Origin of the sequence: Vibrio mimicus CAIM 602, assembly GCF_000338875.1 — a bacterium.
Lineage (GTDB): Bacteria > Pseudomonadota > Gammaproteobacteria > Enterobacterales > Vibrionaceae > Vibrio > Vibrio mimicus.
The window spans coordinates 57,672-115,342 of the sequence record NZ_AOMO01000099.1; the positions used below are offsets into that span (position 1 = coordinate 57,672).

At 46.8% G+C, this 57,671-nt stretch carries 55 protein-coding genes and 1 pseudogene (1 of these 56 only partly in view); 45 read left to right on the forward strand and 11 right to left on the reverse strand.

All coding sequences use genetic code 11. The annotated features are described in order from the left end of the window. Positions 1-8: 8 nt before the first annotated feature. On the forward strand, positions 9-1,217 hold the full coding sequence (locus D908_RS00600; protein ID WP_005527801.1) for an MFS transporter: 1,209 nt from the start codon (positions 9-11) through the stop codon (positions 1,215-1,217). 9 nt (positions 1,218-1,226) lie between these two features. Here D908_RS00600 and D908_RS00595 read toward each other — a convergent pair whose 3' ends face one another. Continuing rightward, a complete protein-coding gene (locus D908_RS00595) occupies positions 1,227-1,952 on the reverse strand; it encodes a siderophore ferric iron reductase (protein WP_005527802.1) in 726 nt (241 codons plus the stop codon). Between the two features lie 379 nt (positions 1,953-2,331). Beyond that, positions 2,332-2,760 (reverse strand): MarR family winged helix-turn-helix transcriptional regulator, encoded by a 429-nt coding sequence (locus D908_RS00590; protein ID WP_000633332.1) that lies wholly within the window; start codon positions 2,758-2,760, stop codon positions 2,332-2,334. A 532-nt stretch (positions 2,761-3,292) separates the two neighbouring features. Between D908_RS00590 and D908_RS00585 the strand changes: the two genes are divergently transcribed. From D908_RS00585 to D908_RS00500, 20 genes and pseudogenes are all read left to right on the forward strand, one after another. Continuing rightward, positions 3,293-3,880 carry a DsbA family oxidoreductase gene (locus D908_RS00585; protein ID WP_005527803.1) on the forward strand — a complete coding sequence of 196 codons (588 nt, stop codon included), beginning with the start codon at positions 3,293-3,295 and terminating at the stop codon, positions 3,878-3,880. 51 nt (positions 3,881-3,931) lie between these two features. Then, a complete protein-coding gene (locus D908_RS00580) occupies positions 3,932-4,255 on the forward strand; it encodes a DMT family transporter (protein WP_000954097.1) in 324 nt (107 codons plus the stop codon). A gap of 45 nt (positions 4,256-4,300) precedes the next feature. Next, entirely contained in the window at positions 4,301-4,690 is a 390-nt protein-coding gene (locus D908_RS00575; protein WP_000204232.1) for a DMT family transporter, read from the forward strand. Between the two features lie 69 nt (positions 4,691-4,759). After that, a complete protein-coding gene (locus D908_RS22845) occupies positions 4,760-5,038 on the forward strand; it encodes a deaminase (protein WP_005527804.1) in 279 nt (92 codons plus the stop codon). Positions 5,039-5,461: 423 nt separating this feature from the next. Then, positions 5,462-5,554: pseudogene (locus D908_RS21235) on the forward strand (DUF4113 domain-containing protein); the annotation flags it as partial. 236 nt (positions 5,555-5,790) lie between these two features. Beyond that, a complete protein-coding gene (locus D908_RS00570) occupies positions 5,791-6,132 on the forward strand; it encodes a metalloregulator ArsR/SmtB family transcription factor (RefSeq protein ID WP_005527806.1) in 342 nt (113 codons plus the stop codon). A gap of 27 nt (positions 6,133-6,159) precedes the next feature. Further along, complete coding sequence (locus D908_RS00565; protein WP_005527807.1) at positions 6,160-7,161, forward strand: ArsJ-associated glyceraldehyde-3-phosphate dehydrogenase; 1,002 nt, start codon at positions 6,160-6,162, stop codon at positions 7,159-7,161. A gap of 13 nt (positions 7,162-7,174) precedes the next feature. Further along, a complete protein-coding gene (locus D908_RS00560; protein WP_005527809.1) occupies positions 7,175-7,672 on the forward strand; it encodes a cyclin-dependent kinase inhibitor 3 family protein in 498 nt (165 codons plus the stop codon). 45 nt (positions 7,673-7,717) lie between these two features. Beyond that, positions 7,718-8,935 (forward strand): organoarsenical effux MFS transporter ArsJ, encoded by a 1,218-nt coding sequence (gene arsJ / locus D908_RS00555; protein ID WP_005527811.1) that lies wholly within the window; start codon positions 7,718-7,720, stop codon positions 8,933-8,935. Between the two features lie 121 nt (positions 8,936-9,056). After that, positions 9,057-9,827, forward strand: a complete 771-nt coding sequence (gene agaR, locus D908_RS00550) for a transcriptional repressor AgaR (protein ID WP_005527813.1) — start codon at positions 9,057-9,059, stop codon at positions 9,825-9,827. A gap of 382 nt (positions 9,828-10,209) precedes the next feature. Next, positions 10,210-10,998 (forward strand): transcriptional repressor AgaR, encoded by a 789-nt coding sequence (gene agaR, locus D908_RS00545; protein ID WP_005527815.1) that lies wholly within the window; start codon positions 10,210-10,212, stop codon positions 10,996-10,998. Positions 10,999-11,006: 8 nt separating this feature from the next. After that, complete coding sequence (locus D908_RS00540; RefSeq protein WP_005527817.1) at positions 11,007-12,314, forward strand: D-tagatose-bisphosphate aldolase, class II, non-catalytic subunit; 1,308 nt, start codon at positions 11,007-11,009, stop codon at positions 12,312-12,314. Further along, a complete protein-coding gene (locus D908_RS00535) occupies positions 12,314-13,477 on the forward strand; it encodes an SIS domain-containing protein (protein WP_005527819.1) in 1,164 nt (387 codons plus the stop codon). The genes D908_RS00540 and D908_RS00535 overlap by 1 nt, the downstream gene beginning before the upstream one ends. A gap of 10 nt (positions 13,478-13,487) precedes the next feature. Then, positions 13,488-13,961: a PTS N-acetylgalactosamine transporter subunit IIB gene (gene agaV / locus D908_RS00530; protein ID WP_005527820.1), complete on the forward strand. Its 474-nt coding sequence runs from the start codon at positions 13,488-13,490 to the stop codon at positions 13,959-13,961. Positions 13,962-13,976: 15 nt separating this feature from the next. Beyond that, entirely contained in the window at positions 13,977-14,753 is a 777-nt protein-coding gene (agaW, locus tag D908_RS00525) for a PTS N-acetylgalactosamine transporter subunit IIC (RefSeq protein ID WP_005527823.1), read from the forward strand. After that, entirely contained in the window at positions 14,743-15,627 is an 885-nt protein-coding gene (gene agaE, locus D908_RS00520) for a PTS N-acetylgalactosamine transporter subunit IID (RefSeq protein WP_005527826.1), read from the forward strand. Before agaW ends, agaE begins: the two co-directional genes overlap by 11 nt. A gap of 61 nt (positions 15,628-15,688) precedes the next feature. Then, on the forward strand, positions 15,689-16,129 hold the full coding sequence (gene agaF, locus D908_RS00515) for a PTS galactosamine/N-acetylgalactosamine transporter subunit IIA (protein ID WP_000881641.1): 441 nt from the start codon (positions 15,689-15,691) through the stop codon (positions 16,127-16,129). Beyond that, positions 16,119-17,312, forward strand: coding sequence for an N-acetylglucosamine-6-phosphate deacetylase (nagA, locus tag D908_RS00510; RefSeq protein ID WP_005527828.1), 1,194 nt, complete (start codon positions 16,119-16,121; stop codon positions 17,310-17,312). Before agaF ends, nagA begins: the two co-directional genes overlap by 11 nt. Next, positions 17,303-18,157 carry a tagatose bisphosphate family class II aldolase gene (locus D908_RS00505; protein WP_005527829.1) on the forward strand — a complete coding sequence of 285 codons (855 nt, stop codon included), beginning with the start codon at positions 17,303-17,305 and terminating at the stop codon, positions 18,155-18,157. Before nagA ends, D908_RS00505 begins: the two co-directional genes overlap by 10 nt. Positions 18,158-18,776: 619 nt before the next feature. Further along, entirely contained in the window at positions 18,777-21,992 is a 3,216-nt protein-coding gene (locus tag D908_RS00500) for a glycosyl hydrolase family 18 protein (protein WP_005527831.1), read from the forward strand. Positions 21,993-22,065: 73 nt separating this feature from the next. Here D908_RS00500 and D908_RS00495 read toward each other — a convergent pair whose 3' ends face one another. Then, positions 22,066-22,896 carry a CPBP family intramembrane glutamic endopeptidase gene (locus tag D908_RS00495; protein ID WP_005527833.1) on the reverse strand — a complete coding sequence of 277 codons (831 nt, stop codon included), beginning with the start codon at positions 22,894-22,896 and terminating at the stop codon, positions 22,066-22,068. Between the two features lie 455 nt (positions 22,897-23,351). Between D908_RS00495 and D908_RS00490 the strand changes: the two genes are divergently transcribed. Then, on the forward strand, positions 23,352-23,897 hold the full coding sequence (locus D908_RS00490) for a YbhB/YbcL family Raf kinase inhibitor-like protein (protein ID WP_005527835.1): 546 nt from the start codon (positions 23,352-23,354) through the stop codon (positions 23,895-23,897). Positions 23,898-23,909: 12 nt separating this feature from the next. After that, positions 23,910-24,692 carry a helix-turn-helix transcriptional regulator gene (locus D908_RS00485; RefSeq protein ID WP_005527836.1) on the forward strand — a complete coding sequence of 261 codons (783 nt, stop codon included), beginning with the start codon at positions 23,910-23,912 and terminating at the stop codon, positions 24,690-24,692. A 70-nt stretch (positions 24,693-24,762) separates the two neighbouring features. Here D908_RS00485 and D908_RS00480 read toward each other — a convergent pair whose 3' ends face one another. Further along, a complete protein-coding gene (locus tag D908_RS00480) occupies positions 24,763-25,251 on the reverse strand; it encodes a hypothetical protein (RefSeq protein ID WP_001286341.1) in 489 nt (162 codons plus the stop codon). Between the two features lie 240 nt (positions 25,252-25,491). Further along, positions 25,492-26,481, reverse strand: a complete 990-nt coding sequence (locus D908_RS00470; protein WP_005527840.1) for an L-threonylcarbamoyladenylate synthase — start codon at positions 26,479-26,481, stop codon at positions 25,492-25,494. 248 nt (positions 26,482-26,729) lie between these two features. Between D908_RS00470 and D908_RS00465 the strand changes: the two genes are divergently transcribed. Genes D908_RS00465 through nosR form a run of 8 tightly spaced genes read left to right on the forward strand, consistent with a single transcriptional unit; the run spans position 26,730 to position 34,802 of the window. Continuing rightward, a complete protein-coding gene (locus tag D908_RS00465) occupies positions 26,730-27,095 on the forward strand; it encodes an Hpt domain-containing protein (RefSeq protein WP_005527842.1) in 366 nt (121 codons plus the stop codon). Beyond that, a complete protein-coding gene (locus D908_RS00460) occupies positions 27,092-28,234 on the forward strand; it encodes an HDOD domain-containing protein (RefSeq protein WP_005527844.1) in 1,143 nt (380 codons plus the stop codon). Before D908_RS00465 ends, D908_RS00460 begins: the two co-directional genes overlap by 4 nt. Positions 28,235-28,268: 34 nt before the next feature. Further along, positions 28,269-28,634 carry a response regulator gene (locus D908_RS00455; protein WP_001007802.1) on the forward strand — a complete coding sequence of 122 codons (366 nt, stop codon included), beginning with the start codon at positions 28,269-28,271 and terminating at the stop codon, positions 28,632-28,634. After that, entirely contained in the window at positions 28,631-29,215 is a 585-nt protein-coding gene (locus D908_RS00450; protein ID WP_005527846.1) for a chemotaxis protein CheC, read from the forward strand. Before D908_RS00455 ends, D908_RS00450 begins: the two co-directional genes overlap by 4 nt. A 10-nt stretch (positions 29,216-29,225) precedes the next feature. Then, positions 29,226-30,545 (forward strand): sensor histidine kinase, encoded by a 1,320-nt coding sequence (locus D908_RS00445; RefSeq protein WP_005527849.1) that lies wholly within the window; start codon positions 29,226-29,228, stop codon positions 30,543-30,545. Between the two features lie 12 nt (positions 30,546-30,557). Continuing rightward, positions 30,558-31,862 (forward strand): sensor histidine kinase, encoded by a 1,305-nt coding sequence (locus D908_RS00440; protein WP_005527851.1) that lies wholly within the window; start codon positions 30,558-30,560, stop codon positions 31,860-31,862. Then, positions 31,862-33,472, forward strand: coding sequence for an EAL domain-containing response regulator (locus tag D908_RS00435; protein WP_005527853.1), 1,611 nt, complete (start codon positions 31,862-31,864; stop codon positions 33,470-33,472). Before D908_RS00440 ends, D908_RS00435 begins: the two co-directional genes overlap by 1 nt. Further along, on the forward strand, positions 33,459-34,802 hold the full coding sequence (nosR, locus tag D908_RS00430; RefSeq protein ID WP_005527855.1) for a response regulator c-di-GMP phosphodiesterase, NosR family: 1,344 nt from the start codon (positions 33,459-33,461) through the stop codon (positions 34,800-34,802). Before D908_RS00435 ends, nosR begins: the two co-directional genes overlap by 14 nt. 4 nt (positions 34,803-34,806) lie before the next feature. On the opposite strand, the gene D908_RS00425 is transcribed toward nosR, so the two are convergent. Together D908_RS00425 and D908_RS00420 are read right to left on the reverse strand one after the other, a co-directional pair. Further along, entirely contained in the window at positions 34,807-36,414 is a 1,608-nt protein-coding gene (locus tag D908_RS00425) for a sensor histidine kinase (RefSeq protein ID WP_005527858.1), read from the reverse strand. Between the two features lie 3 nt (positions 36,415-36,417). Continuing rightward, positions 36,418-37,230, reverse strand: coding sequence for a phosphate/phosphite/phosphonate ABC transporter substrate-binding protein (locus D908_RS00420; RefSeq protein ID WP_005527860.1), 813 nt, complete (start codon positions 37,228-37,230; stop codon positions 36,418-36,420). A 623-nt stretch (positions 37,231-37,853) separates the two neighbouring features. Here D908_RS00420 and D908_RS00415 point away from each other — a divergent pair. The 6 genes from D908_RS00415 to D908_RS00390 all read left to right on the forward strand — a co-directional run bounded on the left by D908_RS00415 (position 37,854) and on the right by D908_RS00390 (position 44,501). Next, a complete protein-coding gene (locus D908_RS00415; protein WP_005527862.1) occupies positions 37,854-39,485 on the forward strand; it encodes an ABC transporter substrate-binding protein in 1,632 nt (543 codons plus the stop codon). A gap of 94 nt (positions 39,486-39,579) precedes the next feature. After that, a complete protein-coding gene (gene oppB / locus D908_RS00410; RefSeq protein WP_000911062.1) occupies positions 39,580-40,500 on the forward strand; it encodes an oligopeptide ABC transporter permease OppB in 921 nt (306 codons plus the stop codon). A 13-nt stretch (positions 40,501-40,513) separates the two neighbouring features. Beyond that, positions 40,514-41,416: an oligopeptide ABC transporter permease OppC gene (oppC, locus tag D908_RS00405; RefSeq protein WP_000956293.1), complete on the forward strand. Its 903-nt coding sequence runs from the start codon at positions 40,514-40,516 to the stop codon at positions 41,414-41,416. Between the two features lie 27 nt (positions 41,417-41,443). Next, positions 41,444-42,415 (forward strand): ABC transporter ATP-binding protein, encoded by a 972-nt coding sequence (gene oppD / locus D908_RS00400; RefSeq protein ID WP_000054412.1) that lies wholly within the window; start codon positions 41,444-41,446, stop codon positions 42,413-42,415. Further along, positions 42,412-43,404 carry a murein tripeptide/oligopeptide ABC transporter ATP binding protein OppF gene (gene oppF, locus D908_RS00395; protein WP_001271737.1) on the forward strand — a complete coding sequence of 331 codons (993 nt, stop codon included), beginning with the start codon at positions 42,412-42,414 and terminating at the stop codon, positions 43,402-43,404. The genes oppD and oppF overlap by 4 nt, the downstream gene beginning before the upstream one ends. Positions 43,405-43,553: 149 nt before the next feature. Then, the gene (locus tag D908_RS00390) at positions 43,554-44,501 is read left to right on the forward strand and encodes a glutathione S-transferase family protein (protein WP_005527866.1); all 948 of its coding nucleotides are present in this window, start codon (positions 43,554-43,556) and stop codon (positions 44,499-44,501) included. A gap of 84 nt (positions 44,502-44,585) precedes the next feature. Here the strand turns inward: D908_RS00390 and pta are convergent, their stop codons facing one another. Beyond that, positions 44,586-46,730 carry a phosphate acetyltransferase gene (gene pta / locus D908_RS00385; RefSeq protein ID WP_000091716.1) on the reverse strand — a complete coding sequence of 715 codons (2,145 nt, stop codon included), beginning with the start codon at positions 46,728-46,730 and terminating at the stop codon, positions 44,586-44,588. Between the two features lie 135 nt (positions 46,731-46,865). Next, a complete protein-coding gene (locus D908_RS00380) occupies positions 46,866-48,062 on the reverse strand; it encodes an acetate kinase (RefSeq protein ID WP_000041138.1) in 1,197 nt (398 codons plus the stop codon). Positions 48,063-48,410: 348 nt separating this feature from the next. Between D908_RS00380 and yfbV the strand changes: the two genes are divergently transcribed. Continuing rightward, the gene (gene yfbV / locus D908_RS00375) at positions 48,411-48,863 is read left to right on the forward strand and encodes a terminus macrodomain insulation protein YfbV (RefSeq protein WP_005527868.1); all 453 of its coding nucleotides are present in this window, start codon (positions 48,411-48,413) and stop codon (positions 48,861-48,863) included. Between the two features lie 117 nt (positions 48,864-48,980). On the opposite strand, the gene D908_RS00370 is transcribed toward yfbV, so the two are convergent. Continuing rightward, positions 48,981-49,391 (reverse strand): VF530 family protein, encoded by a 411-nt coding sequence (locus D908_RS00370; protein ID WP_005527870.1) that lies wholly within the window; start codon positions 49,389-49,391, stop codon positions 48,981-48,983. A 428-nt stretch (positions 49,392-49,819) separates the two neighbouring features. Between D908_RS00370 and D908_RS00365 the strand changes: the two genes are divergently transcribed. The 4 genes from D908_RS00365 to D908_RS00350 all read left to right on the forward strand — a co-directional run bounded on the left by D908_RS00365 (position 49,820) and on the right by D908_RS00350 (position 54,269). After that, entirely contained in the window at positions 49,820-50,785 is a 966-nt protein-coding gene (locus tag D908_RS00365; RefSeq protein ID WP_005527872.1) for an ABC transporter substrate-binding protein, read from the forward strand. A gap of 112 nt (positions 50,786-50,897) precedes the next feature. Then, positions 50,898-51,842: an ABC transporter permease gene (locus D908_RS00360; protein WP_005527874.1), complete on the forward strand. Its 945-nt coding sequence runs from the start codon at positions 50,898-50,900 to the stop codon at positions 51,840-51,842. Further along, positions 51,839-52,633, forward strand: a complete 795-nt coding sequence (locus D908_RS00355) for an ABC transporter ATP-binding protein (protein ID WP_005527876.1) — start codon at positions 51,839-51,841, stop codon at positions 52,631-52,633. The genes D908_RS00360 and D908_RS00355 overlap by 4 nt, the downstream gene beginning before the upstream one ends. 166 nt (positions 52,634-52,799) lie before the next feature. After that, on the forward strand, positions 52,800-54,269 hold the full coding sequence (locus D908_RS00350; RefSeq protein ID WP_005527880.1) for a sensor domain-containing diguanylate cyclase: 1,470 nt from the start codon (positions 52,800-52,802) through the stop codon (positions 54,267-54,269). On the opposite strand, the gene dusC is transcribed toward D908_RS00350, so the two are convergent. Then, positions 54,266-55,246 (reverse strand): tRNA dihydrouridine(16) synthase DusC, encoded by a 981-nt coding sequence (gene dusC / locus D908_RS00345; RefSeq protein ID WP_005527882.1) that lies wholly within the window; start codon positions 55,244-55,246, stop codon positions 54,266-54,268. The two genes, D908_RS00350 and dusC, sit on opposite strands and share 4 nt — an antisense overlap. A gap of 168 nt (positions 55,247-55,414) precedes the next feature. Here dusC and D908_RS00340 point away from each other — a divergent pair, with 168 nt between their 5' ends. From D908_RS00340 to D908_RS00330, 3 genes are all read left to right on the forward strand, one after another. Next, positions 55,415-56,035: a YecA family protein gene (locus D908_RS00340; RefSeq protein ID WP_001109769.1), complete on the forward strand. Its 621-nt coding sequence runs from the start codon at positions 55,415-55,417 to the stop codon at positions 56,033-56,035. Positions 56,036-56,130: 95 nt separating this feature from the next. Beyond that, positions 56,131-56,727 (forward strand): outer membrane lipoprotein periplasmic chaperone LolA, encoded by a 597-nt coding sequence (gene lolA, locus D908_RS00335; RefSeq protein WP_001045829.1) that lies wholly within the window; start codon positions 56,131-56,133, stop codon positions 56,725-56,727. A 24-nt stretch (positions 56,728-56,751) separates the two neighbouring features. Continuing rightward, positions 56,752-57,671, forward strand: the 5' portion of a protein-coding gene (locus tag D908_RS00330) for a replication-associated recombination protein A (protein ID WP_000073980.1). It continues 430 nt past the right edge of the window; only the first 920 of its 1,350 coding nucleotides appear in the window; it begins with the start codon at positions 56,752-56,754; its stop codon lies beyond the right edge, outside the window.

A 57,671-nucleotide genomic window follows, 5' to 3' on the forward strand; every position in this document is an offset into this window, starting at 1 on the left:
CTATCACTATGTTTCTTTTGAAAAAACAGTCTTCCCAATTGGGGGTGATTGGCTTGGCAGCAGCGTTAATGGGGATTGGCCAAAACGGACTTTTGGTTTCACTGCCCTTTTTGGTCGAACAATCGGCGTTTGACCTTCCCACATGGTCTATTTTGATCGCACTCGGCAGTTTTTTGTTTTTGCCTTCTGCGCCATTTTGGGGGCGAGTTAGCGACAAACATGGCCCTAAACATGTGGTAATTCAGGCTCTCGCAGGTATGGCGGTGAGCTTTTCCTTGTTGGCTCTGTTTGCCATGGCCAGTCGAGATTCTGCTTCAATTTTTATGTTGTGCTTGATTGGGTTGGCTTTGGCACGAATTATCTATGGTTGTACTGTGTCTGGTATGGTGCCTGCTAGCCAGCACTGGGCGATATTGTTGTGTGGTGAGCAAAATCGATTACAAGCCATCACGTCAGTCAGCATCGGGTTGAGTGTGGGGCGTTTGATTGGCCCCGTTATTTCGCTGTTAGCGCTGAAAGTCTCACCATTCGCGCCCTTATTCATGATGGTGCTGCTACCGATGGTCGCTCTGGTCGGTACCTGCTTCCTGCCCACACCACAGCTTTCCTCTCCAGAGAATCGTTCTCGCTCCTCGTTGCCTTGGTTGCCTAGTCGCCGTTTGTGGCGTTTTCTCGCCAGTGGATTACTGTTGTGTACGGCCATTTCATTACTGCAATACAGTTTTTCACCGCTGCTCAGCGCACTGACCGATTGGCCGACGAGCCGCATTAGTGATGCTATTGGGCTGCTTCTCACCATCAGCGCAGCTTGTACTTTTGTGACTCAAGTGATGGTGATTAAGAAAAAGAAATTGTCACCAGAGCAGATGTACCGCTTTGGGGCAGGGCTGTTGGTCGTGGGCTTGGCTTTATTTTTAGTCACCCATGTCTGGGTGTTGGCCTTGGCGATGGTACTAACTGCGTGCGGTGCGGCGTTGCTTGTTCCTGCTTATACCACAGCGGCAACCACTCAGTATGCTGATGCACCGGGAGCGGTCGTGGGTTACATTTCCATGTCACACACAATTGGTTATGGTTTAGCGTCTTTGTTGGCCTTTAGTGCAACGCTTTCGCCACATTATCCGATTTACTTGTGTGTATTCTTCGCGTTGATCATTGTATGGACTGCCTTTGCGCCTGCACCATCCAAGCCAGTCCACGTTGAAAATAACTCTTAACTCCTTCGCTTAATTTTTATTGTCGGGATGTCTTGGGCAGTCCCGACAGAGTTTGCGACCTTGGCATTTATACACCAAGCAACAACTGGTTCGAACGTGAGAGAGAGTCTGAGTCTCAGGGCTGTAACTCAAGGATTGTGCTAACTTGGTTGGTAAACCACAGGCTTCTAACCATAGATGAGCTTGTGCCAATAACTCCTGCTCAGAAAGATGAGGGTAAAACGCCTGAAATCGGGTTAAACAACCCAGCACACTGTCAGCAAAAAGATGATGGGTGAACCCCGGCCGAATGCGTGTCCAATCTTCCATCTCGAGACGAAAATATTCGAACAGCTCGACCAACTCTTTGCCAGCTTGAACAATCAGCTCGCGCTGGGCTCCTTCATGATATTTCAATGAGTTGAAATGAAAACCACTCACAAAGTTTGTTTGAACATTTTGCGCGATGGAAGATAACTGTGGTAAGCCACGGCAAGCATAAATCGCCACAAAAGCCACATAGATGGGCTGCCAGCACAGCAGTGTCCAAGTACGCGTTAACCAGTAGGCGGCTCCCGCTTCTGGGTGAGCTTCTTGCAGATTCCGATAGAGGGTTTGAATGCGCTCAGAGCTGAAATGATCCCGCTGAATAATAGGCTCTTGTTGAGCTGAACCCGATGAAAGTTGGCCATTGAGATAAGGCGTCACTTTGCGTGAGTGCTCAAATAAGGTTTCAAAGAAAGCGTGTTCGGTCATCGACTCAGAATCTAGGTTGCATCAATCCCGGAAGCTTAAATAAAGATCGATATTGTTGCAATTGATTCTCATTTATTTGGTGTTTTTAAGATTCTTCGCGGCTTACTCTAAAAACAAATGGGCTAGCTGAAAGTTTTTTGCCTCCACATTAGTTAGCTATAAGCTTTCCTTGTTCTCTATCGAAGCTATTTTTACCTAACTGAAGTAATCTGATTCAGTTTTGAGATGGATTAGAAATGCCTGACAAGAAGGAGCTTAGTATCAGGCCGATGGCTATTCATTTTGATATGAAAGTTTTAAGCAGCCGAATGCTTGATTCCGACAGACAACGACTAAAGGAAAGCCACTTATCCGCAGCCCCCACCAGATAAAATCGCGATTATTGTTCCTTTGTAATGTCTCGCAAGCAATCCACTACGATCTTATTGCCATCTTCTGAGGCAACGGAATCTAGCGCATTGTTTAGGTATTGTGTGAAGTGTTTCTCGACTTTCTCTTGGATCTCCCGTCCACGTCCTGTTAAAACGGTGTACACCCCACGTTTGTCTTTCGGGCATATATCGCGAATTGTATACCCGCCTTTTTCAAGTCTTTCGACAAGGCGAGTTACCGAGCTTTGGTTTAATCCGAGAAGTTTGGCTAGCTCTTGCATCCTCAATTCCGAGTTTTCAGACTCAGAGAGTAACTTCAAAGCTCGGTAGTCTGTTAAGCCAAGACCATGTTCTCTCTGCAACTCTTTTGCTATTTGGTTTTCAACACTGTCGACAATGATTTTGACCCTTAGCCAAAGCGTATCTGTGGTTATCATTTTGATTTCCTTAAATAATCGTAGAGAGTGTTTTCTAGCAATTAATTTTTCAATTGTGAATTAGCTTGTGCATACATGTATATATGTCAATCGAATTATAACAACAAGGGAAGTTTTGTGAACTCTACCGCACTATAAAAGGAATGTTCAGCCTAATTATAAGCCCATAATTCTATGTTTTTAGTTGCGTTCTAAGATTCTCGTCTGAAATGCGATGTGATTTATCCAATTGTTTTAAATATAAAATATTCATGTTTTTTAGTTATAAAATTCCATTCCCCATCCTGAAAATCCTTCATTTTTTAATATTGCATGTATGTGCAAGCATATTGACGAATGACTTTCTTGTTTTTAATATGCTTGCACATGCAACTAATTTGTAAAAGTGATTAGGAAAATGAAATTACGGACATGAATTACTTCGTTAATGACAAATGCTGAGCAAAGACCAAATGGTGACACCCAGCGGTAAGGTCCCCAAAACAATTTCTAGGCCAGCATCTTTCTAGATTGACAAGTTAAGGAAAACATCATGAAAAAAACAATCGACATCTATACGGATCTTGTGTGCCCGTACTGCTTGTTGGCCGAACATGCGATTCGCGACCTCATCAAAGATGCAGACGTCAGTATTCGTTGGCGTCCATTCGAGCTAAGGCCTTATCCGATTCCGACACTTCGCCCGGAAGATCCTTATCTCCCTGATATTTGGAAACGGTCGGTCTATCCAACGGCAGAAAAGCTGGGGGTGTTAATCAAGCTACCGACCATTTCACCACAACCAAGAACTGACAAAGCGTTTCAGATCTTTGCTATGGCAGAAGAGCAAGGCAAAGGCAACGAGTTCAACATTGCAGCTATGGAGGCCTTTTTCCAACAAAACAAGAACATCGGTGACATAGATGTTCTTGTTGAGATTGCTGCAGAAATTGGCCTCGATAAGAGTGAAGTGCTTACCGCTTTGGATGAAGGCATTTACTTACTCACCCACAAGGCGGCTCAACGTCATGCGGTGGAGGAAGCAAAGATCAGTTCGGTTCCCACAATCATTGTCGGTAAAAAGAAATTTACCGGTGTGCCAAACCCAGACGAATTTAGAAAAGCCCTTAAGGAACTCTAAGTTCATATTTAATAACGTACTGTAATAAAAGATAAATTAGGAGAAAGTGAAATGTTAAGTTGGATATATCTAGGAACTGCAGTCATCTTCGAAATTGCTGTAGCTATTTCTGCTGGTAATGCAAAAGGCTTTAGACACCCAGGCTGGACGGCTGCAACACTCATTAGTGGTGCAATCGCGACATTCTTCTTGAGCCTTGCCTTACTCGATTTTGATGTAGGTGTTGGCTATTCGATTTGGACATCTACAGCTGGTGTGGGGATCGTCATTTTGGGTGCGATGTTCTTCAATGAACGGCTTAACGTCAAAAAGCTACTTGGAATTACCTTCGTTATTGGTGGTGTGATTGGGCTGCGTATGAGCGGCGCAGCATAAAGCGTTAATTCAAACAAAATTCACATTATTTAAAAGGAAATAAATATGACTTCTTCGATTAAGAAATCAAGTAACACGCATGCATGGTTAATGCTGATCCTTGCCGGGATCTTTGAAATTGGTTACGCACTCAGTGTTGGTGGCAGCGAAGCATTTACTGTTCTCAGTTGGTCAATTTCGGCAGCGATTTTCTTCCTGTTAACCCTGTATTGCCTGAGTGTGAGCCTTAAAACCATTGATGTCGGTATCGGCTATGCCGTTTGGGCTGGGATTGGTGCAATCGGTGCTTCTGTATTCGGTGCATTTGTCTTCGACCAGATGTTAACTCTTGCGCAGGCTTTCTGGCTCGCAGTCATCATCCTTGGTGTTATTTGGCTAAAACTCTCCAGCAGCGAAAAGCTTCAAGAAAAAGAGCACAAGCTGGCTATTCAGTAATGTGACAACACCTTGAGCAGACCCTGAATGCTAGGGTCTGCCATTTGGTTGGCTTTCAGGAGAAAAACAATGTGTAAGAACCATACCATCATAGATCAGCGCATGAGTGAAGTTGTCGAGTTCTCAAAGGAGCATGTGAATGCTGGAGGTATTCCATTCACGGCTTTTGTAATCAATGACAAGGGCGAGATATTGGGAAGAGGGGTTAACAGGGTTTTGGAGAATAATGATCCCACTGCGCATGCTGAAGTGGAAGCCATTCGAGATGCGTGCAAAAACACGAAAAAGCCACATCTACGCGGCCTGACATTGTTGCTTCCGGTGAACCCTGCGCCATGTGCTATCTGAATGCGATGTATTCGGGAATTAGTAAGGTCCTTTTTGCAGCAGACTCTAACGAAGCTGCAGTTCATGGTTTTGACTACCGTAGCACTTACTCAATGCTAGCTAACTTCCCAACCCGATGGCCAATGCAAATCAGCAAGCATCAAACAGAAGGTGCATTGGAGCCTTTCAAAATTTTATTAGAAAAGAGGATGTTAGGATGAGTGATCTATTGACCAAGGTGCAAACATACCCAATGTCAGATTAAGGTCGTCTTTTTGACTAACACTGAAATCTTCTATGTCGTGTCTTGGCAGCATCTCTCTGGATGCTGCCGTTAAAAATGAGCAGATATCAGACAAAGAATGAAGTAATACGATGAAATGAAAACAGCTCTAACGTTAGGGCACGTGGCCTTATCGCAATAAGGTTCTATTTGGGCCTCCAACCGATACTTTTTTCCTCGCAGCACAAGGCATTACTCAAAAATGGGCAATGCGGCGTGACATGCTAACACCTCAGTACGCCACCTGCTGGTAGGATTTACCCAAGATAAAGTGTTGACTCACAAGCTTATATTTGGGCTTTCTGAAGATTTTCTTTTAAACCTGAAACACACCGCCGTAGTCTTTTAAAAACTTCAGTCACTTTAAACTCATCATGCGTTTAGTTTAGGAGCGGTAGTTTATGAGTGACACCCACTCACGATTTTTCTCGTTGACAGAAGCATTTTTAAGAATAGGATATACGCATATCCATATGTATTGGAGTTGGTTATGTTACCTCACCAGTTTTTCAAATTACTCGCCGATGAAACGCGAGTGCGCTGCTTACTGATGATTGCTCGGGAAAAGAAGGTTTGTGTTGCAGAATTAACCGAAGCCTTGAATGAGAGTCAGCCGAAAATTTCCCGCCATTTGGCGTTGCTGCGTGCCAGCGGCGTGGTGGTCGATATCCGTCAGGGGCAGTGGGTGTTTTACCGTATTTCCGATCAACTTCCGGGATGGATGCGCAAGCAGATCCGAGGGTTGGTGGAGTCCAACTGTCTTAAACAAGAATACCAGCAAGATATTCAGCGCTTAGCCGAGATGGCATCTCGTCCCCAGTGCTGTATTTAGATAAAAAGGTTTAGAGGAAAAAGGAAGATGGCAATCAAAGTCGGAATTAATGGATTTGGTCGTATTGGGCGTTTGGCTCTGAGAGCTTCGTTTGATTGGCCTGAGATTGAATTTGTACAGATCAATGATGTGGCGGGCGATGCTGCAACATTGGCACACCTTTTAGAATTCGATTCGGTACAAGGTCGTTGGCACCATGCCGTGAGCTGTGAAGCTGATGCGATCCTGATCAACGGCAAACGCATTCGCGCAACACAAGAAAAAGCGATTGATGCAGTGGATTGGTCGGGCTGTGATGTGGTGATTGAGGCCACGGGTAAGCACCGTAAAGGCGAATTCTTGAACCAGTATTTGGCACAAGGAGTGAAGCGTGTAGTCGTTTCAGCTCCCGTCAAAGAAGAAGGGATCGCCAATATCGTGGTGGGGGTTAACGATCACATCTTCAATCCTGAACAACATCGCATTGTTACTGCTGCTTCTTGTACCACCAACTGTATTGCCCCTGTGGTGAAAGTGATCCACGAAAAACTGGGTATTGCGCAAGCCTCTTTTACCACCATTCATAACCTAACCAATACGCAAACCATTTTGGATGCTCCGCATAAAGACTTACGTCGTGCGCGTGCTTGCGGTATGAGCCTGATCCCCACTACGACCGGTTCTGCCAAAGCGATTATCGAAATTTTCCCGGATCTGAAAGGCAAGATTGATGGACATGCAGTACGTGTACCGCTGGCGAATGCCTCGTTAACCGACATCATTTTTGATGTGGAGCGTGATACGACGGTGGAAGAGATCAATCAGCTTTTAAAACAAGCTTCAGAAAACGAGCTTAAGGGCATTCTGGGTTTTGAAGAGCGTCCACTGGTGTCGATTGATTACCAAGGCGATCAACGTTCAACGATTGTTGATGCGCTCTCCACCATGGTCGTTGGTAAGCGAATGGTGAAAATCTACGCTTGGTATGACAACGAAATGGGTTACGCCACGCGTACCTCGGAATTAGTTCGTAAAGTCGGTTTGGCATAAGGAGTAGTAAAAAATGACGCATCCAACTTGGGAATTACCGATAGCAGAAAATCAGGCGAGTTTAGTGCTCACGCCTTGTCCGGGAACCAAAGGCACACCACTGTCGGAAAGTATTGCCCAACTGAAAGCGCAAGGGGTTTCGGCTGTAGTGACGGCGCTGAGCCATGAAGAAATGGAGCAGCATGGTGTCGCTGAGCTACCTGCGGAAGTCGAAAAAGCCGGATTACAGTGGTTTCATGCGCCGATTGAAGACGATTGCGCGCCGGATGCCGCCTTTGCGCAAGATTGGCAACAGTGCTCACCGGCTTTGCATCAGGCGCTGAGCCGAGGTGAAAAAGTCGCTTTGCATTGTATGGGCGGTTCGGGTCGTACTGGCCTGCTGGCAGCGCATCTGCTGTTGGAAAAAGGTTGGCCGCTGGAAAGCATCATTACGCAGGTGCAAGCATTAAGACCGGGTGCTTTTACCAAAGAAGTGCAAGTAGAGTACGTCCAACAGCTCGTGAATTCATAACCAGAGCAAAGAGCCGCATAAGCGGCTCTTTTTAAGAGAGTGTTTATGTTGTCCCAACTGAATGCCAATGTTCGTCAGTACATGCTTGTGACGTTCAACTACTGGAACTTTACCCTGACTGATGGGGCGCTGCGCATGTTGGTGGTGCTCTATTTCTATGATTTAGGCTACTCCAGCTTGGCGATTGCCTCGCTGTTTCTGTTCTATGAATTTTTTGGTGTTGTGACCAACTTAATTGGCGGGTGGCTTGGGGCTCGGTTGGGGCTGAATCGCACCATGAACATCGGTCTTGGTTTGCAAATCATCGCACTCTTGATGCTGGCAGTCCCAGCAAGCTGGTTAACCATTCCTTGGGTGATGGCTGCGCAAGCATTGTCGGGCATCGCGAAAGATCTCAATAAGATGAGTGCCAAAAGCGCCATCAAAACCTTAGTGCCAGAAAATGCACAAGGCGCGCTGTTTAAGTGGATTGCGATACTGACAGGGTCAAAGAATGCCCTAAAAGGCGCTGGATTCTTCTTGGGTGGTGCGTTGTTGTCCTTGATCGGTTTCCAGTACGCGGTTGCTGCCATGGCAGCTGTGCTGGTATTGGTTTTCATTGGCAGCGTCATGAGTTTGAAATCTGATCTCGGCAAGGCCAAGAACAAGCCCAAGTTTTCCGATATTTTCTCTAAATCGCCGAGTGTGAACATTCTGTCGGCGGCACGGCTATTTCTGTTTGGTGCGCGAGATGTGTGGTTTGTCATCGCACTGCCTATCTATTTAGGCAGCGTATTTGGTTGGGATCACAGTGCTGTGGGGGGCTTTCTGGCGCTTTGGGTGATTGGTTACGGCGTGATTCAAGGATTCGCGCCGAAAATCACGGGCAGCAAATCGGAGCATCCACCCGCAGGGCGAGCCGCCATTGGTTGGGCATTGGTACTGTCGTTGGTCACGGGGCTTATTGCTTACGGTGTGCAGATGCAATGGCACCCAGAAGTGGTGATCATCGGTGGACTCATGCTGTTTGGCGCGGTATTTGCGGTGAACTCTTCATTGCATTCGTACTTGATAGTCAGCTATGCCAAAGACGATGGCGTGTCGCTCGATGTGGGCTTTTACTACATGGCGAATGCGATGGGGCGCTTAATCGGCACGATATTATCCGGCTGGGTCTTTCAGCTTTGGGGTCTTGCGGCTTGTCTTTGGGTCTCGTTCGGATTCTTAGTGCTGACAACGCTTATCTCATTTTGGCTGCCAAATCGTGCTTCTGCATCGTGGTGATTTCTCTGGGATAGTGTCAGGAAAGTGTGAAACAACATCGCTGAATGAGTCGCAGAGCGTAGTGTCACTCTGATTCAACTGGTAAACTCAGACCACCTCAATCTTATCTAAGATCAATATTATGACGTCGATCCAGCGTAGAGATGCGATTCTGAAATATATTCAACACCATCAAAGTGGTTCGGTGAGTTATTTTGCTGAGCAGTTTCAGGTGTCGGAAGTCACTATTCGCCATGATCTGAATATTCTTGAGAAAAAAGGCTGTGTAACTCGTTGCTACGGTGGTGCGCTGATTAATACGCAATTTGCGTTTGACCAACCGCTGCAAGATAAAAAGCAGCTCAATCAGGACATCAAAAGCCAGTTGGGGGCGTATGCGGCATCTTTAGTTGAAGATGGTGACACGTTAATCCTTGATTCCGGCTCGACCACGGAACAGATCGCTTTTCATCTGACCGATAAAAAACAGCTCAAAGTGATGACCAACGCCATCAACATCGCCTATCACTTAGCGAATCACGACAATATTGAAGTGATTGTGACCGGGGGCTTAATGCGCAAGAACTCGTATTCGTTACATGGTGAATCGAGTGAAGCACTACTGGGACTGTTTCGTTTTAATAAGTTGTTTTTAGGTGTTGATGGTTTAGATAAGCTGGCGGGTGTGACGACGCCACATGCCGGTGAGGCCAGTATTAACCGCAAAATGGTTGAAGTGGCACAAATGGTGATAGCGGTGATGGACTCTTCAAAATTTAATCGGCAAAGTTTCTGCTTGATTGCTCGCCCAGAACAGCTCGATATGCTCATCACTGATAGCGGGATTCCTGAGGATTATCGACGTGAATTGACGGCGATGGGTGTGGATGTTCGTTTGGTCGATCAGCTTTAATTCCAGCCTTATTTCTTTCCAAACCACTCCTATTTTCTTGGGTGATGTCTTCGCTTTATTTTTGGCTCTCTTTCACAAAATGTGATCTCACGCAGGTTGCAATGTGAAATTCTGATTCTTTTTTGACCACTGCTTTCCCTTTCATTTTCATTCCCCTTCTTTCCTTTGATTTCCGCCGATTAACCACTTTTTCCTACTCAATCATCGAAAGAAAAATCTTTCACTCCTTGTAAATCGAAAGGCTTTTTAATGCCAAATCGAAAGGTTTTTGGCTGTGATCTGGCTTTCATTTTTCTAAATCTGCCCCTGATTAAATAAAAACAGAAGGAAGCGAAAGCTTTGTGAGGCTAACCGAAAGTCGCGAAAGGGAGGGAGGAAAATGATGACCAGCGCAGAACGTCGACAGCGAATAATGTCTCATATCCTGCAACACGGCACAGGTAAAGTGGATGATTTCGCACTGACCTTCAATGTTTCCGCCGTCACTATCCGCCATGACCTCAATTTGCTGGAAAAAGAAGGCTGTGTATTTCGCTGTTACGGTGGTGCGAACCTTAACCCTAACTTCGCGTTTGACCAGCCTTTGTACCGAAAAGATCAGCTAAACCGCGATATCAAACAGATGATCGCTTTCGCCGCAGTACAACTGATAGGCGATGGTGAAGCCATCATTCTCGACTCGGGTTCGACTATTGCTTTGATGCCACAACATCTAACCCAGAAAAAATTGGTGGTAATGACCAATGCGCTCAACACCGCATACCAACTTAGCCACAACGAAAATGTGGAACTGCATGTAATTGGAGGCAGTTTACGCCGCGCTTCTTGCTCACTTACAGGTCATCACGGTGAGCATCAAATTCGCTCCTACCTGTTTGATAAGTTGTTTTTAGGCGTTGATGGTTTCGACCTGCAAGCAGGCATTACTACGCCAGATAACCACGAAGCCCAAGTGAATCGAGCCATGTGCGATGTTGCGAGACAGGTGATCGCCGTGACCGATTCCAGCAAATTTGGTCGCAAAAGCTTTTGCATGATCCGCGCAGCAAACCAGATCGATGTGCTGGTGACTGACAGCCATATTCCACATGCCACTCATCAGTCACTCCTTGAGATGGGGGTGAACGTCATCCTCGCTGACCAAATTTCCCAACCCCGTAAGTTGAACTAGGACAGACCATGAAAACGCTACTTTCTTTAATTCAGCAACATAAACAAGGCCAAGCCAAGGGCATCTACTCGGTGTGTTCTGCGCATCCACTGGTATTGGAAGCGGCGATCAAACAAGCGGAACGAGATGGTCAGTTGGTGCTGATTGAAGCGACATCAAACCAAGTGAACCAGTTTGGTGGTTACACAGGGATGACACCACAAGTGTTTGCCGATCATGTCTTTACTTTAGCTGCGCGTTTGAACTTCCCGAAAGAACGGATGATTTTGGGCGGTGATCATCTTGGCCCGAACTGCTGGCAGCATTTACCCGCCAGAAAAGCAATGGAGTATTCCACGCAGCTCATTCATGACTATGTGAGCGCTGGGTTTGGCAAAATTCATCTGGACTGCTCAATGGCCTGTGAAGGTGACGTGATTCCACTGAGTGAAACCGTGATGGCGGAGCGTGCCGCGCAGCTTTGTATGGTGGCTGAACAAGCATGGAAAAGCCGTGGTGGAGAAGCGCCTTTGTATGTGATTGGAACCGAAGTACCTACACCGGGTGGGGCACTGGAATCACTGCAAGAACATGAGTTGCAAGTCACGCAGCCAGAGCAAGCACTCGCTACGTTGGATGCCCATCGCCAAGCTTTCAGTAATTTGGGTTTAGATTCTGTTTGGCCTCGGGTCATTGGTTTGGTGGTACAGCCGGGCGTGGAGTTTGACCATCACCAAGTACATCACTACCAAAGCGATAAAGCCCAAGCGCTGAGTAAGATGATTGAAAGCCAGCCGCATCTGGTGTTTGAAGCGCACTCAACCGATTACCAAAACCCGCAGGCATACCATGAGCTGATTCGAGATCACTTCGCGATTTTGAAAGTAGGGCCCGCGCTGACTTTCGCCCTGCGTGAAGCCCTGTTTGCCCTAGACGCCGCCGAGAAAGAGTGGATTGGCGTGCATCAAGCATCACACTTGCGTGACACCATTGAGCAAGTGATGCATGAGCAGCCGAATTACTGGCGCACTCACTATCAAAGTAAAGGGCATCAGCAATTTCTTGATTGTAATTACAGCCTAAGTGACCGCATTCGTTACTACTGGACACACCCTGAAGTGCAAGCGGCGCAGCAAGCTCTGTTTGCTCATCTGATCGAAAAACCATTACCCACCACTTTGTTAAGCCAATACCTGCCGAATCAGGCTCGGGCGATTGCACAGCAGCACATCGCCAATCATCCCGCTGAGATCATCATTCACAAAATTATGGAAGTCACTCAGCTCTATTCCGATGCCTGTTACCGCAATGCGGCAGTTTGTAAGGAGACGATTTAATGACAACTTTTTTGGGTTATTCATCCACTTGGCTTGCCGAGCATAACGCTATCCATACGGCAAAAGAGATCTCCCATCAGCCTGCACTCTGGCGAGCATTAGCGGAGAATTTGCAGCAGCAAGCGCAAAGCATTGAAGCTTTTCTTGCCCCGTTATTAAAGCGCGATGATCTGCGTATTATTCTCACGGGGGCGGGGACTTCTGCCTTTGTCGGCGATGCTGCCGTGCCGTTTCTCCAACCTGAATTGAATTTTCAAGTGGAATCCATCCCAACCACGGATTTGGTTTCTAACCCTGCTCTGTATCTGGATACGGATAGCCCGACCTTACTGATTTCCTACGCTCGCTCCGGCAATAGCCCGGAAAGTGTGGCAGCGGTAGAGCTGGCGGATCAGCGAGTCAAAAAGTGTTATCACCTGTTCTTAACCTGCAATGGGGAAGGGGGATTATCTCGTTACGCTCAGCAAGCCTCGAATGCCCTGTGTGTGCTGATGCCCGAAGGTTCGAATGACAAAAGTTTTGCCATGACCTCCAGCTTTAGCTGCATGTTGATGTCGACGCTGGTACTGCTGGGAGCCGCTTCTCAACACGCGATTCAAGCGACGGCTGAGTTGTGTGAAAGCAAACTAGTGCAGTGGCCTGAGGCCATTAAACAGTTGGCTGCATTGCCTTATGAGCGCCTAATTGTTCTTGGCAGCGGCGGTTTTTCTGGGTTGGCGCGCGAGGCTTCGCTCAAATCATTAGAACTGAGTGCAGGCAAAGTGATGACGACGTTTGATTCTTCACTCGGTTTTCGTCACGGGCCTAAATTTGCCATCAATAACCAAGCCTTGGTGATTCAACTGCTTTCGAGTGACAACTACACCCGCCAATACGATATGGATCTGCTCTGGGAGATTCGCCGCGATAACCGAGCGTTGTGCCATGTCGTACTGACCGAAACCCCACTCAACGAAGATGACGTGTTTGAACTTGGGCACCTTGGCCTTGGCGATCGCTGGCTCTGTTTCCCTTACATCCTGTTTTGCCAGATGTTGGCGTTTGAAAAATCGCTCCAGCTTGGTTTGGGTCCTGATAACCCATGCCCAACCGGAGAAGTTAACCGTGTCGTGCAAGGTGTCACGATTTACCCCTATCCACAGCAACCTATTTTGAATCAATAAGGAAATGATCATGCCGAATATTGTACTCAGTCGAATTGATGAACGTTTGGTGCACGGCCAAGTTGGCGTGCAATGGGTTGGGTTTGCGGATGCCAACATAGTGGTGGTAGTCAACGATGAAGTGGCGGAAGACACGATGCAGCAAAGCCTGATGGAAATGGTGCTGGCCGATGGGATCGCCATTCGTTTTTGGACAGTACAAAAGACCATCGACACCATTCATAAAGCTTCGGATCGTCAGCGCATCCTAGTGGTATGTCGCACTCCTAAAGATTTTCGACGTCTTGTGGAAGGGGGCGTTCCGATTAAGGCGATTAATGTTGGCAACATGCATTACGCCGACGGTAAAAAGCAGATTTCTAAAACGGTTTCGGTCGATGCCGAAGACGTGGCGGATTTTCAACAACTCAAAGCACTCGGTGTGCGCTGCACGATTCAAGGCGTCCCGACAGAAAGTGCAACTGACCTCTTCACTCTACTCTGATAAAGGACATCTATTATGGAAATTGGACTCTTTCAGGCGTTGATGCTGGGCATACTGGCCTTTCTGGCTGGTCTTGACCTGTTCAATGGCCTTACACACTTCCACCGGCCTGTTGTTTTAGGGCCACTCGTGGGTCTGATCTTAGGTGATCTGCAAACCGGTATTTTGGTGGGCGGTACCTTAGAACTGATCTGGATGGGCTTGGCACCTCTGGCCGGTGCTCAGCCACCCAACGTTATCATCGGCACCATTGTCGGCACGACTTTCGCCATCACCACTAAGGTGGAACCTAACGTGGCAGTAGGTGTTGCGGTGCCTTTTGCGGTCGCAGTACAGATGGGGATCACCTTGCTGTTCTCCGCCATGTCCGCGGTGATGTCGAAGTGCGATGAATATGCTCAAAACGCGGATACCCGAGGTATTGAGCGGGTGAACTACTTGGCACTTGTAGTGCTCGGTATCTTCTACTTCTTATGTGCTTTCTTACCCATCTACCTTGGCGCTGAACATGCCGGAGCCATGGTTGCAGCATTGCCGAATGAGCTGATTGATGGCTTAGGCGTTGCCGGTGGCATCATGCCTGCGATTGGTTTTGCAGTGCTGATGAAGATCATGATGAAAAACGCTTACATCCCGTATTTCATCTTAGGTTTTGTCGCTGCGGCATGGCTTAAACTGCCAATTTTGGCGATTGCGGCGGCGGCTACTGCGATGGCTATCATCGACTTTATGCGCAAATCCGAACCTACCCCTGTGACCGCTAAAACTGAGGATCTTGAAGATGGAATCTGATGCAATCAAATCAATGGATCTGGGTGATGTGAATCCAGAGGTAAACCCAGCTCTCGGCGTGGCAGCAGATGAGTATGAGGATAAAGCCATTGGTGCGGAGTTAACCAAAGCAGATATCAACACTATGGCGTGGCGTTCACTCTTGCTGCAAGCCTCATTCAACTTTGAACGTATGCAAGCTTCAGGCTGGTTATATGGTTTATTGCCTGCGTTGAAAAAGATCCACACCAATAAAGCGGATCTTTCTAAAGCCATGCAGGGACATATGGGTTTCTTCAATACCCACCCATTCTTGGTCACCTTCGTGATGGGCATTGTACTGGCGATGGAACGTTCCAAACAAAACGTCAACAGTATCCAAAGTACCAAAATTGCGGTGGGTGCACCGATGGGTGGGATCGGTGATGCCATGTTCTGGCTTACCTTGCTGCCTATCTGTGGCGGTATTGGCGCTGACCTTGCGCTGCAAGGCTCCATCATGGGTGCGGTGTTCTTCTTCGTGCTGTTTAACGTAGTGCACTTTGGTCTGCGTTTTGGTCTAGCACACTACGCCTACCGGATGGGGGTAGCGGCCATTCCGATGATCAAAGCCAACACCAAGAAAGTCGGCCATGCTGCTTCCATGGTGGGGATGACTGTGATTGGCGCCTTGGTAGCCACTTATGTTCGCCTCTCCACCACTGCGGAAATTACCGCGGGGGATGCGGTGGTGAAACTACAAGCCGATGTGATTGATAAGTTGATGCCTGCCTTCTTGCCACTGGTTTACACCTTAGCCATGTATGCGCTGGTAAAACGTGGCTGGAGTCCACTGAAACTCATCTTGATCACCGTGATATTAGGGGTAGCCGGACGTTTTATGGGCTTCCTCTAACCTAGCGAGATAAACCAGTAATCACGGGGTTGGCATGCCAGCCCCAACCAAGGAGACCAATATGCTAGCGGTAATTTTATCTGGTCATGGGGCTTTTGCTTCTGGAATGGCGCAGGCGGTGAATCAGGTGATTGGTGAGCAACCACAGTTTCGGTTCATCGATTTTCCAGAGCAGATGACCACACCACAGCTTGATGTCGCTATGCGCCAAGCCATGGAAGAGATCGATTCGGGAGATGGCATTGTTTTTCTCACCGACTTGCTCGGTGGCACACCGTTTCGCATAGCATCGCTGCTCAGTATGGAGCGAGAAGATATCGAAGTTGTGACCGGAACCAACATGCAAATGGCAGCAGAAATGTTGCTTGAGCGAGATGCGTTGTCACTGGTGGAGTTTCGCAATCTTGCATTGGAGTGTGGACATCGGGGCATTACCTGCTTAGCGACTGAAATGGCAGAAGAAACATCAACCAGCACGGTGGTAGAAGAAGATGGTATCTAAACCCAAAAGTTTTCGCGCTCAGCGCGTATTGCATAATGAGCAGTGGCGGCAAGATGCCGTTGTCACTGTCGATGAGAGAGGCCTGATCACTGCCATCGAAGCCTATGATGCGCAGTGTCATTGTGATGCGGTGAATTTAGGCCAAGTAGACTTGTTGCCTGGCCTGATTGATAGCCATGTGCATGGCAGCAAAGGATGTGACGTGATGGATGCGACGCATGAAAGCCTTGATACCATGTCACACTATTTTGCCAGCTTAGGTGTGACGGCTTTTGTGGCCACGACGATCACTGCGCCCACTGCCAAAATTCGGGCAGCATTAACTCAAGTGGCGAAAAGTAAGCAAAAGGGTGTTGCAGGTGCTGAGATTCTTGGTGCGTATCTGGAAGGGCCTTATTTCACAGAGAAGCATAAAGGCGCCCACCCACCTCAATGGTTTCGTGAGCTGGCATTAGAAGAACTGGATGGCTGGATCTCTTACAGCGATAACCAACTACTCAAAGTAGCATTAGCTCCGGAAAAATCCGGCGCGATTGAGGCCATTCGTTATCTCGATGCGCATGGCGTAAAAGTCATGCTTGGTCATAGTGATGCCAGTTACGATCAGGTGCAACTCGCGCTAGACGCGGGAGCAAAAGGGATAGTGCATTGTTACAACGGCATGCGTGGACTACATCACCGCGATCCCGGTGTGGTTGGGGCAGGGCTGTTACACCCAGAATGTTATGTGGAAATGATTGCGGACGGTCATCATGTACATCCTGCGGCTATTGAGGTAGCACATCGCTGCTGCGGCTCACGCATGACACTCATCACCGATGCAATGTGCGCCACAGGCATGCCCGATGGGCAATACACCCTAGGGGAATATCAAGTCGAGATGAAGCAAGGCGTTGTCACCACTCAGTCTGGAGGACTGGCTGGCAGCACCTTAACCCTGTTTGATGGGGTAAAGAACATTCAGCATTGGCTCAATTTGTCGTTTGAGCAAGCGTGGCTGATGGCGTCACTCACTCCTGCCAAATCCTTAGGCATTCAAGATCAACTCGGCACATTGGAAGTGGGTAAATACGCTTCCATGGTCGCCATCAGTTCCGATTTCTCAATTGAAAAAACGTGGGTGAAAGGTCGCTTGGTATTTGATGCCATGGCTTCCCCTCACCAGGAGGCTCTATGTATCTAATTTCTTCTCGTGAAATGTTAAAACGCGCTCAACTCGGTGGTTATGCGGTTCCTGCATTCAATATTCATAACCTTGAAACCGTGCAAGTGGTGGTGGAAACCGCGTCAGAAATGGGCTCTCCAGTGATTTTGGCAGGAACACCGGGTACGTACGATTACGCGGGCACCGACTACCTGATCAGTATCTGTAAGGAAGCCGCACATAAGCATTCGATCCCGCTTGTGCTGCATTTGGATCACCATGAAGATCTGCAAGACATCCGGAACAAAGTCGAACACGGCATTCGCTCGGTGATGATTGATGGCTCGCACTACGCTTTTGAGCAGAACATCGAAATCGTGCGCTCTGTAGTACAGCTCTGTCACCGCTTTGATGCCAGCGTGGAAGCGGAATTGGGGCGACTTGGCGGGCAAGAAGATGATTTGGTTGTCGATAGTGCCGATGCTTTGCTGACTGACCCGGCTTCCGCCGCTGAATTTGTCCGCCGCACGGGAATTGATTCTTTGGCAGTGGCGATCGGGACTGCTCACGGGCTGTATAAAGCCGAGCCCAGACTTGATTTTGCCCGCTTAGAAAAAATTCGCGCGGTAGTAGATATTCCTTTGGTGCTGCATGGAGCTTCCGGTGTACCTGATGAGATGGTGCGTCGCTGTATTGAGCTTGGTGTGTGTAAAGTCAATGTCGCGACTGAGCTGAAAATTGCTTTTGCGGATGCAGTAAAAGGACATTTTGCAGAGCATCCGGATGCGAATGATCCACGAAAATACATCACACCCGGCAAAGCGGCGATGAAACGCGTAGTGATGGATAAAATCCGCCTGTGTGGTAGTGAAGGTAAGCTATAAAAACAGGTTAAATTTGCTAATACTCCCCCCATATTTGGTATTAGTCGGCACTGGAAACAGTGCCTTTTTTTTATTCGTTATTAATTTCTATATGTTTCATTATTGCCATTGTATTAAGGCTGTTTATTTTTAATGCATAGTAAGAATAATCCTACATGGCATCGCTATTGTGCTGTCATTTCACCTAGTAATATATTTATTGTTTATATTAGCTGCGTGTGAATTTATTTGCTTATCGCTCTGCTGGTTTTATTTTGATTTAATTTTACTCTTAAATGTAACTTCATGTTTCTATTCTTTAGTTTTGATTATTTCTATTTTGTTTTATTTTATTGAATTACATTGATAATTTGTCTTTAGTTTTAGGTTGAATTAGCTTTGATTATTGGTTGTTAAATGAGAGTAAGTGATTTACTGAACCATGATCTCAAAGCGAGTTTTAAACATTCATTATTTATCTATAACACGGAGGTTTGATTGTTTTTATAAGGGTTTAAAATGTCGTTACATTTACTTACACCCGGGTAAAACGGAATGAAATTATTTCCTTTTTATAATAAGACTCTATTTTCTCCCTAAAATAAGTCTTATAGCGATGAAAAAATCAACATTAACGTTAATGCCAACCGTTCTTGCATTAGCAGTGGGAATGGCGATGCCTGTAGCGCAGGCTGCAATCAATAGTGAAGCTTCTGTTGTTGGTACCGAAAGCCAGTGGTGGAATACCTACAAAGTCACGCTGACCAACAATGGTAATAAACCAGTTGAACTGCGTGACGCGAGCATTGTGTTCGATACTAACCTTTCACTCTCAACACCTTCTTGGTCAGCACAAGGCATCTCTTACCCGAGCATGAGTTTTAGCAGCAACGCGCAAGGTTCAGTGTTTAGCAACCGCTTAGCGCTGAGCTTTGATCAAGGCAGTTGGGTAAAAACGCAATTGCTGCCGGGTGCAAGCATTGATCTTACCTTAGGCGTAAGTGGTGTGCTTGACCTGAGCCTGTTGCAAAGCACGATCGCTCTGGAAACCGATGGTGAAGTGGAACCGGGCGAACCAGAAATTTCGCTAGAGCTGGCTTCACCAGTTCAAGGTGCTGAATTTATTGAAGGTCAAATTGTTGCGATTTTGGCGAACGTTACCGCAACCAACACAACAGTGAAAACCGTCACGTTCTTGGTGGATGGTGAGCAGATTGCGTTGCTTGAGCAAGCACCATTCCAAGCGAATTGGACTGCGGCTGGTGAGGGTGCTCACTCCATCAAAGCCATCGTGGAAGATGCTTCTGGTTTGCTAAAAGAGCAAGCGGTACGTATTACCGTAAAAGCCGAAGAAATTGATCCACCAGTTGAGCCAGAACTACCCGTTGCGCCTGTGATTGAACTGACCAATCCACGTAACGGACAAAGCGTATTCTTGGACAAAGTCACCACACTGGCTGCGAATGCTTCTGATGACAATGGCGACCTGACTGCGGTTGAGTTTTTGGTGAATGGCGAATCGATTGGCCGTGTCACGCAAGCTCCATATCAAATGGCTTGGACTCCGGTGGCTTTGGGTCAATACACCATCGAAGCGATCGCTTACGATGCGGCAGGGCACCAAACGCAAACCCCAATGGTGACAGTGAACGCCAAAGAAATGGGCACGGGCAACCTAAGCTGTGACATCAAACAGATCTATCGTGAAGATGGCACTGAGTGTATGGGTGACGATCACCCGCGCCGTATCATCGGTTATTATACCTCATGGCGTACCGGTAAAAACGGTCTGCCAGCGTACCTCGCCGGCGATCTGCCCTGGGAAAAACTGACCCACATTAACTACGCGTTTGCCAGCATCAACAAGTCTGACTTCAGCATGCAAGTCGATGATTCTGCGACCAAGATGACGTGGGAAAACGTACCGGGTGCAGAGATGGATCCTTCACTGCCATACCAAGGCCACTTCAACCTGCTGAGTAAGTTTAAGAAACAGTACCCCGATGTGAAAACGCTGATTTCTGTTGGCGGTTGGGCGGAAACCGGTGGTTTCTATCCAATGACGACCGATCTGGCTTCTTGTTCCGTGAATATGGAAGGCATCAAGGCGTTCAACAAATCGGCAGTCGATTTCATCCGTCAATACGATTTTGATGGCGTGGATATCGATTACGAATACCCATCATCAATGAAAGATTCTGGTAACCCGATTGATTTCGAGCAGTCGAACAAGTGTCGTGGCCAGTTGTGGGATAACTACATGGTGATGATGACCGAACTTCGCAAAGAGCTGGATAAAGCGGGCGAAGAAGATGGCCGTCGTTACATGTTGACCATCGCGTCACCTTCATCAGGTTATTTGCTGCGAGGTATGCAAGACTTCGCGATGCAAGATGTATTGGATTACGTCAACATCATGTCTTACGACCTGCATGGTACGTGGAACGAGTTTGTCGGCCCACAAGCAGCACTGTTTGATGATGGTAAAGATGCTGAGCTTGCTAAATGGGGCGTGTACACGACCGCAGAATATCAAGGCATTGGCTATCTCAACCAAGCGTGGACGCATCACTTCTTCCGTGGCGCCTTTAAACCAAGCCAAATCAACATGGGGATTCCTTACTACACTCGTGGCTGGCAAGGCGTGAGCGGTGGTGAGAAAGGGCTTTGGGGTCGTGCGGTTGAGCCTAACCAATCGTCATGCCCAGAAGGCACCACCGTTTGTGGTTGGGGTGCGGAAGGTACCGACAACATCTGGCATGATGTGGATGCCAACGGTAACGAAATTAAAGCCGGTGTGGTGCCAATGTGGCATGCGATGAACCTGATGCATGCTGAAAAATTGGGTATTGACGGTATGCCAAGCTATGGCCCAGCGTGGGGTATGGATCCAAACAACCCGAAACACCTGATTGAAGGCAAATACGAGCGTGTGTGGAGCCAAGAGCTGCAAACCGCGTGGCTGTGGAACGACACCAAAAAAGTGTTCCTGAGCATTGAAGATAAAGACTCACTGAAGCCAAAACTGGACTACATCGTCGATAACGGTTTAGGTGGCATGATGATTTGGGAAATGGCGGGGGACTACTCGTATGATGCGGTGAAACGTGAATACGTGATCGGTTCTGACATGACTTCTTATGCCCATGAAGTGTTTGCCGCGGCGGAGCCGATGGATATTCGCCACAACGATCTGCCACAGCCAGACTCGGTGATTGATATTACGGTATCGACCACTGACTGGCCAGAAGGCGATAGCAACTACCCAATCAACCCAACCTTAGTGTTCACCAACCACTCTGAGGTGGCGATTCCGGGCGGTTCAATCATTGAATTCCTGATGCCAACGTCAACCGGTGATATCGTCAAAGATTGGAGCGGTGCAGGCCTGAAAGTGATTGAAAGTGGTCATACCGGCAGCAACTTCTCGGTGAATGGTGAGAAAAAACTGTTCCACAAAGTGGCAGTGACACTGCGCTCAACCGAATCAATCCCTGCAGGCGGTGAATACAGCGTCGATATGGTGTACTACACACCTGTGTCTGGCGTGGCTAACGGCGTGCGCTTTATCGTGGGTAACGAAACGGTTGGCTTGAAGAAAGACTTCCCAACATTGCCAGCTTTTGAAGGTGCAACCGATGGTGGTAATGGTAACGAAGGTGGTACTGGTGAATCCTGTGTTGATGCAGGCATCAACCTGAATGGCTTGAAAGTGTATCCAGAGTTTCCACGTGGCGATCACGCGGCAGGTGGTGATCAACTGATCCACAACGGTTCTGTATGGCAAGCGAATTGGTGGACTAACAGTACGCCATCAAGCGCGGATGCGTCATGGAAAGCAGTATGTAAAATCTAAGGTCAGTGCACCAAATGATGTGAAAGCCCAGCCAATGCTGGGCTTTGTTTTTAGATACTGAGTTTAGAGCCGCTTAACGCGCTAAAGCGGGATAAGTAAAAAACAGCAAATGGGCAAAGTTGAATAAGAAATGCACAGCCACGCTAGCCCAAAGACGGCCAGTGAAATGGAACACCAAACCATAGCCAAGCCCTGCTAGAGCGGCGAAGATCATCAACAATGAACCACCAGCAAAATGTGCCATGCCAAACAAGGCGCTGGCGATCAAAAGTCCGGCAACTGTGCCGAATTTTTTTTGGGCTTGTTGCTGAATCAAACCACGGAATAGAGCTTCTTCCGCCACGCAGGTAAACAGCAAGTTATTGATGGCAAAAATCCACCACCATTCAGGTAGTGACCATTCAAACGCTAAAGCACCTAGCCAAACTGCGATAGGCAATAGAGCAAACAGTGGGATCAGAGTGACGAGTGTTGCTCCCCATTTAGGCGACTGTTGGTTACCGAGTAACGCAGGATAAGCCAGCAAAAGTGCGAAAAAGACTAATGGCTTATCCAGATTCAGGTAAAGGCTAAAGGGTGTGCTGTGTGGGCTTGCGATGACTTTATCTAACACCTGTAAGTTAGAGAAGCCGGGAAGCCAATGAAGGAAGAGAGCCAAACACCAGAGCAGTAAGACAACCCAAGCGGCGGTGTGCCAGTGCGATTTCCCGTTAGCAGCAAAATAAGCCAGAATAAAACCAAGACCAGCGCTTACACCACCGAACAATGACAAATGACCTGCCCAGAAAGCACTGAGAAGAGTGAGGATCAGCAATCCCCAAGTGATGTGACGATAACGAGTAAATCCAGTAATGACAGCAAGAGCAAAGGGCAGCCAAAGCAACGCGGAAGCAGAAAGTAACATATTAATATCCTATTTATATTTCCTTCCTGCTTAACCTGGTGTCAAGTAGAAAGGGAGGTTTTTATATACCTAGATAGAATTGAGTGGCAGATGATTTTTTGGGGCTCACTCCCATCTGAATTGGCGCAGGTTACGGTTTACATAAGTAACTGAGTATCGCGACAAAACGTCAGCTAAGCTGATAGGGATGAGCACCTGCTACCACCTGTTGTTTTATCAGACCGAGATAGTGGCGTGCGAATTACAGACCGACAAGTGACTTCATCATTCGAAACAACTGGTTAAACCTGTGGCCAAGTTTGCTAGCAATGATGTTTGTTGTGTCACTTATTCGAAAGTGGATAACCAAAAAACTCAAAATAAGTTACTTTTAAACTTAAATTGAGTGTTTTTGTGAGTTGAGGCTGAGTTGGAAAAGGTAAATTACTCACATCAACTGAAAGAGGATAATCTCAATGAAAGCACGTCACATTTTACCTGTACTCGCAACGGCAGCGGTAAGTCTTCCAGCACTCAGCAGCCAAGTGATGACCGTTACTAGCCAAGATATCCAAGAAGGCTCACGTATGGCGAACCATTTTGCCTTTAATGGTTTTGGTTGTAGCGGTGATAATTTGTCGCCACAACTGAGCTGGGACCATGCACCGAAAGGTACAAAGAGTTTTGCGATTACTGCCTATGATCCTGATGCACCGACTGGTAGCGGCTGGTGGCATTGGGTGGCACTGGATATCGCCGCTGATCAACACTCCGTGGCGCGGGGTGCAGCAAAACAACTTAAAGGTGTTCGTGAGCTGAACAACGATTACGGATTTAGTGGTTTTGGTGGCGCATGTCCTCCACAAGGTCACGGTATGCACCGTTATCAATTTACCGTATGGGCTCTGCCTTTCGAGAAGATGGATATCCCACAAGACGCTTCGAATGCATTGGTCGGCTTTATGCTGCGTGCTAATGCGCTCGGTCAGGCCACATTAACGGCGACTTACGTTAGCGAATAATAAGGAAGATGAATGAGCAAGGTGATCGTCCAGACTGGGCAGTTTAAAGGTCTGCGCAAACAACCACTGCATAATGTGTTGATCTATGCTCCCACCATTATTTGGGTAACCCATGGGCATAAACAACTCTGGTGGCATGACACTACGCTCAACTTTCACGCGACTGATTGGCTGATGTTGCCAGCCAATCAGTACCTCACGTTTGTTAACGTGCCACAGCAGGCACAATTTTATTCACGAACCTTGACCTTGCATGAAGCGCCACCGGCGGAATGGATTGCACAATCAAGCCAATCTGAGGTTAATCAAGAACCCAGAGTGAAAGTGACTGCCGCGTTGGCCTACTGTTTTGAGCTTCTTTATGAGATGAACCAAAAATCGCTGGGCGAAGAGACGCAGCGGCAGTTTGTGTTGGGCTTTTATGCTCAACTGCGTGATGCGAAAGTGCTGCATCTGCTTTTTCCAAGTGAAAATGCCTTGATGCGTGAACGCCTTGCGCGCTACTTAAGTGTTAATCCCGGTGATGAGCACAGTATTGAAACGGTGGCGACGCATTTTGCGATGAGCCGAGCGACATTAGCTCGTTATTTGGCGGCGGAGGGCACTGGTTTTCGTGATGTATTGAGTGAAGTACGGATGAACTATGCGCTGGCACTACTGCAAGAATTACGTCCATTAATGGATGTTGCGGTGGCGTGTGGGTACCAATCTTTGACTCGTTTTTCTGCGCGCTTTAAGCAGCAATATTGGCTGACCCCTTATCAGTATCGGCAAACGCTCACTGACAAACCGTAAAGCGGCATCAGCAAAGCATGAAAACAAAAAGAGCCACCTAAGGTGGCTCTTTTTACATCAATCGTTGAGATTAGATACCCGCGCGCTTCAGCAGACCCGCCATCAGGGCTGAGCTCGATTTCACTTGCTTAGACTTGTTGATCAGATTTTTAGCCAGAACTTGGTTATCAATGCTTTTCGCGATGAACGACATCGCATGGTAGAAATCGCTGGCCGATTTGATCTTGTTTGCGTCGTTGAGTGGCGCAAGCAGTTTCACCATTTCGGTGCCTTTCATTTTTTTCTCAGTGGCATACGCTTCAACGGCATCAAGCAATAGGTCTAAATCACCCATGGCTTCTGCGCTTTCAACGCCGTGCTTTTTCATCTCTTTTTGGTTGCGTTTACGCAGTTGTTTAATCATAAACGCAGGTTTGTTGATTTTTCTAAAACCAAAGTAACCCGCAGCAACGACTAGCACGATCCCGCCGACCACATAACCCCAAATAGAGCCGCTTGACTCAACCACAGGTTGTACGGTTTGGGTGGCAAATTCAACGGTGGTAGAAACATCAGACATCTTACAAATCCTATCGGTGGCGCTTCAAAACAGAAGCTATTAATTAATCTGGCTGCCAACTTGGCGCAATGCGGTGCATCAATCTTTATTGAAAGTACGATTGAAAAGCACGTTTTTTTCACCAGCTTTGTGAACATCAATGGGGATGCTCATCAATAAAACCAAGCTTGTCTTCGTCAACCTTTGCATTCGCTTGTTCAGTTTGCTGCGTTTGCTCACAAAAATTGAGGGTATGTAAGTTTAGCTTGCTGCGCGGCGCAGACGATCATGCACGGCCAGCCAAGCTTCACCTTGTGGTGGGCGCTCTAACCAAATTTCATCCACGCCCCATTTGTCCACTTCCGCTAATGAACGATATAAGGCTTGCCCGTAGGCTTTGGCATCCTGCGGCATTGGCTTGAGTAAACGCTGTTCGCTGGCTTGCTGTTCAGAAAGATGCAGCAGAGCAATTTTTACATCGCTGGCTTGGGTGGCAAGTTCATTCTCTACATGATCAATCACACGCAGGCGCGTTTTCGGTTGATAGTGGCTGTCTACGTTACCCGGAACTGCCACTTGATGAACCTGCGGCTGCAACACTTCTTGGCCTAACACGGCACTGAGCTCACTGGCTGTGATGGGGCCAGCACGGAGTACGCGAAATGGCTTACTGGTTAAATCGACAATTGTGGATTCCAAACCATGCTGACATTCACCGCCATCCAGTACCGCAGCCAGTTTGCCATTAAGGCCATCTAATACTTGCTGAGCAGAGGTTGGGCTGAGCTTTTTATAAGGGTTTGCTGAAGGAGCTGCCACCGCAAGGTGATGCGCTTTTAAAATCTCTAACAACACAGGATGTGCCGGAACACGCAACCCAACCGTTTCTAAACCACCAGTCACTACCGGCGACACATGTTCAGCTTTTGGCAGCAGCATGGTGAGTGGTCCTGGCCAGAACGCCTCCGCTAGTTGGTATGCTTCTGGTACAACATCGGTTGCCCATTCTGCGATCTGTTCTGCCGAGCCAAAATGGACGATCAACGGATGATTGGCAGGGCGTCCCTTTGCGCTAAAAATTTGCTTAACGGCTTCAGGCTGGCTGGCATCGGCGGCAAGGCCGTAAACCGTCTCCGTCGGTATCGCAACCAGTTGTCCTTGCTTAAGTAATTGGGCCGCGCATTCAATATCTGCTGGCGTCATCGCTGAAAGTTGTTGGGTTTTCAACAAAAAATCTCCGTGGTTCGGCATAACTCAATCGCATCATCCATAAGTCAACGAAATGGCTTACGGTGTTTTGAAGGGCGGCATTCTAACAAACCTTGACGCAGATCCCTACTCAAGATTGTGCTCATCAAAATAGGCCTCTCATATTGGATTTATCGTTAACTTTAAAACTAAAACTGTGCGTCAATGCCGTTCACGAGTTCAATATTGAACTACACTGTGGTTAAGGTATTGGTTTATATCACAACCCTAGCATTGGAATGAGAAAAGACATGGAGCAGAACGCCGCATTTAATATCACCACTATTGCCAAAATGGTGGGAAACGATCTCGTGGAACCTATGCTCATCAGTTATCAAGAAAACATGCATTCTCAGTTACCCAAATTGCAGGAAACTGCCACAACACAATCGGTGAGTGAGCTGCATCGTTTGGCGCACAGCATGAAGTCCTCCTCACGATTTATTGGCAGTGAAGCTTTGTCTGAACTCTGTTTCCAACTAGAAATGAAAACGGCGGCGGATGCGCAATGGCACGCGGATTATGTGGTGCAAATTGCTCAGTTATGCCAATTGAGTCGTGATGTGCTCGAACAAATAGCCATCTACATAGAACAGCGAGAAGCGAGTAGTCGATGACTGCACAACTAATGAAAGTCGTCTGTGTTGATGACGACGATTTTATGCTCAAGGCATTAGGCCGCATGATTAGACGAATGCGACCGAGTTGGGAGATCGTTTTAGTTGAAGATGCGATGCAGTGGAAGATTAATGAGGATGATGCGCCCAGTGTGGTGATTTCAGACCTCTTGATGCCGGGCAAAAATGGTGAAGCGCTGCTGACGGAAGTACGAACACGCAGCCCACAAACCCTCCGGGTGTTACTCACCGGGGACACCACTCAAGAACTGCCGCGCAAAGCGCACAGTTATGCGCAATTTGTCTTACCTAAACCCTTTACTCACGAAGATTTTGAGCACCTTTTCCTCTGTATGGAGCGGCTTTATCAAATGCCGTTCAATTTTGAGTGCCGCAAACGGCTCGGCGCGTTAGAAGAAATTCCAATCCTGCCTAATTCCGTTCGTAAGCTGCAACAAGTAATCGCTTCGCCAAATTGCAGTATGGAAGCCATCGCCGAAACCATAGTGCATGAGCCTGTGTTGGTAGCGAAGATTATTCAAATCGCTAACTCGTCGTACTTTGGTTTTCGCCGTAATACCGACTCGCTCCATGAAGCTGTCGCGCGGTTAGGGGCAGTGTTGATTGAGTCGATCGCTATTTCTCTGCTTGCGATCCATCCCAGTAATGTGAATTCAGCCGAAGACCATCAATGGGTTGCGGACTGTGCTTTTAAATCCAGCTCCATCGCCAGAGCCTTGGTTAAAGCTCTGGGCTATTCACGACAGGATCAAGACCGAATATTTGTGGCTAACCTGCTGACTTCGATTGGGAAAATCCTTTTGTTAGAAGATGGTGCCAGTAAAAAAGAGTTCGCAGACTATTACCTTTTACAGCCGGGGTACGCCGACTGTGACGTGATATCGGCATACATACTGATTATGTGGGGCTACGATATTGATATAGGGGATATCATTCTCAACCAAAGATTGACTACGTTTAGCGGCGAACATTTAGAGCTGCTGGGCAGCCTTTCAAGCTTGGCAAATCAGATTGAAAATTGTCGGAACATCAATGACTACCGACAGCTTATGCAAAAGACACCAGAACCAATACATGGTGCGCTCAAGGCGATGGAAGAGCAGTTTTTCCCTGATTAGTCAGTGAATTACTGAATTTTATGGGGGTGAGTTTATGGCGATTCGGCTAACGGTTGCAGATGATTCAAAAATGTCGCGAAAGTCGGTGATTAGGGCGATTCCACCGGGATGGGATGTGGAAATTACCGAAGCTCAAAATGGGAAAGAAGCGGTAGAGAATTACAAAAACGGCCTTGCCGATGTGATGTTTTTGGATCTCACCATGCCAGAAATGGATGGTATGCAGGTGCTGGAATACTTCCATCAGATTGATGCGAAATGCTTGGTTATTGTGATTAGTGCGGATATTCAACCGCTGGTTCAACAGCGTGTTCGTGAGTTGGGCGCGGTGAATTTTTTGCAAAAGCCGCTTGATCCGGCACAACTGGAACAGACACTTCACGAGGCAGGACTGCTATGAACATCGTACTTTCCGCAGACCATAAAGACGCATTGCAGGAATTCATGAACATCTCTATGGGCAGAGCGGCCAGTAAGCTGGCGACTTTGCTCAATCTGCACGTCACTATTTCAGTGCCGAATATTCGTGTGGCAACGGAAGAAGATATGCAGGCGCTGCAGTCCTACGCCACGGATTACTACCACACAAGGCAATCATTCTACGGTGGGATGGATGGGGAATTAATTACCTTAATGAGTCGCCTTGGTTGTGAGCAAGTGGTCAATGATCTGAACCATTCGAAAGGCATGGACAATGGGGTTGTGAGCATTGAAGAAAGCATTTTGGATATTTCCAATATTCTGTCTGGTGCCAGCCTGAAAGGTCTTTGCCAGCAGATTGAACTGAAAACAAAAATTCAACCTCCTGTGCTTTTTGACCCGACTCATCAACCTCTGCCGATTTTGCAGTGGCGATTGTCACTCATTATGGAAATCAATTTTCTGGTTGAAAAAGCGTCCTTTTCGGCAAAAACCATCATCTGTTTTGCTGATAACGAGCTGGATAAGGTTTTTGCGCATCTCGATGAACTGTTGATGTAAGGATGTGGGTATGGCGAAGAGTCGTTTGTTGCTCTCTGAGCTACTGGATCAACTCTCTTTCGCGCTGTGTATCGTGCGTGATGATTACGTGATCGTCAAAGTGAATGAATATTTTGAATCACGAGTCATTTTTGATGGGGAAACCATGCAGGGGCAAAATATTCTTCATTTGTTTCCCGAATCGGCTGACTATTTAAAACGCAAAATTGATACGGCATTGGTGATTGAATCCTCAAGCTTCAGCAGTTGGGAGCAAAAACCGCATCTGTTGCCTTTTAAAAGCTCTCGCCCTGTTTCGGGTGAAGAGGAAAAGATGTATCAGGATCTCGAAGTGATCCCGATCCACAGTGAAGATGGCTCAATCGATCATGTCTGCTTATGTGTTTACGATGTGACGATTCAAGCCAGTCAGCAACTCGAACTCAGGCGCGTTTCTCAAAAGCTGGAAGAAGAACACCAATCACAAAAAGTACTGATCAAAAAACTCGAAGATGCACAGGGTCAATTAATTCAATCGGAAAAAATGGCTTCCATTGGTCAGCTCTCAGCGGGAATCGCACATGAAATCAACAACCCGGTTGGTTTCATCACTTCCAATTTGCAAACCCTAAATGATTACTTCAATAGCTTAGAGAAAGTGCTAAAGAACATTACTCAGACTATCGAGCAGAGCAAAGACGCCGCGCTGATTGAAACTTGTCAAAAGATTCTCAAGCAAGGACAAGTGGATTTCATCTTGGAAGATACGGCGGAATTGATCAAAGAGTCTTTAGAGGGTTCGTCTCGAGTGATGTCAATTGTTAAAAATCTCAAAGAGTTCTCGCACATTGACCGCTCAGAGTGGAGTTATACCAACTTAGAGAACTGCATCGAATCCACACTAAAAATTATTAATAACGAAATTAAGTACAACATTGACGTAGAAAAACATTATGCGCCGAGTGTGCCTGAGGTGTTCTGCCAGCCAATGCAGATCAATCAGGTGTTGCTCAATATTCTGGTCAATGCCAGTCATGCGATTAATGGGGAAGGGACGATTACCATCACCTTGCAATCTGCTGATGCCGATTTTGTGGAGATTCGAATTCAAGATACAGGCTGTGGGATTCCTGAAGAGATCCGGGAACGTATCTTCGAACCTTTCTTTACGACCAAACCTGTGGGCTCAGGAACTGGGTTAGGGTTATCCGTATCCTACGGCATCATCAATAAGCACCATGGCACGATCAGTGTGAGCAGTGAAGTGGGAAAGGGCAGCGAATTTGTGATTCGTCTTCCCATTAATCCGAGTGCGGAAACGGTGGAAAACACCGATTCCGATGACGTGTGAATGAGGTGAAGTATGGTTGAAAAACAGCAGACTTCATGTGTAAACAGGGCGATGCGGGGGAATGGCAGCCATATTCCTTTTGCACTGTTAGCCTTCCTCAAAGTTCTGTTTTCAAACGTCAAACTAAAACGGAAATTCGAGAGTTTGATGACCACAGTCAGCGATTTAGTGCCCGATTGCCAAATTGCTTTATTGGAGCGCCAAGTCGACGACTGCTGGCTGATTATTCAAACCCATGCCGTGATGCCCGAAAATAGTGACTCACTTCCGCTCACTGGATTGAGTGAAGAAGAGTGGCACTGCATGCCTGAGGTTCAGGAAGATCCGGTATGGTTGGCGGATTATGCTGGCTATTTTCCGGATTGCCGTAGCGCGTTAGTTGTGAAGTTTGAAACGGGCGATAGTCATTATCAGCTGCTCATCATGCAACCTAGACTAAACGGGTTTAGTCACCAGCAACGAGATGAGCTTTACGCGCTGTTTGATGTTACGAAGAGCGCGCTGCACTCCATGTTGCAGTTCCACAAAACGGTGATGGACAAACATCAGGTTCAGCAAGAGGAAAAGCTGGCTTCTTTGGGGAAATTAGCCGCGGGTGTGGCGCATGAAATTAATAACCCACTTGGGTTTGTGATGAGTAATTTCAGTTTCTTGAATGAATATGTCGCCCAGTTCAAGCAACATCCTCAGATCCAGAAAATTGATGATCCGCAGTTGCAAGAGATCATCGCCGACAGTGAGGCGATTTTGATTGAAAGCCTTGAAGGGCTGTCGCGGATTAAAAATATCGTTTCTAGCCTCAACGTGTATGCGCATACGCGTGAAAATTTAGCGGAAATCGATATGCGTGACGTGGTGAGTTCGGCATTAGCTTTGATCATTGGGGATTTGAAATTCCGTGCGCAGTTTGAGTATTTCGCTCCCGATAGGCCGTATTACATTCGGGGCAGCTACAACAAGCTGCAACAAGTGTTGATTAATTTGATCATCAATGCGGTGCAATCTGTCTCTGTTGCCAACGATGGGTTGGTTCGTATTCAAATCACCGAAGTGCGTTCGCCGGGTGAAACGACCCCTCTCGTACAAGTAATGGTGGAAGATAATGGTAAAGGGATCAGTGCCGAACACCTTGAAAAGGTATTTGAGCCTTTCTTTACCACCAAAAAAGTCGGTGATGGTGCCGGGCTTGGTTTGTCTGTCGCGAGAGAAATTATTGAAGAGCATCATGGCAAGATTAAGCTCAGTTCAGCAGAAGGTGTTGGTACAAAAGTTTTTGTCATTTTGCCGCATTCGAGGCAAGCACAAGGGGTCTCCTGATGTATGTAAACCGAGAGATCCTGTTGGTGGATGATGAACCCGCAGTGTTGAATGCATTGAAGCGGGAGCTACGCCCTTATTTTCCCCACCTCTACACCGCAACCTGCGGGCAAGAAGCTTTGGAAGTTTTACAACAGCACCCTGTGCAGATGGTGATTTCAGATTATCGGATGCCCGGCATGAATGGGGCGGATCTGGTGATTGAAATTAATCGACGTTATCCGCAGATTATGTCGCTGATCCTCTCCGGTCAGGCGGATTTTGATGGATTATCACGTGCGCTCAATGAAGGGGAACTGTACAAGTTTTTACTGAAACCGTGGGATCGCACTTATCTTCTGCATACCATCTTGCAATGCTTCAGTGAGCTGGATCGCCAACAAGAATTCAATGCGGTATCTGGGTTGAAAACCGTACAAGCCCTGAACAAACAGATTTCGTTGTTACAGTCGCTGGCTGATCTTCCATATCTAGTGTTGATCATGGAATGGCCTTCACCACTTGATGAACAACAACTGCACGACATTGCAGAACGGTTTACGCAAGAGCTGCCCGATACCGATAACCTGTACCAAGATGGCACGCGTTGGTTTTGGGTCGTGCATCGTTTTACCTCTTGGTATCAAACTCTGTTTAAGCTATTCGCCCGTTTGCCAACATCACCTGGTGTTGATTCAGTAGGGGTTCCACGTTGGTGGATTGCGGATATTGAATCTTGGTCTGATGCGTTCCAAAAGCTCAATCATCAACCTCAAGAGCTTATTCCCTTATTGGATAATTTCCCCTTGTACTGGCTTGGTCAATCGGCAGAGACTCAAGAAATCAAACAGCTACTGAGTATTTACAACGATCTTCAGCTAGGCCGTTTTTGCGCATTCTACCAACCACAAAAAAATATTCTCTCTGGTGAGGTTGTTGCCTTCGAAGCGTTAGCAAGACGAATTATCGGTAAAGGGCTCTACGAGATGCCCGATCGCTTTTTTCCAATATTGGAAAAGTATCATCTGATCCCAGAACTTACCGAAGTGATGGTGCGCGATATCCTGATGTTCCTCACCGCAGAAGAAGCGACGCTGCAAAGCATGACGATTGGGGTGAATATTCCAGGAGCCATGCTCACCGATGGCAGCTTTCACCGGATGTTATTGAGAGTTGCACAAGAGCATAAGGCAGAACACGCACTCCACCGACTCTCGGTTGAAATCACAGAGCACGATTTGATTGCAGATTTTGATGCCGCTAAACATGAGATTTATAAGCTAAAATCATTAGGGATGCGCTGTGCACTAGACGATTTTGGTACAGGTTATGCGGGTTATGAATATTTGTGTGAAATCCCGTTTGATGTCGTGAAGATTGACGGACGCTTTATTCAAAGTCTGGGTAAATCGGACTCAAGTACAGTGATTTTAAATTCGATGATCTCCAGTATTAAATCCCTGTCAATGCAAGTGATTGCGGAGTGGGTGGATTCCGATCTGCAGTATCAAAGTTTAAAAGAGATGGGATGCGACATGGTGCAAGGGTATTTAGTGAGCCCTGCCATTACCTCAGAACAAGTCCTGAAGTATCTCAATAAACAAAGGGGAGGGCGCTATGCAAATGGATAATACGCACGACGATAAGTTAAACATTTTGCTACTGGATGATGAAAACGACATTCTGAAAGCACTCAATCGAGTATTGCGGATGGATTACAACGTTGTCACCTTCGATAACGGGGCGGATGCCTTGCAACATCTGCAGGAAAATCCAGTCCATATCATCATTTCCGATATGCGCATGCCCGAAATGGACGGCGCTGATTTTCTTGCGAAAGCGCGAGAAATGCAGCCACAAACCGTTCGCTTGTTGTTAACTGGCTACGCCGATATTCAATCCACCGTCAGGGCGGTGAATGCGGGCGGTATTCATACCTACATCAGTAAGCCGTGGGACAATGAAAACCTGAAATTGATCGTGGCGAAAGCGGCAGAGTTTTATCGCTTAAGTCGCGATAAAGAACGCCTGACGATTGAGCTGGCGGAACGCAATAAAGAACTCGAAGTGGTCAATCAGGAATTGGCAGAAAATAACCAGAAACTGGAAGAGTTTAATCAAGCGCTAGAAGCCAAGGTTCAAGAGCGGACTTTGGAGTTGCAAGATTCCAACAAACGGTTAGAAATCTCACTCGCCTCACGCAATAAAACCTTTAAAGATATTCTGGCAATGGTGACGGCGATCATCCAACATCGCACGGGGTATCCTGCCGATCATGCTGAACGAATTGCCAACCAAGCAAAATCAGTGGCAGTAAAACTCAAACTCCCGGAAACCATTGCAAGCCATGTGTATCTGTGTGGCTTGATGCACCAGATTGGTCTGATTGGCGAAACTGACAATGATTGGAAAGTGGTCAAAGTACATCAGGATTCCGATATCCCCGTAACTCCTAACGTAAACCCGATTTTAGGGGCAGAAATTGTTGGTCGAATTAAACGCTTTGAGCCTTTAATGGAAATTATTCGCCATCAAGATGAACTGTATGACGGCACTGGTAAGCCGGATCATTTACAGGGGGATCAAATTCCAATTGGGGCGCGGATTATTAAAGTCGTTAAAGATTACGATTTCTTTGTTTCCGGATCGAATAACCCAAGACGTATGCATACCAAAAGCGCCCAAGAGTATCTGCGTCAACAAGCCGGAATTTATTACGATATCAACGTAGTGGAAGCCTTCATTGCAATTGTAAGTGCAGTAACACGCATTGAAGAAGGAATGGAGCTGTGTATCAGCCTGAGTGAAGTTCGCCCGGGTATGGTGATCAAGCGTGATATCTATTTACCCAATGGTAGCTTGATGTTGACGGCAGGGAACGCCATGAACGAATCACTACTGCGTAAGCTGAAAGAGCTAGAAAAAGAGATGAATATGCCAATTCCTGTCTATATTGGCTGAGGGATTATGAATGGTGAGCCGGGGCTAAAGGCAAAGTGATTAATACGCGAGTGCCTTGCCCAAGTTCGCTGACTAACTGAATATCGCCCGAATACTTTTTGATGCTGCTGTATGCCTCGGTTAAACCAAGGCCAATGCCTTTGCCTACATCGTGAGTCGTAAAGAAGGGGTCAAAAGCGTGCTGTTTTTCCTCTTGGCTCATCCCACGGCCAAAATCAGCAATCTCAATCTCCAGCTGCTGTTGATTATGGCGAAGCGAGAGTTCAATACAGATTTTGGGATCATCTTTGGCATACGCTTGGTAAGCGTTATTTAAAATGGCGCTCAATGCAGTAATAAAGTCGTTGCTATAGCCGTAAATCAGTGGGGGATAGAGCGTTTTTTCTTTCCATACAATCCACTCCTGTAGTCCACAAATACGAATGGCTTGTTCTAAAAGGCTCAGTGGCGATACCCAACTGCTGTTTTGGGTATTTGGCTGAGGTTGGCAATGCTGAACTTTATCTACAATCATTTTGATTCGATCCACACAATGCAGCGCATCCTTCAAGCTTTCATCAATACCAGCCAAGCTCTCTTCAATGTAAAGGTCACTTTTAGTTTGGGTAAACTTGCCGTAATAAGCTGAGTCAGCCAGCATCAATTCGATATTGTCGAACCAGATTTTGAGCTGATTAAAGTCCTGTTGAAGCAACTGTAAGTGGCTTTTTAACGCACCATTGGGGTTGTTGATTTCATGAGCAAATCCGGCGGCCAGAGTACCAATGGAGATCATTTTTTCGGTTTCGACTAGCTTGTCTTTCATTAACGTCAGCTTGGTGTTCATCTCTTCAAGTTGCTGATTTTTAGCCAGAAGATTTTCGGTTCGCTGATTGACCTTGTCTTCCAACTCTAAGTTCCACTGCTCAAGCTGATGCTGATACTCACGCATAGTGGATTCGGAATGACGTAACGATTGAACCATCTGCTGAAAAGAGTGCGCAACACGGCTGACTTCATCGTGTCCCTGAATATCCAGTAGTACTTCACGGTTACCAAAAGTGATTTGATCGGTCGCGATTTTTAGTTGTGTCAAACGCCGTGTCAGAGCTGTGCCGAGTATGTAGGAGAAGAGCGCGACCAACCCCATCTCGCCCAGAATGATCAAAAGAGTCCAACGTCTTGCATGACCGAGTTGTTGCTCTAGGTAGGAGAGGTCAAAACCGATAAACACAGTGCCAAACTGAGTACCGCTGACTTCAATCACATCACTAACGGTATAAATCGGTTGTAACTGAGATAAATCCGGATTGTTATTCGAATAGTGCGCATCAAATAATTCGCGATCACCTTTAAATGTTAATAGTTTGCCGTGAGTATTTTCCACTGCCACATAAACAATGTCTTGATTCGACATCATTAATGCCGCAGCAGATTCAATACTGGCAAGGTCATAAGCCAGCACAGGATTTTTCACCATAGTGGAGAAGAGGGTGATGGTGGTTTGGGCACGCCGTTGTAATCCATCATAGTTGGTGGATTCAAGATAGCTCAGGGTGAAGGTGATCAAAATGGTCAACAAGATCGCCTCAATTAACGCCACTCCAAGCATAGTCTTTAAGCGTAAGGACATGCTTTATTCCTTAAGCAAGTGCGATAACGTTTGAATATTTAACTCACGAATATCGTTCCAGTCGCTGTCTTGCGCTGCTTCAATACCAGAAAAACCAATGGCTTGCAGTTGTAATCGACCTTGCTCTGTTTGAGAAAGATTGAGTAACGCACTTTGCAAAGCAGCGACTTGTTCTTTACTGAGCCTTGGATGATAAGCAAAAGCATGAGGAGTGAAACTGGGCGTTTCCCATAAGATGCGTAGTTGATTCGTGATCTCTTTTGGTGCCGTATCAAAAGTACGTTTTATCCCACCTCCGGCTACAAAAAAGCCATTGGCAACATTGAGATATACGGAGTCGTGTGAAGAGACATATTTGGAGTCGATATGGATGCCTTCTTTCATGAATATTGCTTGCGGAATAATGGTAGCGGCAAAAGCGGCAGGAGAAGGGAAAGCCAGCGTTTGCTGGTCGAGGGATCGAATGGACTGAATCGGACTGTCTTTCGCTACAACAATAATGCCCTGTAATTTCTGATTTTTTTGCTTTGCAAACGCAATATAGCCCGGGTTTTGGTGGAATAAAGTGTAGTGATAAGGGTTCATATACACCACATCATATTCTCCCTTTAGTACCCGTTGTTCAAACTCTGGAATAGTCGCGGCGGTATGAAATTCTAAGGATAGTCCTGAGTTTTCAGAGAGGGTTTCTAAAATGGGTACCCAACGTTTTGCGAGTTCTTCTGGGGATTGCTGTGGCACCACGCCAAAAGAAAGGGTTGCGGCAGAAATGAATGATGAAATAAACCAGACCAACACAAGCCACCAATAGCACATAAAATTCCCTTATTGTTCTAATGCTAACGGGGTAAGTATAGAAAACGATTGATTGGCTTGGGGATTATTTTCGGGTAGGCATTTTTTATAAATTCGTTGTAGCGAATCTGTTCAGCAAAATTTACGTTCTTGCCTCTTTCCCTCTGTCGCTTTGGACTGAACCGAAAGTCGTACGGTTTATACCAAACGATTGCTTAAAACCAAGGTTTGAGACTGCTCACATTTTTGTCTTATGAAATAGTGCATTGTCACAAAGACTTGGCTTGTTTGTGTATGAAATGTTAAATAGATCTGAGTTATCTAGAATAATGCACTGTACATTGTGTGTGCACTAGATTATCTGGCACATTGATCTGTTTCCGCCAGCTTCAGCATTCTAATCAACTAGAGAAAGAGAAGAGTGTTGGAGTTTTTTACTGATGTCTGAGAAAACCAGAGAGGATAGTCGGTTTTTAATACATTTTTATGGCAAATTAATTCAATGATTGCTAATGTGTGCCGCAATCCCTGTCAGGTGTAAGTTGCCTTTTGTTCATAACTTATACGACAAACGACAACGATCAGCCGTTCTGAATACCTGACATGGAAGTCATGGATGCAATACTAAAACTTGGAGTTTATGCATGTATAAGAACAAAATCACCCAGGCACTGCTTTTAAGTGCTGGTCTGGCGGTGGCTACCACGTCATTTTCCTCTCTTGCAGCGAATGTTCCTGCTGGTACCAAACTTGCTCCTGTTCAAGAGCTTGTTCGTGGCAACGGTACTGAAGTTGCGTCACTTGACCCACACAAAACTGAAGGTGTTCCTGAGTCAAACGTTATCCGTGACCTATTGGAAGGTCTGGTTAACCAAGACGCTAATGGTAATGTCGTGCCGGGTGCCGCTGAGAGCTGGGAAACCACTGACAACAAAACCTTTACTTTCCACATTCGCAAAGACGCGAAATGGTCTAACGGCGACCCTGTAACTGCACACGACTTCGTGTATAGCTTCCAACGTGCTGTAGATCCTGCCACTGCTTCTCCATACTCTTGGTATATGGAATACACCAAGATGAAGAACGCGAAAGAAATCATCGCTGGGGAAAAAGACAAGTCTACTCTAGGCATCAAAGCCGTTGACGACAAAACGCTGGTTGTTGAACTGGAAAGTGCAGTACCTTACTTCGTAATGATGATGGGCCACACCACAGTGAAGCCTGTTCACAAAGCGACAGTAGAGAAGTTTGGTGAGCAATGGACTAAGCCTGAAAACTACGTAGGTAACGGTGCTTACGCTCTCGACAAATGGGTTGTTAACGAGCGCTTAGAACTGAAGCGTAACCCACAATACTGGGATGACAAAAATACCGTACTGAACAAAGTAACGTATCTGCCAATTGAAAACCAAGTGGCAGAAATGAACCGCTTCTTGTCTGGTGAAATTCAGATCACGAATGAACTGCCTCTTGAGCACTTCAAACGTCTGAAAAAAGAGCACCCAGAAGCAGTACAAGTACAAGGCCAATTGTGTACTTACTACTACGGTTTCAATACTGCAAAAGCTCCATTTGATGATGTTCGCGTACGTCAGGCACTTTCTTATGCTATTGATCGTGACGTGATCTCTGATGCGATCTTAGGCCAAGGCCAAAAACCGGCTTATTTCCTGACGCCTGAAATCACGGCTGGATTCAGCCCAGAAATGCCAACTTACGGCAAAATGACTCAAAAAGAGCGTATTGCTGAAGCGAAAAAACTTCTTGAAGCAGCGGGTTACAGTAAATCAAACCCTCTGAAATTCACTTTGCTGTACAACACCTCAGAAAACCACAAGAAGATTGCTACTGCGATCCAATCTATGTGGAAAACCGCATTGGGTGTTGATATTGCACTAGAAAACCAAGAGTGGAAAACCTTCCTCGATACACGTCGTCAGGGTAACTTCGATGCAACTCGCGCGGGATGGTGTGGTGACTACAACGAAGCGTCATCATTCCTGACTCTGATGCTGTCAAGCAACTCATCAAATGACTCTAAGTACCACAATGCTGAGTATGATGCGACGCTTGAAAAAGCCATGACTTCAACGTCAGAAGAAGAGCGTCAAAAACTCTATGCTGATGCTGAGAAGTTGTTGGCTCGCGATATGCCAATCGCGCCAATCTATCAATACGTAAGATCACGTCTTGTTTCTCCAACTGTTGGTGGTTACCCATCAAACAACGCGGAAGACAAGATCTATATGAAAGATCTTTACATCAAAGCTCAATAATCGAGCCATAAAACTATAAATACATAGACACTGCATGTGGGAGTCACATGCAGAGTCTTTTCTTTTCCTTGTCACAGATTGAAAGAGTGAGTTTATGCTTAAATTCATAGCAAAAAGGATATTTGAAGCGATCCCAACCATGTTGGTATTGATTACTATATCTTTCTTTCTTATGCGCTACGCGCCAGGTAATCCATTTTCTTCTGAGCGTCCTCTGCCACCGGAAGTAATGGCTAACATCAACGCCAAATACGGCTTAGACAAACCCGTTTCTGAACAGTATCTCACCTACTTGACCAACATTGTTCAGGGTGATTTTGGTCCTTCGTTTAAGTACAAAGACTATACGGTGAATGAATTGATCGCCAGCGCACTGCCTGTATCGGTCAAAATCGGTCTTGCTGCGTTTTTCTTCACTGTCATTATGGGGGTAACGGTCGGAACCATAGCTGCCTTGAAGCAGAATACTTGGGTCGACTACACCATAATGTCCACCGCCATGTTAGGGGTGGTCATGCCTTCCTTCGTGTTGGCACCTGTGTTGATTTATATCTTTGCGATTAATTTTAATATTTTCCCAGCCGGCGGATGGCAAGACGGAGGGTTCCAGTACATGGCTCTGCCAGTCTTGGGGATGTCACTGCTTTACGTCGCTACTTTTGCCCGTATTACTCGTGGCTCAATGATTGAAACCCTGAACAGTAACTTTATCCGCACCGCTCGTGCGAAAGGGTTGAGTTACGGTTATATCGTGGTCAAGCACGCGCTGAAACCAGCCATGCTTCCTGTTGTGTCTTACATGGGCCCTGCTTTCGTTGGCATCATCACGGGTTCGGTAGTTATTGAGACCATTTTTGGCTTGCCAGGTATCGGTAAGCTCTTCGTTAACGCCGCCTTCAACCGAGATTATTCTTTGGTTATGGGGGTGACGATTCTGATCGGTTTCCTATTTATTCTGTTTAACGCGATTGTCGATATTCTTCTCGCTTACATCGACCCGAAGATTCGCTACTAATAGGACTTAGATAATGTTGACGAAAAAAGAAAACTTAGCGGCGATTGAAAATTTCTCGCAAAACCTTGAGATTCAAGGCCGCAGCTTATGGCAAGACGCGCGTATTCGTTTTATGCGCAACAAAGCAGCGATGGTCAGCCTGTTTGTTCTACTGTTGATCACTCTCGCCGTGATCATTTTACCTATGCTTTCTTCATACAGTTATGAAGATACAGATTGGTATGCAATGCATGCAGCACCTTCGGCTGAACACTGGTTTGGTACTGATGCTCTTGGACGTGACCTGTTTGTGCGTACGCTGGTTGGTGGCCGTATCTCCCTGATGGTAGGTATCATGGGCGCTTTGGTTGCGGTATTGATCGGTACTCTGTATGGCGCAGCGTCTGGTTTTATTGGCGGCCGCACTGACCGAGTGATGATGCGTATTCTGGAAATCCTTTACGCAATCCCATTCATGTTTTTGGTTATTGTATTGGTCACTTTCTTTGGCCGTAACATCGTGCTGATCTTCGTTGCTATCGGTGCAATTGCATGGCTGGATATGGCGCGTATCGTGCGTGGTCAAACGCTGAGCTTACGTAGCAAAGAGTTTATCGAAGCGGCGCATGTGTGTGGTGTAAGCAAGTGGAACATCATTACTCGCCATATCGTGCCGAACGTATTGGGTATTGTGGCGGTTTATTCAACCCTGCTAATCCCAAGCATGATTTTGACTGAATCTTTCCTTTCATTCCTTGGCCTTGGTGTTCAAGAGCCGATGACCAGTTGGGGCGCTCTGCTACAAGAGGGGGCAAACACAATGGAAGTTGCTATATGGCAACTGCTGTTCCCGGCGGCATTCATGGTGTTGACACTGTTCTGTTTTAACTATGTCGGCGACGGTCTGCGTGACGCGCTGGATCCTAAAGACAGATAAACCAAGAATAAGATAAAGGAAGCAATGATGAGTTTATTAGATGTCAAAGATCTGCGCGTAGAATTCACTACCCAAGACGGTATTGTCACCGCAGTAAACGATCTCAATTTCTCTCTCAAGCAGGGAGAAACCTTAGGTATTGTTGGCGAATCCGGCTCAGGCAAATCACAAACGGTATTTGCCATCATGGGACTGTTAGCCAAAAACGGTAAAATCACCGGTAGCGCGAAATTTGAGGGCAAAGAAATCCTCAATTTGCCGGAGCGTGAACTGAATAAAGTGCGCGCTGAGCAAATCGCGATGATTTTCCAAGATCCAATGACTTCACTTAACCCATACATGAAGGTTAGTGATCAGCTGATGGAAGTGCTGATGCTGCATAAAGGTATGGGTAAAGCGGAAGCGTTTGAAGAATCCGTGCGCATGCTGGAAGCGGTAAAAATTCCAGAAGCTCGCAAGCGTATCACCATGTATCCGCATGAGTTTTCAGGCGGTATGCGCCAGCGCGTGATGATCGCAATGGCTTTGTTGTGCCGTCCAAAACTGTTGATTGCGGATGAACCGACCACTGCATTGGATGTAACTGTTCAAGCGCAGATCATGGAGCTGCTTAACGATCTGAAGCGTGAGTTCAATACTGCCATCATTATGATCACTCACGATTTGGGCGTGGTTGCAGGCTCTTGTGACAAAGTGCTGGTGATGTACGCAGGCCGTACTATGGAATACGGTTCAGTGAACGATATTTTCTATAACCCAAGCCACCCTTACGCAGAAGGTCTGCTCAGTGCGATTCCGCGTTTGGATTCTGAAGGTGAAGTGTTGCCAACTATTCCGGGTAACCCGCCTAACTTGCTGCGTTTGCCAGTAGGTTGTCCTTACCAAGAGCGCTGCCATCGTGTGACGGATCGCTGTAAGCGTGAAGCACCGATTCTGCTGCCGTTTGGTAATGACCGTCAACGTGCGTGTTTTTCTGATTGGGAGGCTTGGACAAAATGAGCGCAGAGAAAAAATTATTACTGGACGTCAAAGATCTGAAAGTTCACTTTAACATCACTCCGAAATCGGCTTGGCCATGGACGAAACCCCTGACCCTAAAAGCGGTAGACGGTGTAAACGTTCGCCTGTATGAAGGCGAAACGCTAGGCGTAGTCGGTGAGTCAGGCTGTGGTAAATCCACGTTTGCACGTGCCATCATCGGTCTGGTGCAAGCAACACACGGCGAAGTGGTGTGGCTAGGTCAAGATTTGACACGTATGCAAGAAGTTAAACGTCGTGCAACGCGTAAGCAAATTCAGATGATTTTCCAAGATCCACTGGCATCGTTAAACCCACGTATGACAGTGGGCGATATCATCGCGGAACCACTGCAAACTTTCTATCCTGAGCTTTCTAAGCAAGAAGTGAAAGATCGGGTGAAAGAGATGATGACCAAAGTAGGTTTGCTGCCTAACGTGATCAACCGCTACCCACATGAGTTCTCTGGTGGTCAGTGTCAGCGTATCGGTATTGCACGTGCGCTGATCCTCAAACCTAAGATGATCATCTGTGACGAACCAGTTTCTGCACTGGATGTATCGATTCAAGCTCAAGTGGTTAACTTGCTGAAAGAACTGCAAAAAGAGCTGGGTTTAAGTCTGGTATTTATTGCTCACGATCTTTCGGTAGTGAAACACATTTCTGATCGTGTATTGGTGATGTATTTGGGCAATGCGGTAGAGTTAGGGGTATCCAAAGAGTTGTTTGCGAATCCTAAACATCCTTATACCAAAGCCTTGATGTCAGCCGTTCCGATTCCAGATCCAGATCTGGAGCGCAATAAAACCATCCAGATGCTGGAAGGGGATTTGCCTTCGCCAATGAACCCGCCTTCAGGTTGTGTGTTCCGTACTCGTTGCCCTCAAGCAACCGCAGAGTGTGCGAAAACCAAGCCTGTGATTAAAGGTTCCGATATTCACTCAGTATCTTGTTTGTACGCTGAGGCATAAATTCAGCCTGTGACGGGCCAAGCGCGATTCCTTGTTCGGGTCGCGCTTTTTTTGTATTCAAATTTTTTGAACAAGACGACCAGACGCTTTGGGTTAAGTCGCGTGTTCCGTTGCCTATAATGCTCAAAAGATGAGTGATAGGGGGCAAAATGGGAAAGCTAATTAAAGGCAAGTGGCACGATGTATGGTACGACACCAAACAAAGCGATGGAGAGTTTGTTCGAGAAGATGCTGGATTTCGTGATTGGGTTGAAGCCGCGCCCGACGCACGTTTTAGTGCTGAATCTGGCCGTTACCATCTCTATGTGTCCCTTGCTTGTCCTTGGGCGCATCGCACACTGATTTTCCGTGCTCTAAAAGGGCTTGAAGCACATATTGATGTGACAGTTGTCTGCCCGGATATGTTGACGCACGGTTGGCAGTTTGGCATCCCCGAGCCTCTTTATGGTTATACCCAATTACATCAACTGTATACCCACGCCAAAGCCGATTACACAGGGCGAGTGACTGTGCCTGTGTTGTGGGATAAGAAGCTACAAACCATCGTCAGTAATGAATCTTCGGATATCATTCGTATGTTGAACAGTGCGTTCAATGGGTTAACAGGTAATGAAACCGATTATTACCCCAAAGCTTTGCGAACGGTAATCGATGAATGGAATGATTTTATTTATCCCAACATCAACAATGGGGTATATCGTTGTGGCTTCGCGACCACGCAAAAAGCCTATGAAGAAGCGTTTGAAGCGCTTTTTGCAGCATTGGATAAAGTTGACCAACATCTCGCGACTCATCGCTATTTAGCGGGAAACCAAATCACCGAAGCGGACTGGCGCTTGTTTACCACCTTAGTGCGTTTTGATGTGGTGTATGTCGGGCATTTCAAATGTAACCGCCAACGTATCGCTGATTATCCACATCTCAGCGGTTATTTGCGTGAGTTATATCAAGTGGACGGTATTCAAGAAACGGTCGATTTTTACCATATTAAGCGGCATTACTACTTCAGCCATACCACGATCAACCCCACTCAAGTCGTTCCCGTCGGGCCTGAATTGGATCTCCTGAGTCCGCATCAGCGAGAGCGGATTGGTTGAGATACGGCCATAGATTTTATGAATAAAGAGCATAAAAAAGCCCCCGAATTTCGGGGGCTTTGCATTTTAGCCGATTAGCCGGACTTATTTCTGCTCTTGACCTGCTTGGATAGCCGTCAGGGCGATGGTGTAGACGATATCGTCAACCAATGCACCGCGAGACAGATCGTTAACTGGCTTACGCATACCTTGCAGCATAGGACCGATAGAGACCAGATCCGCTGAACGTTGTACCGCTTTGTAAGTCGTGTTACCTGTGTTCAGATCTGGGAATACGAATACGGTCGCTTTACCTGCTACTGGAGAGTTCGGTGCTTTAGAAGCCGCTACGTTTTCCATGATTGCTGCGTCGTATTGCAGAGGACCGTCAATGATCAGATCAGGACGTTTCTCTTTCGCAATGCGGGTTGCTTCACGTACTTTATCAACGTCAGCACCTTGACCAGAAGTACCTGTCGAGTAAGAGATCATCGCTACGCGAGGCTCAATACCGAAGGCCGCTGCTGAATCTGCTGACTGGATAGCAATCTCAGCCAGTTGTTCTGCGTTTGGATCTGGGTTGATCGCACAGTCACCGTATACCAGTACCTGATCAGGCAGTAGCATAAAGAAGATTGACGAAACCAGAGACGCATTCGGTGCAGTCTTGATGATTTGTAGTGGTGGACGAATGGTATTCGCGGTGGTGTGAACCGCACCAGAAACCAGACCGTCAACTTCGTTACGCTCAAGCATCATAGTGCCCAGAACAACGGTATCTTCCAGTTGTTCACGCGCAACCACTTCAGTCATGCCTTTGCTCTTACGCAGTTCAACCAGACGAGCCACATATTGCTCTTGCGCTACTTTTGGATCGATGATTTCGATGCCAGAACCCAGCTCAACGCCTTGCTGTGCAGCAACACGTTTGATCTCTTCTGGGTTACCCAGTAGCACACATTGTGCAATGCCGCGCTCAGCACAGATGGCTGCCGCTTTCACTGTACGTGGCTCATCACCTTCTGGCAGTACGATACGCTTGTTCGCGCTGCGAGCAAGTTCAGTCAGTTGGTAACGGAATGCAGGTGGGCTCAGGCGACGAGACGCTTGTGCACCTTCAGTCAGAGAGTCTACCCATGGGCCATCAATATGGCTTGCTACGTGCTCGCTGATGAATTCGATACGCTCTTTGTCGTCTGCTGGTACTTCAAGGCTGAAGCTTTGCAGATTCAGCGAAGTTTGCCAGGTGTTGCCTTGAGCTTTGAAAATTGGCAGACCAGTATCAAAGGCAGGCTTACACAGATTAACGATTTCATGCGGAATGTCGTAACCGCCAGTCAGCAGTACCGCACCGATTTCCACACCGTTCATCGCAGCCAGTGCCGCAGCAACAATCACATCAGGACGGTCTGCTGACGTTACCAACAGTGAACCTGGTTTGAAGTGCTCAATCATGTGTGGGATAGAACGTGCACAGAAAGTGATGCTCTTGATACGACGAGTATTGATATCGCCTTGGTTGACCACTTCAGCTTTCAGGTGCTTCGCCATATCGATAGCACGAGTGGCAATTAGGTCGATGCTCCATGGCACGCAACCCAGTACACGGATCGGGCTAGTGTTGAAGATTTGCATTACTTCAAGGTTAGCTTGCTTCGCGCTGTCCGCATCATCAAAGATTTCAGACAAGTCAGGGCGAGTACGGCCAGCTTCATCAACTGGTGCATTCAGCTTGTTGATGATAACGCCAGAAATGCTCTTGTTTTTGGTACCACCAAAGTTAGAGCACGCAACTTCAATACGCTCTTTCAGTTGCGTTGGGTTATCAGTACCCGGAGTAGCAACGAAAACAATTTCTGCGCCTAGCGTGTTCGCGATTTCCGCGTTCACTTGGTTAGCAAAAGGGTGCTTACGTGTTGGAACCAGACCTTCGATCAGAGTCACTTCTGCATTTTTGTTGATTTGGTTGTAACGCTCAACCACAGTTTCCAGCAGAACGTCCATTTTCTCGCTACCAATCAACGCTTCTGCAGCAGACATGCTCATCGGCTCGCCGATCTTGATGTCGCTGTTGCGGCTCATGACAGTAGAAGTCAGGTCAGGTTGGTCATTGCCAGTACGTGGCTGTGCAATAGGCTTATAGAAAGAAACGCTAACCCCTTTACGCTCCATTGAACGCAGGAGACCCATGCTCACGCTAGTCAGACCGACGCCAGCGCTGATTGGGATAAGCATAATAGTACGGGACATTGGTAAAGTACCTCAACACTATTGATACCAATCTAAGGTGCTTAGATTGAAAGTGACAAAGCTCAAGCGCAGATTAGGCTTACGCTGAGCCCCTAAATGACACTGGCTAACCTGAGTTAGCCAGTGTAAGTCGAATTAGATGTTAGTCAGACGAGCGGTATCTTCTGCAATCACTAACTCTTCGTTAGTCGCGATAACCATCGCTGGGATACGGCTGTCAGCAGTAGTGATCACACCTTCACCGCCGAAACGCGCTTTCAGGTTTGCTTCGCTGTCAACAGTGATACCGAAGATTGCTAGACGGTTCAGAACCATTTCACGGATAGGTGCAGAGTTTTCACCGATACCACCAGTGAAAGTGATCGCATCCAGACGGCCGTCCATACTTGCAGTGTAGCCAGCAACGTATTTCGCCAGACGGTGACAGAACACGTCCATTGCGCGAGTTGCTTCTTCTTTTTGACCGTAGTTGTCTTCCACGAAACGGCAGTCAGAAGTCACTTCAGTCAGACCCAGCAGACCTGATTCTTTGGTCATCATAGTGTTGATTTGCTCAACTGAGTAACCCAGTGCATCGTGCAGGTGGAAAATGATCGCAGGATCGATATCACCACAGCGAGTACCCATCACCAGACCTTCCAGCGGAGTCAGACCCATAGAAGTGTCAACTGATTGACCATTTTTGATCGCACAAACAGAAGCACCGTTGCCTAGGTGGCAGTTGATGATGTTCAGTTCGTTTGCTGGTTTGCCCAGACGCTCAGCTGCTTCACGTGCGATGAACAGGTGAGAAGTACCGTGCATACCGTAACGACGGATGCCGTGCTCTTTGTACAGTTTGTATGGCAGAGCGTACAGGTACGCTTCTTCAGGCATAGTTTGGTGGAACGCAGTATCGAACACCGCTACGTTTTGCAGTTCTGGGAACGCTTTTTGCGCGGCTTTGATACCGATGATGTGCGCTGGGTTGTGCAGTGGAGCTAGAGTTGCACAATCTTCGATACCTTTCAGTACTGCTTCGTCGATCAGTGCTGATTGAGTGAACTGTTCGCCACCGTGTACTACGCGGTGACCGATAGCTTTCAGTTGAGCTGCCAGTTCTGGCTTAGAAGCAAGAATAGTTTCAACGATAAAAGACAGAGCTTCATCGTGTGCTGCGCCTTCGCCCAGTTGAGCTTCGTGCTTGCCGTCCAATTTCCACTTGATACGAGCTTCAGGAAGGTGTAAACATTCAGCAAGACCTGAAAGATGTTGTTCACCGCTTTGAGCGTCAACAACTGCAAACTTAAGTGAAGAACTACCGCAGTTTAAAACTAAAACCAGCTTAGACATGTGTGACTACCTGTAATAATCGGTTAGGATAAAATCAGTACCAAGAATAGATGACGCCTTGATGTACGGCACTAATCTCGGTCAATAAAACGTCAATTTCCGTATCGTGGAGACGTGACAAAGTCAGTATAAATCGTCGATGCAATCCGTGCAGGAATCGTCCCAACGTTGCCTAAATTGTAAATAAGGGCAACAATGAGATTGAGAGTCCGCAGAGCATAGCGATAATAGACAAATATAACAAAAAAAATTTGAATCAATATTAGCTTTTGTCAAATTTTTGCGTCTTTTGTTGAATCATTCAACTAAATTTTAGTGGGTTGAGCAAAGAGCAGCGAGGAAGTGGATATGAATAATAAAGTCGGCATAGTGCATAGCCTAAAAGATGGCCAAAAGTACATGGATATTTGGCCGATGCGCAAAGAGTTAAATCCGCTGTTTCCTGAGCAACGTGTGATCAAGGCGACTCGCTTCGCGATTAAAGTGATGCCAGCAGTAGCGGCGATCAGCGTGTTGACTCAAATGGTGTTTACCAACACGCAAGCCATGCCTCAAGCCATTGTGGTGGCTCTGTTTGCAATGAGTTTGCCATTACAAGGTATTTGGTGGTTAGGTAATCGCGCGAATACGCAACTCCCTCCTGCACTGGCTAACTGGTATCGCGAACTCTATATGAAGATTGTCGAGACAGGGTTTGCATTAGAACCGATCAAAAGCAAACCTCGGTATAAAGAGCTGGCTCATGTGCTGAATCGCGCTTTTCGCCAGTTGGATGATACAGCGCTAGAGCGTTGGTTTTAATTCTTCCGCCTAGAGGGTAGGGTTTGCCTCGTCTAGTTGTGACCAACGGATATCTGATGGTTGCTCACGGAAACTTACAGTAGGCCAAGGTAACTTAGCCCTGTAGATCAAGGTAACTTAGCGCTGAGTGTGGCGACTGCGGGAAGTTCTTTCTTTGTGAGCTGAAGCCGCTTTCGCCTGAGACTTTAAAATAGAGTCTACCGTTAATTGCATCGGCTCTTTGGGCTGTAAGCCATGAGGGAAAGTTCGTGCGCGTGGCGGGAGATTAAACTCTTCACTGGAAGCGCGAGGCATACGTTTATAGCGATAGAGATAAAAATTTTCTAGTTTTTCTCGTGCCCACTCGGTCTGGTTTAAATATTTGACACTACTGGCAATCGAAGGCTTGGTATGAAAGCAGTTAAAGCGCATTGCTGTATCTAAAATATCCCAGCCATAAAAATCCACAAGCTCTTGTAGCAAGGTTTCTAACTTAAGGCCGTGTAATGGGTTGTTCTTTTGTAGTTCGATTCTTTCTTGATCGGTCATGATAATCGGCTCCTAAGGGTAAACGGTAGATAGGGTAGGTATACCAAGATTTGGCAGATATGAGTAATGTACTTGTCTTGTTGATCCCTGTAGAGGGGGCGCATTCTAGCAGAGTTGATCTTACTTCCCTATGATTATCTTTTATTGGTTCACCTCAATCACATAGTCTTTCTATGTGATTGAGAATGAATTTACTTACCGCCATCTGCAACTCCAAGTCGTTTGGGTATAGTCAACTTCACTTCCATTTTCGACATTGACCAAATTCTGCACTTTTTTCTGTTATGTAACTGTTAAAACCTACTTCCCTTTGCCTAAAGTTACTGGTAATAATGTTGTCAGAGGCACCACCAGTGCCCAATAAAAACAACTAAAGATATACCCACACACAACATCACCAATACAATGCTTTATATCAAGGAGTTAAGATGAGAGCAGGCAAAGTTATTGCTACCGCCGTTCTAGCCGGAGCCGCACTACTGTCTTCACAAAGTATCATGGCGAAAACAGCCAAAGTCGCGGTGTCACAAATTGTTGAACACCCAGCGTTGGATGCTACACGTCAAGGGCTACTCGATGGATTGAAAGCCAAAGGCTACGAAGAAGGCAAAAACCTAGAATTTGATTACAAAACCGCACAAGGTAACCCAGCTATTGCCGTACAAATTGCTCGTCAATTTGTGGGTGAAAATCCTGATGTACTGGTGGGTATTGCAACACCAACTGCACAGGCGTTAGTTTCAGCAACCAAAACCATTCCTATTGTGTTTACCGCAGTGACCGATCCTGTCGGTGCTAAGTTGGTAAAACAACTCGAACAACCGGGCAAAAACGTAACGGGTTTGTCTGACCTTTCTCCTATCGAGCAACATGTTGAGCTGATTAAAGAAATTCTACCAAACGTGAAATCTATCGGTGTGGTTTATAACCCAGGTGAAGCGAATGCAGTCAGCTTGATGGAGTTACTCAAACTCTCGGCAGCTAAGCACGGTATCAAACTGGTGGAAGCGACAGCTCTGAAAAGTGCGGATGTACAATCTGCTACTCAGGCGATTGCAGAGAAATCCGATGTGATTTACGCACTGATCGATAACACCGTTGCCAGCGCGATTGAAGGCATGATCGTAGCCGCTAACCAAGCGAAAACGCCAGTATTCGGTGCGGCGACTTCGTATGTGGATCGAGGAGCGATTGCTAGCCTTGGTTTCGATTACTACCAAATCGGGGTACAAACTGCTGATTATGTTGCAGCCATCCTCGAAGGCAAAGAACCTGGCACATTGGATGTTCAAGTGGCAAAAGGTTCTGATCTTGTCATCAACAAAACGGCTGCTGATAAGCTAGGCATCAGCATTCCAGACGCCGTTCTTGCGCGTGCAACCAGTACCAAATAATAAGCTATATCCAAATCACTAGGGTTACAGCAATGCTGCTGTAACCCTAGTCGGAAGCGTATATTCCAAGGAGTTGGAGTATTCCAACTTCTTTAAGCAGAAAGGAGTATGTATGTCTGCTTTTGCCTTTTTTGGCGCTTTGGAGCTTGGCTTATTGTATGGCTTAGTGGCTTTGGGCGTTTATTTAACTTTTCGAGTGCTCGATTTTCCTGATTTGAGTGTCGATGGCAGTTTTCCAATGGGCGCTGCTGTGGCAGCAACCGCGATTGTGGCGGGTATTAATCCTTGGATTGCAACAGGGTTGGCGATCCTTGCTGGTGCAGCCACAGGTTGGGTTACAGCTTTTCTTACTGTGCGCTGCGGAATTCTGCATCTTTTGGCCTCCATCTTGACCATGATTGCTGCATTTTCAATCAACATTCGGATCATGGGTCGCCCTAATCTGGCTTTATTAGGCGAAGACACCATTTTGACTCCATTTGAAGCTTTGGGTGATCCGGTTCTAGTTCGTCCTCTGGTTGTGGCAGTGCTGGTTTTTATCTCTGCTTTGCTTGTTATCCGACTATTAAACAGTGATTTTGGCTTAGGTTTGCGAGCGACTGGCGTTAATGCTCGAATGGTCGCAGCACAAGGAGCGAGTACGGCTTTTTATACTTATTTCTGTTTAGCGCTTTCCAATGGCTTTGTTGGGTTTGCTGGTGCTTTATTTGCTCAAACCAACAGTTTCGCGGATGTCACTTCCGGTGTTGGTACCATAGTGGTCGGTCTTGCGGCGGTTATTTTGGGTCAAACCTTAATTCCGGGGCGGAAAATATGGGTCGCTGTGGTAGCCGTAATTGTTGGCTCGGTACTGTACCGTTTGGCGGTGGCTTTCGCACTCAGCTCGGGCATGTTTGGCCTACAAGCTTCAGATCTAAACCTAATAACCGCAGTCTTGGTGGCTTTGGCACTGATCATGCCGAAGATCAAAAGGAACTTGAAACCAAAAAAGCGTAACGCACCTGCTCAGAAGTCCGAAGTCTCTCAGCAGGGAAGCGTGTCAGGAGAAGCAGTATGATTCGTTTACAAGATATTCAGGTGACGTTTAACCCTGGAACGATTTTGGAAAACCGGGCGTTGCGTGGAGTGTCGTTAGAGGTACCCGAACACCAATTTTTAACCGTGATTGGTTCTAATGGTGCGGGTAAATCCACTTTATTGGGTGCAGTGACTGGGGAAACACCCATCATCGGCGGTCAAGTATTGATTGATGAAACTGACGTGACCAAACAGAGTGTTAATCAGCGCGCCAATCTCTGTGCACGAGTGTTTCAAGATCCGCTCGCGGGCACTTGTGGGGCTCTCACCATCGAAGAAAATATGGCACTTGCTTATATGCGTGGTAAAAACCGCGGTTGGAGTTTGGCTCTTTCTACCCAACGACGTAAATTGTTCCAAGAGCGAATCAGCATCCTCGGCTTAGGGCTTGAAAATCGCCTTGGTGACAATATAGGTTTGTTGTCAGGCGGTCAGCGCCAAGCGGTGAGTTTGGTGATGGCAACATTATCGGAAAGTAAGTTACTGTTGCTCGATGAACACACTGCTGCGCTCGATCCGCGAATGGCAGCCTTCATCATTGATTTGACGAAAAAAATCGTTAAAGAATTTAACCTAACGGTGATGATGGTGACGCACTCGATGAAAGATGCTCTCGCCTGTGGTGACCGCACAGTTATGCTACATCAAGGACAGATAGTTCTAGACGTAGCAGGCGAGCAGCGTGCAAACATGGGTGTGCCAGATTTATTAGAAATGTTCTCCAAAGTGCGTGGTGAAGAACTGGCAGATGACAGCCTTTTGCTGAGTTAATCATATTTAACTGAGAGGAAACGATTGCGTGCAATGTTTTTCCAAGAACAACCGCTAGCACATTTTCCTGTTTTTTTGGCATAATCGCAGCGACGCAATCCCCCCACCCATCATAAGCGTTATACGTCTATGATGGGTTTTTTATCTCTGAGGTCAGCAGACAATTATGAATCAGCGCATGAGTTTAACTTGGATTATCTGCGCGCCACTGCTTGTTGCATTCGTGTTGGTCGCTTCGGTGTTCCAGCAATATCTATACGATCTTAACCAAGAGATCGACGATGCTTACGCTGATATCAAACAGCAGTTGGAAAGAGCCGAAAAAGTGGTGACTGCTTTAGACTACACCTTTACCCACAATGAGCGGCCTGCAGATAACATCTTGTTCAAACACTCGGCCAGAGTGGTAGAAAATGTTTGTCAGATCAAACCAATCGATGCGTTGGTTCTCTCTCAGGGGTTTAGTGCAAATCTTGCTGTTCCCAAATTGAATTTGAGTTATATGCTGATTGGTGACTCTTCTCTATGTGATTCAAATCCTGCTAATGATCCGAGCCTGCAAATCAAACTCTCTATGGCACCCATGCTCTCTTTTCTGCATGACATGGATGAGTATATTTATGGTGTGCACTATGTCGATACCAGTGGTTACATCATCTCATCACCGGACTCATTAGGCGCAAATGTCACCTATGAGCAGATCAGAAATTTTATTGAAGAAAGTCCCTTATGGCATCAGGCCATCGCTGCTCCTAATATGATTGCCGTTGATGGCCCATACCGTTCGGTAATTCGGGAGAAGCATGAGCGTTTATTAACGCTGATTTTACCTGTTTATCTGGACACAACTTATCAAGGTCTTGTTGCGGTAGATATTGGTTTACGCGAACTGCTAAGTCGTATGCCTCATCTGGCTTCTCGTTTTGAGATTATTGATCTTGAAGAGCAAACGCTGCCTCTCGACGCCTATCGTCCGTACCCATTAGCCAGTGATTATGCGGATTATCACCAAGTCGTTTTCTATCAGATGGATATCAAAGCCGAATTGTTGAGCTTTGTGCAGCATATGAGAGGCAATTTACTGGTGGCCGCTTTGGTTTGCCTGTTTTTGACCGGGCTCCTGATTTATCTCAACACACGTTGGGATCGCGAGCACTATGCGGAATTGGCTGCACGTGATCCGATGACAGGGCTACTTAACCGCCGTGGTATGGAAGGTTTTCTGCAAGGTAAACGGCATAACCAATATTTAGCTATTGCGGTGTTGGATATTGATGATTTCAAGCAAATCAACGACACCTATGGCCATGATATGGGCGATAGAGTGATCTGCTATATCGGTGAGCAGATTGAAAACCATATCCGCAGTTCCGATGCCGTGGCTCGCTTTGGTGGTGAAGAATTTGTGGTTTATGTGACCGCGAAGGAACAAGAGCAAATCCATAGAATCATGCAACGTATTTTCGATGCGGTTTGCCATGATTCGACTCAAATCCTTGACCAAGGTTTCACGGTATCAGGTGGGGTAGAGATAATCGAAAGTAAAACCGAACTCACCTTTGAAGATCTGTTCAAAGCCGCTGACCAGAAACTTTATGTGGCTAAAAGCAGCGGCAAAAATCAGTTAGTTTTTTAGTGACTGAGTTCATCCACAATGGTGGGGGAATTCAGCAAACTTTCATGGTAATGCTGCAAGTGACTCACGATGGGCTCTACTTGAGTGAGGGTGCGTAACTCGCCAAAAAGGTCATTGGCTTGAGGGTATGCGTGGCGTAGGTAAGCAAACCACTGTTTGATGCGATTTGGATAGTATTTGCCTTTGTCACCACGCACTTCAAATTGAGTGTAACGCAATAGCAACTCGACCACCTCGTGCCAAGGCATGGCGGTGTGATTGTGTTTTACAACATTGCCTAAATTCGGCACGTTGAGTGCGCCGCGGCATACCATCAATGAATCCACGCCCGTGGTCTGTATACAAGCTTGACCATCGGTGTAATTCCACACTTCACCGTTAGCAATCAATGGAATGCTGCATTTCTGGCGAATTTGATCAATGTAGTGCCATTTGATTTCGCTGGCTTTGTAACCACCGGCTTTGGTGCGTGCATGCACGGTTAGTTCATCCGCTTTGGCTTGCGCTACCGCATCAACAATCTCAAAACAATCTTCAGGATCCTCCCAACCCAAGCGGATTTTCGCCGAGACAGGAATGTGCGCAGGCACCGCGTCACGACACGCTTTGACCACTTGATAGATCAACTCTGGATGTTGCAAAAGAGCCGCGCCACCTTTGCTTTGATTGACCATCTTCGCTGGGCAACCAAAATTCAGATCGATGCCATAAGCACCTAACTCGGCAGCACGAATCGCATTTTTTGCCATCCACTTCGGATCTTGGCCTAGCAACTGTACTTTAACCGGAACACCTGCTGGTGTTTTAGAACCGTACTGAAGCTCAGGGCAGAGGCGATAAAACACATGATCAGGCAAAAGCTGGTTTACCACGCGAACAAATTCGGTGACACAGAAGTCGTAGTCATTGATTTGTGTCAGCATGTCACGCATCAAATGATCTAACACGCCCTCCATCGGGCCTAAAATAACTCGCATAGTGATGAATACCGGCTAGCGCTGAATAAAATGGAGCGAGATTGTAGTAGCAGCATCAACAAATGTCACTCATCGGATACTTTTGCTTATCCAATCTGAGGAGTGCTGCGACTTCGGCAGGTTTGGGTATATAATGCCCGGCAATTTTACTTGTATTAAGCGTTTGTTATGAATTACTCCCTGATCAATCTTAGTGATATCGACTGTGCAGAATCGGATCTGTTTATTGAAGGTGTGGTGTTAGCCGCCAATTTTGCGACACGTCCTCTGGATCCTGAGCATTGGTTACCAGAGCTGTTTGCCGAGCAACATCAGGCGTTATTACAACCTGTGACTGAGCAAATTCATCTTCAATACCAGCAGCTTAAAGCTAACGGCTATGATTTGTTGGCGTTGTTGGCCGAGAATGCACCATCGCGTGAACAAGGTTTGGCTGATTTTGCTGAAGGGTTTATGCAGTTATGGCCACAGGTGGAATCTATGTGGCAACAAGGCGCTTTTTCGGATGGCTCGATTCGCATGCTGCAAGCACTATTGACCACTTTCATGTTGGCAATTGATGAAGAGCAGACGCAAGCGCAAATGCGTGAAGCGGGTTATGAGCAAGTACCTGCTCTGGCCGATTTGATCGAACAACTGAACTTAATGGTACATGAAGTTGCTCTTGCGGCTGACGAAGCCATGCTGGGCGCTAAAACACAAAGTGTGAACCCGTTTAAAGGCATTGGCCGTAATGACGCTTGTCCTTGCGACAGCGGTAAAAAATTCAAACAGTGCTGTGGGCAATAGTTTATTACACATCACTGACACGTTAGATAAGGCAAAGGCTTAGTCTTTATCGTTATTATCATCCCCATTGCTAAATTGCTTGGAGCAGAGTCAGCATGAACAAATGGTTAGCCCTGTTATTTTGTAGTTTCTCGGCGATTTCCGCCCCTAAAGATACCTTAAGTGAGCGTCTAGCCATGAGTGAAGGCTTTAGCGCTACGTTTAATCAACAGGTATTGAGCCCTGAAGGAAAAGTGATCATCACTGGGCATGGTACAGTCGATATTGCTCGCCCGAGCCTTTTCCGTTGGGAAACCCAAGCGCCGGATGAGAATTTACTGGTGTCAGACGGTACGACCTTGTGGCATTTTGACCCTTTTGTTGAACAAGTCACCCTGTACCGTGCGGAAGAAGCCTTAGAGCAGACGCCTTTTGTGCTGCTGACTCGTAACAAAGCAAGCGATTGGGATGCGTACCATGTGGAAGAAAAGGGTGATGTATTTACCCTGACGCCTACCGCGCTGGATTCAAACCAAGGTCGTTTCCAAATCACCATCAGTGATAAAGGGGTAGTGCAAGGCTTTAAAGTGATCGAGCAAGATGGCCAGCAGAGCGAATTTACCTTTAGCAAGGTGAAGCAGCAAAAGCCTAACGCCAGCTTATTTAACTACAAAGTGCCGAAAGGCGTGGAAGTTGATGATCAGCGTGACTAAGCAAGTAGCAAGGAACTAAGTCGAGTGAGTAATTACAGTTTAGATTTTTCTGGTGACGAGGATTTTCGTCCGTTAGCCGCCCGTATGCGCCCACAAACGGTGGAGCAGTATATTGGTCAGCAACACATCTTGGGACCGGGAAAACCACTGCGCCGCGCATTAGAGGCGGGGCATATTCACTCGATGATTCTTTGGGGGCCACCGGGCACCGGAAAAACCACCTTAGCTGAAGTGGCTGCTAACTACGCGAATGCGGAAGTGGAACGCGTGTCGGCGGTGACGTCTGGGGTAAAAGAGATTCGAGCCGCGATCGAAAAAGCGCGTGAGAACAAACTCAGTGGTCGCCGCACTATTTTGTTTGTCGACGAAGTCCATCGCTTTAATAAATCACAGCAAGATGCGTTTTTGCCCCATATCGAAGATGGTACGGTCACTTTCATTGGTGCGACCACTGAAAACCCTTCTTTTGAACTCAATAACGCGCTGCTTTCCCGCGCGCGGGTTTATAAACTCACCTCGCTTACTCAACAAGAGATTCAGCAAGCTTTACAGCAGGCGATTGCCGATAGTGAACGTGGGCTTGGCAAAGTGGTGGCGGTTTTTGCCGATAACGTACTGGATCGCTTAGCAGAACTGGTGAATGGCGATGCGCGCATGTCGCTCAATTATCTTGAGCTGTTGTATGACATGGCTCGCGAAGATGATCAGGGACGCAAGCTGATTGATCTGCCTCTGCTGGCCGAAGTCGCTGGCGAAAAAGTGTCGCGCTTTGATAACAAGGGCGATATTTGGTACGACCTGATTTCCGCTGTGCACAAATCGATTCGAGGTTCGGATCCGGATGCTGCGCTGTACTGGGCCGCACGGATGATTTCCGCGGGCTGTGACCCACTGTATATCGCACGTCGTTTGCTCGCGATTGCCTCAGAAGATGTTGGCAATGC

What these genes read in the sequence shown, in the direction of transcription:
- oppB (WP_000911062.1), top strand. Translation starts at nt 39,580, where the DNA reads ATGCTTAAATTCATAGCAAAAAGGATATTTGAAGCGATCCCAACCATG.
- D908_RS00350 (WP_005527880.1), top strand. Translation starts at nt 52,800, where the DNA reads ATGAATCAGCGCATGAGTTTAACTTGGATTATCTGCGCGCCACTGCTT.
- D908_RS00465 (WP_005527842.1), top strand. Translation starts at nt 26,730, where the DNA reads ATGGAGCAGAACGCCGCATTTAATATCACCACTATTGCCAAAATGGTG.
- agaR (WP_005527813.1), top strand. Translation starts at nt 9,057, where the DNA reads ATGACGTCGATCCAGCGTAGAGATGCGATTCTGAAATATATTCAACAC.
- lolA (WP_001045829.1), top strand. Translation starts at nt 56,131, where the DNA reads ATGAACAAATGGTTAGCCCTGTTATTTTGTAGTTTCTCGGCGATTTCC.
- D908_RS00420 (WP_005527860.1), bottom strand. Translation starts at nt 37,230, where the DNA reads ATGTGCTATTGGTGGCTTGTGTTGGTCTGGTTTATTTCATCATTCATT.
- oppF (WP_001271737.1), top strand. Translation starts at nt 42,412, where the DNA reads ATGAGCGCAGAGAAAAAATTATTACTGGACGTCAAAGATCTGAAAGTT.
- oppC (WP_000956293.1), top strand. Translation starts at nt 40,514, where the DNA reads ATGTTGACGAAAAAAGAAAACTTAGCGGCGATTGAAAATTTCTCGCAA.
- D908_RS22845 (WP_005527804.1), top strand. Translation starts at nt 4,760, where the DNA reads ATGTGTAAGAACCATACCATCATAGATCAGCGCATGAGTGAAGTTGTC.
- D908_RS00560 (WP_005527809.1), top strand. Translation starts at nt 7,175, where the DNA reads ATGACGCATCCAACTTGGGAATTACCGATAGCAGAAAATCAGGCGAGT.
- D908_RS00370 (WP_005527870.1), bottom strand. Translation starts at nt 49,391, where the DNA reads ATGACCGATCAAGAAAGAATCGAACTACAAAAGAACAACCCATTACAC.
- D908_RS00490 (WP_005527835.1), top strand. Translation starts at nt 23,352, where the DNA reads ATGAAAGCACGTCACATTTTACCTGTACTCGCAACGGCAGCGGTAAGT.
- D908_RS00570 (WP_005527806.1), top strand. Translation starts at nt 5,791, where the DNA reads ATGTTACCTCACCAGTTTTTCAAATTACTCGCCGATGAAACGCGAGTG.
- D908_RS00505 (WP_005527829.1), top strand. Translation starts at nt 17,303, where the DNA reads ATGTATCTAATTTCTTCTCGTGAAATGTTAAAACGCGCTCAACTCGGT.
- D908_RS00540 (WP_005527817.1), top strand. Translation starts at nt 11,007, where the DNA reads ATGAAAACGCTACTTTCTTTAATTCAGCAACATAAACAAGGCCAAGCC.
- D908_RS00425 (WP_005527858.1), bottom strand. Translation starts at nt 36,414, where the DNA reads ATGTCCTTACGCTTAAAGACTATGCTTGGAGTGGCGTTAATTGAGGCG.
- D908_RS00470 (WP_005527840.1), bottom strand. Translation starts at nt 26,481, where the DNA reads ATGCCGAACCACGGAGATTTTTTGTTGAAAACCCAACAACTTTCAGCG.
- pta (WP_000091716.1), bottom strand. Translation starts at nt 46,730, where the DNA reads ATGTCCCGTACTATTATGCTTATCCCAATCAGCGCTGGCGTCGGTCTG.
- oppD (WP_000054412.1), top strand. Translation starts at nt 41,444, where the DNA reads ATGAGTTTATTAGATGTCAAAGATCTGCGCGTAGAATTCACTACCCAA.
- D908_RS00485 (WP_005527836.1), top strand. Translation starts at nt 23,910, where the DNA reads ATGAGCAAGGTGATCGTCCAGACTGGGCAGTTTAAAGGTCTGCGCAAA.
- agaW (WP_005527823.1), top strand. Translation starts at nt 13,977, where the DNA reads ATGGAAATTGGACTCTTTCAGGCGTTGATGCTGGGCATACTGGCCTTT.
- D908_RS00445 (WP_005527849.1), top strand. Translation starts at nt 29,226, where the DNA reads ATGGCGAAGAGTCGTTTGTTGCTCTCTGAGCTACTGGATCAACTCTCT.
- D908_RS00355 (WP_005527876.1), top strand. Translation starts at nt 51,839, where the DNA reads ATGATTCGTTTACAAGATATTCAGGTGACGTTTAACCCTGGAACGATT.
- agaE (WP_005527826.1), top strand. Translation starts at nt 14,743, where the DNA reads ATGGAATCTGATGCAATCAAATCAATGGATCTGGGTGATGTGAATCCA.
- nagA (WP_005527828.1), top strand. Translation starts at nt 16,119, where the DNA reads ATGGTATCTAAACCCAAAAGTTTTCGCGCTCAGCGCGTATTGCATAAT.
- D908_RS00600 (WP_005527801.1), top strand. Translation starts at nt 9, where the DNA reads ATGTTTCTTTTGAAAAAACAGTCTTCCCAATTGGGGGTGATTGGCTTG.
- D908_RS00380 (WP_000041138.1), bottom strand. Translation starts at nt 48,062, where the DNA reads ATGTCTAAGCTGGTTTTAGTTTTAAACTGCGGTAGTTCTTCACTTAAG.
- D908_RS00450 (WP_005527846.1), top strand. Translation starts at nt 28,631, where the DNA reads ATGAACATCGTACTTTCCGCAGACCATAAAGACGCATTGCAGGAATTC.
- D908_RS00565 (WP_005527807.1), top strand. Translation starts at nt 6,160, where the DNA reads ATGGCAATCAAAGTCGGAATTAATGGATTTGGTCGTATTGGGCGTTTG.
- D908_RS00590 (WP_000633332.1), bottom strand. Translation starts at nt 2,760, where the DNA reads ATGATAACCACAGATACGCTTTGGCTAAGGGTCAAAATCATTGTCGAC.
- agaF (WP_000881641.1), top strand. Translation starts at nt 15,689, where the DNA reads ATGCTAGCGGTAATTTTATCTGGTCATGGGGCTTTTGCTTCTGGAATG.
- dusC (WP_005527882.1), bottom strand. Translation starts at nt 55,246, where the DNA reads ATGCGAGTTATTTTAGGCCCGATGGAGGGCGTGTTAGATCATTTGATG.
- agaV (WP_005527820.1), top strand. Translation starts at nt 13,488, where the DNA reads ATGCCGAATATTGTACTCAGTCGAATTGATGAACGTTTGGTGCACGGC.
- D908_RS00585 (WP_005527803.1), top strand. Translation starts at nt 3,293, where the DNA reads ATGAAAAAAACAATCGACATCTATACGGATCTTGTGTGCCCGTACTGC.
- D908_RS00415 (WP_005527862.1), top strand. Translation starts at nt 37,854, where the DNA reads ATGTATAAGAACAAAATCACCCAGGCACTGCTTTTAAGTGCTGGTCTG.
- D908_RS00390 (WP_005527866.1), top strand. Translation starts at nt 43,554, where the DNA reads ATGGGAAAGCTAATTAAAGGCAAGTGGCACGATGTATGGTACGACACC.
- D908_RS00495 (WP_005527833.1), bottom strand. Translation starts at nt 22,896, where the DNA reads ATGTTACTTTCTGCTTCCGCGTTGCTTTGGCTGCCCTTTGCTCTTGCT.
- D908_RS00480 (WP_001286341.1), bottom strand. Translation starts at nt 25,251, where the DNA reads ATGTCTGATGTTTCTACCACCGTTGAATTTGCCACCCAAACCGTACAA.
- D908_RS00580 (WP_000954097.1), top strand. Translation starts at nt 3,932, where the DNA reads ATGTTAAGTTGGATATATCTAGGAACTGCAGTCATCTTCGAAATTGCT.
- yfbV (WP_005527868.1), top strand. Translation starts at nt 48,411, where the DNA reads ATGAATAATAAAGTCGGCATAGTGCATAGCCTAAAAGATGGCCAAAAG.
- D908_RS00440 (WP_005527851.1), top strand. Translation starts at nt 30,558, where the DNA reads ATGGTTGAAAAACAGCAGACTTCATGTGTAAACAGGGCGATGCGGGGG.
- D908_RS00595 (WP_005527802.1), bottom strand. Translation starts at nt 1,952, where the DNA reads ATGACCGAACACGCTTTCTTTGAAACCTTATTTGAGCACTCACGCAAA.
- agaR (WP_005527815.1), top strand. Translation starts at nt 10,210, where the DNA reads ATGACCAGCGCAGAACGTCGACAGCGAATAATGTCTCATATCCTGCAA.
- nosR (WP_005527855.1), top strand. Translation starts at nt 33,459, where the DNA reads ATGCAAATGGATAATACGCACGACGATAAGTTAAACATTTTGCTACTG.
- D908_RS00435 (WP_005527853.1), top strand. Translation starts at nt 31,862, where the DNA reads ATGTATGTAAACCGAGAGATCCTGTTGGTGGATGATGAACCCGCAGTG.
- arsJ (WP_005527811.1), top strand. Translation starts at nt 7,718, where the DNA reads ATGTTGTCCCAACTGAATGCCAATGTTCGTCAGTACATGCTTGTGACG.
- D908_RS00340 (WP_001109769.1), top strand. Translation starts at nt 55,415, where the DNA reads ATGAATTACTCCCTGATCAATCTTAGTGATATCGACTGTGCAGAATCG.
- D908_RS00365 (WP_005527872.1), top strand. Translation starts at nt 49,820, where the DNA reads ATGAGAGCAGGCAAAGTTATTGCTACCGCCGTTCTAGCCGGAGCCGCA.
- D908_RS00360 (WP_005527874.1), top strand. Translation starts at nt 50,898, where the DNA reads ATGTCTGCTTTTGCCTTTTTTGGCGCTTTGGAGCTTGGCTTATTGTAT.
- D908_RS00500 (WP_005527831.1), top strand. Translation starts at nt 18,777, where the DNA reads ATGCCAACCGTTCTTGCATTAGCAGTGGGAATGGCGATGCCTGTAGCG.
- D908_RS00575 (WP_000204232.1), top strand. Translation starts at nt 4,301, where the DNA reads ATGACTTCTTCGATTAAGAAATCAAGTAACACGCATGCATGGTTAATG.
- D908_RS00460 (WP_005527844.1), top strand. Translation starts at nt 27,092, where the DNA reads ATGACTGCACAACTAATGAAAGTCGTCTGTGTTGATGACGACGATTTT.
- D908_RS00455 (WP_001007802.1), top strand. Translation starts at nt 28,269, where the DNA reads ATGGCGATTCGGCTAACGGTTGCAGATGATTCAAAAATGTCGCGAAAG.
- D908_RS00535 (WP_005527819.1), top strand. Translation starts at nt 12,314, where the DNA reads ATGACAACTTTTTTGGGTTATTCATCCACTTGGCTTGCCGAGCATAAC.